This window comes from Bacillus pfraonensis, assembly GCF_050768835.1.
GTDB lineage: Bacteria > Bacillota > Bacilli > Bacillales > Bacillaceae_G > Bacillus_A > Bacillus_A pfraonensis.
The window spans coordinates 173,015-230,685 of record NZ_JAHCDO010000014.1 but is presented as its reverse complement, the minus strand read 5'-3'; the positions used below and the strand labels follow the sequence as shown (position 1 = coordinate 230,685).

56 protein-coding genes and 1 pseudogene (2 of these 57 running past the window's edge) are annotated in these 57,671 nt (G+C 34.2%); 46 read left to right on the top strand and 11 right to left on the bottom strand.

All coding sequences use genetic code 11. The features are described 5' to 3' along the window. The 9 genes from KFD70_RS15745 to KFD70_RS15705 all read left to right on the top strand — a co-directional run. Positions 1 to 2,483: the 3' portion of a DNA-binding protein gene (locus KFD70_RS15745; RefSeq protein WP_431613224.1), read on the top strand. The gene continues 559 nt to the left of window position 1, outside the view; 2,483 of the gene's 3,042 nt are visible here — the last part of the coding sequence; its start codon lies beyond the left edge, outside the window; its stop codon occupies positions 2,481 to 2,483. Positions 2,484 to 2,492: 9 nt separating this feature from the next. Beyond that, positions 2,493 to 4,328, top strand: a complete 1,836-nt coding sequence (locus tag KFD70_RS15740; protein ID WP_431613223.1) for a hypothetical protein — start codon at positions 2,493 to 2,495, stop codon at positions 4,326 to 4,328. Further along, positions 4,321 to 5,049 (top strand): hypothetical protein, encoded by a 729-nt coding sequence (locus KFD70_RS15735; protein WP_001038659.1) that lies wholly within the window; start codon positions 4,321 to 4,323, stop codon positions 5,047 to 5,049. Before KFD70_RS15740 ends, KFD70_RS15735 begins: the two co-directional genes overlap by 8 nt. Before the next feature lie 98 nt (positions 5,050 to 5,147). Continuing rightward, entirely contained in the window at positions 5,148 to 7,295 is a 2,148-nt protein-coding gene (gene topB / locus KFD70_RS15730; RefSeq protein WP_431613222.1) for a DNA topoisomerase III, read from the top strand. A 341-nt stretch (positions 7,296 to 7,636) separates the two neighbouring features. Beyond that, complete coding sequence (locus KFD70_RS15725) at positions 7,637 to 8,551, top strand: class I SAM-dependent methyltransferase (RefSeq protein ID WP_336453617.1); 915 nt, start codon at positions 7,637 to 7,639, stop codon at positions 8,549 to 8,551. A 488-nt stretch (positions 8,552 to 9,039) separates the two neighbouring features. Continuing rightward, a complete protein-coding gene (gene brnQ, locus KFD70_RS15720) occupies positions 9,040 to 10,392 on the top strand; it encodes a branched-chain amino acid transport system II carrier protein (RefSeq protein WP_336453616.1) in 1,353 nt (450 codons plus the stop codon). 187 nt (positions 10,393 to 10,579) lie between these two features. Continuing rightward, a complete protein-coding gene (locus tag KFD70_RS15715; RefSeq protein WP_431613221.1) occupies positions 10,580 to 10,999 on the top strand; it encodes a VOC family protein in 420 nt (139 codons plus the stop codon). Positions 11,000 to 11,365: 366 nt separating this feature from the next. After that, positions 11,366 to 13,027: a copper resistance CopC/CopD family protein gene (locus KFD70_RS15710; protein ID WP_431613236.1), complete on the top strand. Its 1,662-nt coding sequence runs from the start codon at positions 11,366 to 11,368 to the stop codon at positions 13,025 to 13,027. 39 nt (positions 13,028 to 13,066) lie between these two features. Continuing rightward, complete coding sequence (locus KFD70_RS15705; protein WP_431613220.1) at positions 13,067 to 13,693, top strand: YcnI family copper-binding membrane protein; 627 nt, start codon at positions 13,067 to 13,069, stop codon at positions 13,691 to 13,693. 48 nt (positions 13,694 to 13,741) lie between these two features. On the opposite strand, the gene KFD70_RS15700 is transcribed toward KFD70_RS15705, so the two are convergent. Then, on the bottom strand, positions 13,742 to 14,653 hold the full coding sequence (locus tag KFD70_RS15700; RefSeq protein ID WP_431613219.1) for a DMT family transporter: 912 nt from the start codon (positions 14,651 to 14,653) through the stop codon (positions 13,742 to 13,744). Positions 14,654 to 14,750: 97 nt separating this feature from the next. Here KFD70_RS15700 and KFD70_RS15695 point away from each other — a divergent pair, with 97 nt between their 5' ends. The 7 genes from KFD70_RS15695 (at position 14,751) to KFD70_RS15665 (ending at position 21,510) form a co-directional block, all read left to right on the top strand. Further along, the gene (locus KFD70_RS15695; RefSeq protein WP_336453612.1) at positions 14,751 to 15,620 is read left to right on the top strand and encodes a LysR family transcriptional regulator; all 870 of its coding nucleotides are present in this window, start codon (positions 14,751 to 14,753) and stop codon (positions 15,618 to 15,620) included. A 124-nt stretch (positions 15,621 to 15,744) separates the two neighbouring features. After that, positions 15,745 to 16,176, top strand: a complete 432-nt coding sequence (locus tag KFD70_RS15690) for an Rrf2 family transcriptional regulator (RefSeq protein WP_336453611.1) — start codon at positions 15,745 to 15,747, stop codon at positions 16,174 to 16,176. A gap of 102 nt (positions 16,177 to 16,278) precedes the next feature. Beyond that, positions 16,279 to 16,929 carry a DsbA family oxidoreductase gene (locus tag KFD70_RS15685; RefSeq protein ID WP_431613218.1) on the top strand — a complete coding sequence of 217 codons (651 nt, stop codon included), beginning with the start codon at positions 16,279 to 16,281 and terminating at the stop codon, positions 16,927 to 16,929. Between the two features lie 73 nt (positions 16,930 to 17,002). After that, positions 17,003 to 17,605 (top strand): nitroreductase family protein, encoded by a 603-nt coding sequence (locus KFD70_RS15680; protein ID WP_336453609.1) that lies wholly within the window; start codon positions 17,003 to 17,005, stop codon positions 17,603 to 17,605. 29 nt (positions 17,606 to 17,634) lie between these two features. Then, positions 17,635 to 18,027 (top strand): nuclear transport factor 2 family protein, encoded by a 393-nt coding sequence (locus tag KFD70_RS15675; protein WP_336453608.1) that lies wholly within the window; start codon positions 17,635 to 17,637, stop codon positions 18,025 to 18,027. Between the two features lie 635 nt (positions 18,028 to 18,662). Next, positions 18,663 to 19,916, top strand: coding sequence for a hemolysin family protein (locus KFD70_RS15670; RefSeq protein ID WP_336453607.1), 1,254 nt, complete (start codon positions 18,663 to 18,665; stop codon positions 19,914 to 19,916). Positions 19,917 to 20,469: 553 nt separating this feature from the next. Beyond that, on the top strand, positions 20,470 to 21,510 hold the full coding sequence (locus KFD70_RS15665; RefSeq protein WP_336453606.1) for an AI-2E family transporter: 1,041 nt from the start codon (positions 20,470 to 20,472) through the stop codon (positions 21,508 to 21,510). A gap of 44 nt (positions 21,511 to 21,554) precedes the next feature. Here KFD70_RS15665 and KFD70_RS15660 read toward each other — a convergent pair. Then, a pseudogene (locus tag KFD70_RS15660) lies at positions 21,555 to 21,784 on the bottom strand (YesK family protein). Here KFD70_RS15660 and KFD70_RS15655 point away from each other — a divergent pair. After that, on the top strand, positions 21,762 to 21,896 hold the full coding sequence (locus KFD70_RS15655) for a hypothetical protein (RefSeq protein ID WP_336453605.1): 135 nt from the start codon (positions 21,762 to 21,764) through the stop codon (positions 21,894 to 21,896). The pseudogene KFD70_RS15660 and the gene KFD70_RS15655 sit on opposite strands and share 23 nt — an antisense overlap. A 67-nt stretch (positions 21,897 to 21,963) precedes the next feature. Here KFD70_RS15655 and KFD70_RS15650 read toward each other — a convergent pair whose 3' ends face one another. Further along, positions 21,964 to 22,908 (bottom strand): L-lactate dehydrogenase, encoded by a 945-nt coding sequence (locus tag KFD70_RS15650; RefSeq protein ID WP_336453604.1) that lies wholly within the window; start codon positions 22,906 to 22,908, stop codon positions 21,964 to 21,966. A gap of 478 nt (positions 22,909 to 23,386) precedes the next feature. On the opposite strand from KFD70_RS15650, the gene KFD70_RS15645 reads away from it, so the two are divergent. From KFD70_RS15645 to KFD70_RS15580, 14 genes are all read left to right on the top strand, one after another. Next, on the top strand, positions 23,387 to 24,310 hold the full coding sequence (locus KFD70_RS15645) for a CobW family GTP-binding protein (RefSeq protein WP_336453603.1): 924 nt from the start codon (positions 23,387 to 23,389) through the stop codon (positions 24,308 to 24,310). Between the two features lie 186 nt (positions 24,311 to 24,496). Beyond that, entirely contained in the window at positions 24,497 to 25,102 is a 606-nt protein-coding gene (locus tag KFD70_RS15640; RefSeq protein WP_336453602.1) for a TetR/AcrR family transcriptional regulator, read from the top strand. A 13-nt stretch (positions 25,103 to 25,115) separates the two neighbouring features. Further along, the gene (locus KFD70_RS15635) at positions 25,116 to 26,603 is read left to right on the top strand and encodes an o-succinylbenzoate--CoA ligase (protein ID WP_431613217.1); all 1,488 of its coding nucleotides are present in this window, start codon (positions 25,116 to 25,118) and stop codon (positions 26,601 to 26,603) included. Next, entirely contained in the window at positions 26,600 to 27,016 is a 417-nt protein-coding gene (locus tag KFD70_RS15630) for a MaoC family dehydratase (RefSeq protein ID WP_336453600.1), read from the top strand. Before KFD70_RS15635 ends, KFD70_RS15630 begins: the two co-directional genes overlap by 4 nt. Beyond that, the gene (locus KFD70_RS15625; protein WP_336453621.1) at positions 27,016 to 28,011 is read left to right on the top strand and encodes a 3-oxoacyl-ACP synthase; all 996 of its coding nucleotides are present in this window, start codon (positions 27,016 to 27,018) and stop codon (positions 28,009 to 28,011) included. Before KFD70_RS15630 ends, KFD70_RS15625 begins: the two co-directional genes overlap by 1 nt. 233 nt (positions 28,012 to 28,244) lie before the next feature. Then, the gene (locus KFD70_RS15620; protein ID WP_431613216.1) at positions 28,245 to 29,462 is read left to right on the top strand and encodes a substrate-binding domain-containing protein; all 1,218 of its coding nucleotides are present in this window, start codon (positions 28,245 to 28,247) and stop codon (positions 29,460 to 29,462) included. Between the two features lie 102 nt (positions 29,463 to 29,564). Beyond that, positions 29,565 to 30,338 carry an ABC transporter ATP-binding protein gene (locus KFD70_RS15615; RefSeq protein ID WP_336453598.1) on the top strand — a complete coding sequence of 258 codons (774 nt, stop codon included), beginning with the start codon at positions 29,565 to 29,567 and terminating at the stop codon, positions 30,336 to 30,338. Further along, positions 30,316 to 31,020 carry a branched-chain amino acid ABC transporter ATP-binding protein gene (locus tag KFD70_RS15610; RefSeq protein WP_336453597.1) on the top strand — a complete coding sequence of 235 codons (705 nt, stop codon included), beginning with the start codon at positions 30,316 to 30,318 and terminating at the stop codon, positions 31,018 to 31,020. The genes KFD70_RS15615 and KFD70_RS15610 overlap by 23 nt, the downstream gene beginning before the upstream one ends. 26 nt (positions 31,021 to 31,046) lie before the next feature. After that, positions 31,047 to 31,907, top strand: a complete 861-nt coding sequence (locus KFD70_RS15605) for a branched-chain amino acid ABC transporter permease (protein ID WP_336453596.1) — start codon at positions 31,047 to 31,049, stop codon at positions 31,905 to 31,907. A 1-nt stretch (position 31,908) separates the two neighbouring features. After that, entirely contained in the window at positions 31,909 to 32,913 is a 1,005-nt protein-coding gene (locus KFD70_RS15600) for a branched-chain amino acid ABC transporter permease (RefSeq protein WP_336453595.1), read from the top strand. A 167-nt stretch (positions 32,914 to 33,080) separates the two neighbouring features. Beyond that, positions 33,081 to 33,524 carry a MarR family winged helix-turn-helix transcriptional regulator gene (locus tag KFD70_RS15595; RefSeq protein WP_336453594.1) on the top strand — a complete coding sequence of 148 codons (444 nt, stop codon included), beginning with the start codon at positions 33,081 to 33,083 and terminating at the stop codon, positions 33,522 to 33,524. Positions 33,525 to 33,574: 50 nt separating this feature from the next. Then, positions 33,575 to 34,516 (top strand): ring-cleaving dioxygenase, encoded by a 942-nt coding sequence (locus tag KFD70_RS15590; protein WP_336453593.1) that lies wholly within the window; start codon positions 33,575 to 33,577, stop codon positions 34,514 to 34,516. A gap of 16 nt (positions 34,517 to 34,532) precedes the next feature. Further along, complete coding sequence (locus tag KFD70_RS15585; protein WP_336453592.1) at positions 34,533 to 35,591, top strand: LLM class flavin-dependent oxidoreductase; 1,059 nt, start codon at positions 34,533 to 34,535, stop codon at positions 35,589 to 35,591. 12 nt (positions 35,592 to 35,603) lie between these two features. Then, complete coding sequence (locus KFD70_RS15580; RefSeq protein ID WP_336453591.1) at positions 35,604 to 36,170, top strand: NADPH-dependent FMN reductase; 567 nt, start codon at positions 35,604 to 35,606, stop codon at positions 36,168 to 36,170. A 241-nt stretch (positions 36,171 to 36,411) separates the two neighbouring features. Here the strand turns inward: KFD70_RS15580 and KFD70_RS15575 are convergent, their stop codons facing one another. Both KFD70_RS15575 and KFD70_RS15570 read right to left on the bottom strand, forming a co-directional pair. Beyond that, positions 36,412 to 37,353: a Na/Pi symporter gene (locus KFD70_RS15575; RefSeq protein ID WP_336453590.1), complete on the bottom strand. Its 942-nt coding sequence runs from the start codon at positions 37,351 to 37,353 to the stop codon at positions 36,412 to 36,414. Positions 37,354 to 37,430: 77 nt separating this feature from the next. Further along, entirely contained in the window at positions 37,431 to 37,637 is a 207-nt protein-coding gene (locus KFD70_RS15570; protein WP_336453589.1) for a hypothetical protein, read from the bottom strand. A gap of 234 nt (positions 37,638 to 37,871) precedes the next feature. On the opposite strand from KFD70_RS15570, the gene KFD70_RS15565 reads away from it, so the two are divergent. The 5 genes from KFD70_RS15565 (at position 37,872) to KFD70_RS15545 (ending at position 39,947) form a co-directional block, all read left to right on the top strand. Beyond that, the gene (locus KFD70_RS15565; protein ID WP_336453588.1) at positions 37,872 to 38,090 is read left to right on the top strand and encodes a hypothetical protein; all 219 of its coding nucleotides are present in this window, start codon (positions 37,872 to 37,874) and stop codon (positions 38,088 to 38,090) included. A gap of 63 nt (positions 38,091 to 38,153) precedes the next feature. Beyond that, a complete protein-coding gene (locus tag KFD70_RS15560; protein ID WP_336453587.1) occupies positions 38,154 to 38,492 on the top strand; it encodes a hypothetical protein in 339 nt (112 codons plus the stop codon). Between the two features lie 60 nt (positions 38,493 to 38,552). Next, positions 38,553 to 38,783, top strand: coding sequence for a hypothetical protein (locus KFD70_RS15555; RefSeq protein WP_336453586.1), 231 nt, complete (start codon positions 38,553 to 38,555; stop codon positions 38,781 to 38,783). A 173-nt stretch (positions 38,784 to 38,956) separates the two neighbouring features. Beyond that, entirely contained in the window at positions 38,957 to 39,157 is a 201-nt protein-coding gene (locus tag KFD70_RS15550; protein ID WP_336453585.1) for a CNNM domain-containing protein, read from the top strand. A 28-nt stretch (positions 39,158 to 39,185) separates the two neighbouring features. Further along, the gene (locus KFD70_RS15545) at positions 39,186 to 39,947 is read left to right on the top strand and encodes a TerC family protein (protein ID WP_336453584.1); all 762 of its coding nucleotides are present in this window, start codon (positions 39,186 to 39,188) and stop codon (positions 39,945 to 39,947) included. 378 nt (positions 39,948 to 40,325) lie between these two features. Here the strand turns inward: KFD70_RS15545 and KFD70_RS15540 are convergent, their stop codons facing one another. Beyond that, the gene (locus KFD70_RS15540; RefSeq protein ID WP_336453583.1) at positions 40,326 to 40,541 is read right to left on the bottom strand and encodes an ATP-binding protein; all 216 of its coding nucleotides are present in this window, start codon (positions 40,539 to 40,541) and stop codon (positions 40,326 to 40,328) included. Positions 40,542 to 40,915: 374 nt separating this feature from the next. Next, positions 40,916 to 41,539 carry a histidine phosphatase family protein gene (locus KFD70_RS15535; RefSeq protein WP_336453582.1) on the bottom strand — a complete coding sequence of 208 codons (624 nt, stop codon included), beginning with the start codon at positions 41,537 to 41,539 and terminating at the stop codon, positions 40,916 to 40,918. A 956-nt stretch (positions 41,540 to 42,495) separates the two neighbouring features. On the opposite strand from KFD70_RS15535, the gene KFD70_RS15530 reads away from it, so the two are divergent. The 6 genes from KFD70_RS15530 to KFD70_RS15505 all read left to right on the top strand — a co-directional run bounded on the left by KFD70_RS15530 (position 42,496) and on the right by KFD70_RS15505 (position 49,614). Continuing rightward, a complete protein-coding gene (locus KFD70_RS15530) occupies positions 42,496 to 43,899 on the top strand; it encodes a cytochrome ubiquinol oxidase subunit I (protein WP_336453581.1) in 1,404 nt (467 codons plus the stop codon). Continuing rightward, positions 43,886 to 44,902 carry a cytochrome d ubiquinol oxidase subunit II gene (gene cydB, locus KFD70_RS15525; protein WP_336453580.1) on the top strand — a complete coding sequence of 339 codons (1,017 nt, stop codon included), beginning with the start codon at positions 43,886 to 43,888 and terminating at the stop codon, positions 44,900 to 44,902. Before KFD70_RS15530 ends, cydB begins: the two co-directional genes overlap by 14 nt. Further along, the gene (gene cydD, locus KFD70_RS15520) at positions 44,902 to 46,623 is read left to right on the top strand and encodes a thiol reductant ABC exporter subunit CydD (RefSeq protein WP_336453579.1); all 1,722 of its coding nucleotides are present in this window, start codon (positions 44,902 to 44,904) and stop codon (positions 46,621 to 46,623) included. Before cydB ends, cydD begins: the two co-directional genes overlap by 1 nt. After that, complete coding sequence (gene cydC, locus KFD70_RS15515) at positions 46,620 to 48,344, top strand: thiol reductant ABC exporter subunit CydC (protein WP_336453578.1); 1,725 nt, start codon at positions 46,620 to 46,622, stop codon at positions 48,342 to 48,344. The genes cydD and cydC overlap by 4 nt, the downstream gene beginning before the upstream one ends. A 363-nt stretch (positions 48,345 to 48,707) precedes the next feature. Beyond that, positions 48,708 to 48,929, top strand: a complete 222-nt coding sequence (locus KFD70_RS15510; protein ID WP_336453577.1) for a hypothetical protein — start codon at positions 48,708 to 48,710, stop codon at positions 48,927 to 48,929. A gap of 235 nt (positions 48,930 to 49,164) precedes the next feature. Continuing rightward, entirely contained in the window at positions 49,165 to 49,614 is a 450-nt protein-coding gene (locus KFD70_RS15505; RefSeq protein WP_336453576.1) for a DUF6376 family protein, read from the top strand. 318 nt (positions 49,615 to 49,932) lie between these two features. On the opposite strand, the gene KFD70_RS15500 is transcribed toward KFD70_RS15505, so the two are convergent. Further along, positions 49,933 to 50,934: a S66 family peptidase gene (locus KFD70_RS15500; RefSeq protein WP_336453575.1), complete on the bottom strand. Its 1,002-nt coding sequence runs from the start codon at positions 50,932 to 50,934 to the stop codon at positions 49,933 to 49,935. A 230-nt stretch (positions 50,935 to 51,164) separates the two neighbouring features. On the opposite strand from KFD70_RS15500, the gene KFD70_RS15495 reads away from it, so the two are divergent. Both KFD70_RS15495 and KFD70_RS15490 read left to right on the top strand, forming a co-directional pair. Then, a complete protein-coding gene (locus KFD70_RS15495; RefSeq protein WP_336453574.1) occupies positions 51,165 to 52,148 on the top strand; it encodes a D-alanyl-D-alanine carboxypeptidase family protein in 984 nt (327 codons plus the stop codon). A gap of 236 nt (positions 52,149 to 52,384) precedes the next feature. Next, a complete protein-coding gene (locus KFD70_RS15490; protein WP_336453573.1) occupies positions 52,385 to 52,984 on the top strand; it encodes a nitroreductase family protein in 600 nt (199 codons plus the stop codon). A gap of 60 nt (positions 52,985 to 53,044) precedes the next feature. Here the strand turns inward: KFD70_RS15490 and KFD70_RS15485 are convergent, their stop codons facing one another. Further along, a complete protein-coding gene (locus KFD70_RS15485) occupies positions 53,045 to 53,227 on the bottom strand; it encodes a hypothetical protein (RefSeq protein WP_336453572.1) in 183 nt (60 codons plus the stop codon). An 87-nt stretch (positions 53,228 to 53,314) separates the two neighbouring features. Then, positions 53,315 to 54,085 carry a sulfite exporter TauE/SafE family protein gene (locus KFD70_RS15480; RefSeq protein ID WP_336453571.1) on the bottom strand — a complete coding sequence of 257 codons (771 nt, stop codon included), beginning with the start codon at positions 54,083 to 54,085 and terminating at the stop codon, positions 53,315 to 53,317. 184 nt (positions 54,086 to 54,269) lie between these two features. Between KFD70_RS15480 and KFD70_RS15475 the strand changes: the two genes are divergently transcribed. Together KFD70_RS15475 and entFM are read left to right on the top strand one after the other, a co-directional pair. After that, positions 54,270 to 55,052 (top strand): TrmB family transcriptional regulator, encoded by a 783-nt coding sequence (locus KFD70_RS15475; protein WP_336453570.1) that lies wholly within the window; start codon positions 54,270 to 54,272, stop codon positions 55,050 to 55,052. Between the two features lie 520 nt (positions 55,053 to 55,572). Then, positions 55,573 to 56,859, top strand: coding sequence for an enterotoxin EntFM (entFM, locus tag KFD70_RS15470; protein ID WP_336453569.1), 1,287 nt, complete (start codon positions 55,573 to 55,575; stop codon positions 56,857 to 56,859). Positions 56,860 to 57,034: 175 nt separating this feature from the next. On the opposite strand, the gene KFD70_RS15465 is transcribed toward entFM, so the two are convergent. Further along, positions 57,035 to 57,671, bottom strand: the 3' portion of a protein-coding gene (locus tag KFD70_RS15465; RefSeq protein ID WP_336453568.1) for an alpha/beta fold hydrolase. 128 nt of this gene lie beyond the right edge of the window; 637 of the gene's 765 nt are visible here — the last part of the coding sequence; its start codon lies beyond the right edge, outside the window; its stop codon occupies positions 57,035 to 57,037.

Here is a 57,671-nt window from a genome sequence, read left to right as displayed (position 1 = left end):
AATTACCTCTAGGTATGATAAATAGAAAAAAAATAGATTATAATGACCCGTTTTCTGGTAGGTTAGTTAAAGAAGTATATATGAGGGAAGAGGTAGAAAGATTTTTTTCTAATCATATTCACAAACAGAATTTCCTTAGAGAATTAAGAGGGTATTTTGGGAGCCAAAATATATTATATTTTTATAAGAAATTGAGCATAAGTGAATTTAAGGTGGGAAATAAGACAAATATTTTTATATCTAAGCATGATGCTGAAAGATTAAAATTATTATGTAAAGTGTTTTCAGATAGAGGTAAAGCCGCAGCAGCAAAAACATATGGTGGTTTTTTTGGGAATATAACTGTAGATGAGGCAGGAGAGATATTAAAATTAGGTAGCATAAATATTAAAAATTTAATAAAGTCAGGAGAAATAGTAGTAGTTTGCACTTTTGATAAAACTAAATTGGTTTCTAAGGAAGCAGTAATGCAACTTTTTACAAAACAAATGAAGTTGTTAGAAAAATTTAAGGAAGAGTATTATACATTTTCTCAGATAAAGGAGAAATATAGCGATTCATTTGCTTATTACATTATAGGAAGTGAAGAGAAAATAAGAAGACCTGTAACTAAAATCAATATACCTACGTTACTATTAGGTCATATGAATTATCAAGCAAGAAAAGTTTATGTAAAAGAAGAAATTGATAGCTTATGGTTAGATTATAAATTTTATTGGCAATTAAATTCAGTATCATTTGAAGATCCATTTGAAGATTTTATTTATAAAATAGAAGAAATTTTAGAATTTACTTATAAAAGTAGTCAAATGAGTACCAAAGGTTTTTGGTATCAATATGTTCAAAGTTTTTTATATAAAACGAAGATGAATAAACAAAGGATAGCCTTTCAAGTAAACCAATTTGTTAGAAATACATGTTTAATTTTCGAAATTTTCGAACTTGAAATTTACTCTTATTCAGCAAGTGAGATAAATCAAAAATTTTTAAATAGTAATAATGACATTAATAGGAGTTATCAGCGCGATTTTTATAGTTTTCTGAAGTATGTTATTAATTCTTTTGTGGTTAATGGTCTACCCCTTCCATTTAACATTGAAGACCTAAATGATCCAAGAACTTATAATAATATCAAAGAAGTCGATGTTGGAATGTACTCATTAGAAGAATACCATAACCTATATGAGTATGCTAATCAAGTAGAATTTCATAAGAAAAAAGCTATTACAGACGTGAAGAAATTATTGTCAACGATGGATAGGTCCAAGTATAAAAAATATGATAGTTGCTGGGTATATATTTTAATTCAACTCACTAATAATTGGAGACATAGTACGATTATTACACAAATACCAAGAATTGATTTGTCAAATACAAGAATAGAGAATTTAGATTGGTTGATGAAAAATGATATTTCACTAGAAGATGCTAACATTATTATTTTTCAGGTTGGTAGATTTGTTACGAAAATTAATAAAACAGGAGTGAGTGCGGAGGGAATATTTAATATTGGTGAGCCATTAAAAATTGCATTTGCAACCGCAATAAGTATATGTGAACTTAGAGTGCGTGCAACATGTGAGGATAGTTTAACTTTAATAGATTTGGCAAGTTGCTTAGTTCCTAAATTGAATCCACATAAAGAATTCTTTAAAGAATTTACTGTAGGGTTTAAGTTTGAAAATCGCAAAATGAATAGAACACTTACAACTCTAATATGGTCTGTCTTGCGTCATATGGGAAGGGGATTAAAAGAATCCCAGATATCAAGAAGTCATATGCAAGAACGGACAACAATGAATCATTATATAAAACTTACCGAAGAACAAATTCGGAAGCTTGTTCTTGAATTATTTGAAAGAAATCAATTTGGCTTTGTAACTCAATATTTAACTAATATTCTTTTTGGAGAAGAAACTAATAAAAGTATAGAAACAGAGAGAATGATACAAATCAATAAATCTTTTGGAGATATAACAAAGATAGAAGCTACAGCAGGAGTCATTAATCGATTAGCAAGTGAAAGAGAAAAAGTAAGAAGTTATCTTCAACAATTCAATTTACAAGAGCTTCAAAATTTATATTACCAAGCAGTATCTGGAGGGCTTCCAGAAAGGCAGAAACATTATCAGTGTATATATAAACAATGTAAGTTTGAGAATGAATTTGGTGAGAAACCACCGTGTGAAACATGCGCAGCATCAATTATTAATGTTTATGCGTTAGTTAATATTATGGATAATTATATATTTTTAATGAATAAGATTCAAAAAGAATTTGATGTTGCCATTATAGGTGAAAAACAGAAACTTGCAAATCATTTTTATCTTATGCACGGTGTGGTTGATCAAGCAAGAATAAAGTTTGGACGAGAAGTAGTGGATAGTTTTGTAATAGGAGGTACTGAACGTATAAAAGCCTTAGGATCAGAATTAAACTCTAAAGGATTAAAAGAATATAAAACATTAGGAATGAATATATGAGGGGGGAAAGTGTTGAAAAGTAATATTGGGCTGATTGTTGATATAGGTAACATAAAAGTTGAAGATATTGCAAAAAATAATTTTGATATAGTTGAGGCAGTTAAAAATGCTAAAGAATTGCTAAATAACTATTATGGTGTGATAAGTAAGAAAATCAAAGCTGATTTTGAAGATAATATGTGGGTATTTAAGGATTTATTTACGGGGAGTGGAATAACATTTGATTTTCAGAAAATTGATTCTATTATAAATTTTAATAGTCCTGTATTGAAAGAAACACTAATAAAAGTAGTTAAGTGTTGGATAGTAACGCAATTGAGTGAGAAGTCGCTTGCTGTATCGCGTAAAAAATATTCACATATTTTATCAGCAATATTTATTACTAATGGATTTGAGCTGTCTTATTCAAATAGGCTGATTGAATTAACGAAACAACGCTGTTCACATAGTGTTGATGAAAGAAAAATGTATAAGACAATAGAAATGAAGGATAACCAACTGTTTGATTATATTGTATCTATCGTAGATTTTTTGAAATTTTATGCGCCAGATAAATATATATCCCTTATAGGGGATTTGGAAGAAATAAAGGGAAAAACGCTTTTTAAAAGTAATTATCGGACATTACCTTCCTTTAAGGATACATTGAAATTTAAAATGTATCTTGAAGATTGGTTTGAATATTCGATGGAAAAAGAAGACAATTATGAACTTATTAGATTCTATCCACTTGTTCTATGGTGGAAATTGACATCTATTATACCAATGAGACCATCTGAATTTTGTCAGATTAAAAGAGATGCTTTGGAAGTAAGAGGGGATAATTATTTTATTACTTTTCCTAGATTTAAAGAACACCGAAAGGGTGAGAATAGGGGGAAAATAACATATGATACTTTACCAATACCTAAAGAGTTGTACGAATCTTTTCAGCATTATGTCGCTTTAACAGAAGGGTTTGAAGAAACGGACTATCTAATAAATATAAACGCCATTGGAAATGCTAACATAATTAATAATTTGAATTTCAATTTACGTAGTTTATCTAAAATGATAGGCAATTTTTATAAGGAAATAATTTTTAAGAGGTATAAGGTAAATATTATGTCAATTAAAGGGACTTATAAGACTCTTGGGAATTTTAAAGTTGACAGCTTAACAACAAGTCAGGCGAAAGATAGTATACAATCAATGATTCTTGCAGGGGATTTAAGGCACATAGCTATTATTAATATGATGATGCAGGGATATGATAAAGTTGAAATCCAAAGATTATCAGGACATTTTTTGGAAGAAACCCAATATACATATTTCAATCATATGGAGAGCTGGATGGATGGTGAGATGCAAAAGATAGAGAGAGAGTTTAGAAATTTAAATCCATCTATGTATTTGGATGATGAGAAGATAACTATTGTTCACCCAAGTGTTAATGATTTTTTTGATAAACGACACAAATTGGCATACATCGAGGGGGAGAATGATATTAGTAAATATCAAGACTATATTCAATTGAATATAGGTTATTGTAAGGATGAAACTATGCCATGCCCAACGTTTAATTGGAGACATAGTGGTTGCTATTTTTGTAGGAATTGGACGATATCTTCCCAAGAATTAGTGGAAAAAAAGGATACTGTCATTAACGATTTAAATATAATTTATGAAGAATTAAGAGAAAAGATTAATTTTATTCAATATTTATTTAATGCAGATCTTGATGATTCTGGACAGGTTGATGTTAATGTGAAAAAGGATTTAATCTCGACAGCGAATGCAGTACATTTAGGTATAAAACAGATAGTGAAACTAAAGGTATTATTGGGAGTTGTAGATTATGAATAAAAATGGAAAAAAAGGAATTTTAGATGATGGTAATAAGGAAAAAAAATTAAGGAGTTTAATTGTTCAGTTTGATGAAAAACATAACTTGAAATCAAAGGTGACACATAAAGATATTTTTGAGTTTGTAAAAAAAACTTATGAGCGGGGGGAAATTGAATTTTTTCCAGGATACACTTGGTGGAAAACGAAAGGAAAACATTTAGTTGCTGAATATAACATAGTTAGAAAAAAAAGTATACGCTTATCAGAAAAAGAAGAATTGGAAGTAGTAGATATTGTAGATTTAGTAGAGAAACATTATGGGGATAAAAATGCTTTAATAAAAGACCTTCTTCCATACAACAATTTAGTGGATAGATTGGTAGAGAAAATAGAGGTTTTACAAAGTGAGTTAGAAAATATTTCAAGGCATTTAAATAAAAAAAGTGATATAATAAAAAACTTGAAGGATGAAAATGAAAAATTAAACACGTTATTAGATGGTTTTTTTTATATGCTTGTTGGATCAGAAAAAGAATTGAAAAAAGTAATAAATACAGGGGAAACACAGTTTGAAGAAATAAATTACGCTTTGACAGAAACTTTTGGTAATCCTATTATGTATATTGAAAAAATTAGTCAACATGTAGATATGAGTAATCAAAAAGAAGGTCGAGATAATATTATACAATTGAAATCCGAAAATAGTATAAATATTCAAAAAGATGATTATGATTGGTGAAAAATCTTCGTTTTGAATATTTTTTTTGACTATAAAAAAAAGTCGAGAAGCGTTTATACCTTATTGTATATAGAATAAAGGAGAGTGACTTAAAAACTATGACCGTATTAATACTTGCCGAGAAACCCGATCAAGGTTTAGCTCTTGTTTCTCAATTTAAATATCGCCGAAAAGATGGTTATTTAGAAGTAGAAGCAAATGAGTTATTCCCCAATGGAGCTTACTGTACATGGGCAGTTGGTCATTTGACACAGTTATGTAATCCAGAACATTATCATGCCGAGTGGAAAAAATGGTCATTAAATACATTGCCAATGATTCCGGAACGGTTTCAATTTGAAGTCACAAAATCAAAATATAAGCAATTTAATGTTGTGAAACAGCTGTTACATAATCCGCAAGTGACGGAAATTATTCATGCGGGCGATGCGGGGCGTGAAGGGGAATTAATTGTACGAAATATTATCAATCTTTGTAACGTACAAAAACCGATGAAACGTCTTTGGATTTCGTCTTTAACGAAGCAAGCGATTTATCAAGGGTTTAAAAACTTACTTGATGAGTCAGATACGATTAATACGTATTATGAAGCATATACAAGGTCATGCGCTGATTGGGTCGTTGGGATGAACGCATCACGTGTCTTTAGCATTTTGTTAAAGAAAAAGGGAATGAATGATGTGTTTTCGGCTGGCCGTGTACAAACGCCGACATTAGCTTTAATTGTAAAGCGTGAAAAGGAAATTGAAAATTTTAAATCAGAGCCGTTTTGGGAAGTGTTTGCAACCTTTAATATAGAAGGAAAGAAATATGAAGGAAAGTGGGAGAAAGATAATGAGTCTCGCTTAAAAGATCCTGATATGGCGAATAAAATTGCAGCATTTTGTCAAAATAAACCGGCTGAAGTAAAGGAAATGAAAACGGAGCGGAAAGAGTTTCAGCCACCGTTATTATTTAATTTGTCATCACTGCAAGCAACAGCGAATAAAGCATTTAAATTTTCACCGAAAAAGACCCTTGATATTACACAAGCGTTATATCAAAAAGGGATTGTGTCGTATCCACGTTCGGATTCTAACTATGTAACACAAGGAGAAGCAGCGACGTTTCCTGACATCTTACAAAAGTTAAGCCAGTTTGATGAGTATAAAGATTTGTTACCTGCACCGATTGAGTCCATTATGAATAATAAGCGGTATGTGAATGAAAAAAAAGTTACGGATCACTACGCCATCATTCCAACTGAACAAGTAACAAATCCAAGTAAACTATCTGGTGATGAAAAGAAAATTTACGATATGATTGTTAGACGATTAATTGCGGCACATTATGAAGTTGCGATTTTTGATTATACAACAATTACAACGCTTGTAGATGGACGTGCGGAATTTATTTCAAAAGGGAAACAACAAATTCAAGAAGGATGGCGCAAAGTTATTTTCCAAGATGATAAAGATGATGAAACGATTCTTCCAATCGTAGCAGAAGGTGAACAAGGAAAAGTCGTAAAGGTGAAAGTGAAAGAAGGGAAAACACAGCCGCCAAAGCGTTATACAGAAGGACAACTTATTACATTAATGAAGACGGCTGGAAAGTACTTAGATAATGAAGAGCTTGAGAAAGTATTAAAGAAGACAGAAGGCTTAGGTACAGAAGCAACTCGTGCAGGCATCATTACAATGCTAAAAGATCGTAAGTATATTGATGTGAAGAAAAACCAAGTATACGCAACGGATAAAGGGAAAGTATTAATTACTGCAATTGGGGATAAAATTTTAGCTTCTCCAGAAATGACGGCAAAGTGGGAACAGCGTCTTGCAGAAATTGGAGAAGGTACAGCTTCACCAGCAACTTTTATGGAACAAACGAAAAAGCTATCAGCCAAAATTATTGAAGATGCGATTGAAATGTCTGAGAAATGGGATTTTACCGGATTGAATGTAGAGTCAATCGAACGTAAAGGATCGAAATTTACAACAGGTAAAAAAGTCGGAACATGTAAAAAATGTGATGGCGATGTAATCGATAAATCGACTTTTTACGGTTGTTCAAACTATAATACAACCCAATGTGATTTCACAATCTCCAAAAAAATATTAGGAAAAACGATTTCGCAAAAGAATATGACGAAGCTATTAAAAGGTGAACAAACAGATTTAATTAAAGGTTTTAAAAAGAATGATAAAAGCTTTGATGCGAAGCTGGAGTGGAAAGAGAATAAAATTAATTTTGTGTTTGAGAAATGAGGAAAGGTGTTGCGATGATACGTAACACTTTTTTATAGTGATTTGAAATTATTGTTTGGTGACAAAAAGTTATTTGCTGAGAGGTTGCCATTATGAATTAATCGCAATTACGTCTTATTAAAAAGCGATACGATTATCTCGTTAATTTTGTTGCAAAGTGCGGACTGTTCATATAAAACTTACCAGGTGTCAATATTTGTACGGAAATAGTCGTGAGCGTAAAGTTTGACAAAATAATTTATTTATGCTATAATTTACTTTTATTTAATTCGGTTATATAATAGGGTTCTCCTGGCCAGGGGAACCCTATTTTTTGTTCTAAAATGAAGGAGTGTGCTTGAATGAAAAAAGATGAGTCCAGTTTAACTGCATTAATATCAGCTTTTGGCAGAGCATATCATAGCAAATTCGATACACCTAAAATTTTTGATGACTATATAGCCAAAGATTTAATTTCACAAAAAGAATTTAATGATATCAAAGAGAATATGGTTCAAGGCATCCATTTCTTCAACAAAGATATAGCTCAAAAATTTAAGGAAGACACAGAAGAAATATTAAAATGGATTACACAGACTCAACTTTCTCCAACACCCTTGGCACGTGCTGCATATTGTGAAAAAGTATTACTTCATGAAATTATGTTAGGATTAAAACAATATGTCATACTTGGAGCCGGGTTAGATACTTTCTGTTTCCGACATCCAGAATTAAAAAACAATCTAGAAATATTTGAAATTGATTACCCTGCTACACAGGAATTTAAAAAGAAAAGGCTGGAAAAAGCTAATTTTAAAATTCCGAATAATCTTCATTTTGTTTCTATGGACTTCACTAAAAAGTTTTCCTATCAAAATCTAATAGATGAAGGATTTGATAACCAAAAAACTTTCTTTAGTCTTTTAGGTGTTTCTTATTATTTGACAAAAGAGGAAAATTCAAGTTTGATTGATCATTTATTTGCCAAAGTACCTTCAGGAAGTTCCATAGTTTTTGATTATGCAGACGCAAACCTGTTTAAAGAAAAAGGTATATCTAATAGAGTTGAAAACATGGTGAAAATGGCTTCAGCAAGCGGAGAACCAATGAAATCGTGTTTTTCTTATATTGAAATTGAGAAAATGTTAGAAAAATCAGATTTACTAATTTATGAACATTTATCACCAACTAAAATAAATGAACTTTATTTTGAAAATCGAAGCGATTATCTATCAGCTTTTGAAACGATTCATTATCTGCATGCTGTCAAAAAATAAAACACATGATAGATATATTTTCCCTTAAAAAGGGTAACCCCTGTAAAATGACCGAACGATCTCTTGTTAGAGTTTGTTCGGTCATGTTTGTAAAAAAGCTTCCTTCCTGTTGCACGCTTTATGTCAACTGTGCCATAGTACTGTGTTTTTTATTAGTAAAGAACTTTTTTTGTCATGAAATTTGTATGTGTGAAATTTGAGAATAGGTGCATCGTAAACAACTGTAGTTGCATTTATTAATTATATAATCGTTAATAAAGGTATGCGAGTGGTTGATAGTATGTGGATTGTTTATGCTGCAACTTTTAAATGTTGTTAAAATATGTATAATGAAAAAATGAAAGAAAAGTTTGAAAATAATATTGCAATATATTATCCTTCAAACTATAATAAGTAAAAGAATAGTTAGACTTCAAGTTAAATATTCAGAATCTTCAATTAGTTAAAAATGGAAATGAGATAATGTATTTTGTAATGGAGGTTGTATCATGACGAATAAAGTCCCTTTTTCGTTCATAGTAGTTATCGGATTAATGTTATTCGCTCTCTTTTTTGGAGCAGGAAATCTAATTTTCCCTGCCATGTTAGGTCAATCAGCTGGAACAAATATTTGGTCAGCGAATGCGGGGTTTTTGGTAACTGGGGTTGGGTTACCGTTACTTGGTGTATTAGCATTTGGAATTTCAGGTAAAGAAGATTTACAATCATTGGCAAGTCGTGTTCACCCTGTTTTTGGAATTGTATTTACAACAATTTTATATTTAGCAATTGGTCCATTATTTGCAATACCGAGAACGGGTAACGTTTCATTTGAAATTGGTCTTAAACCTTTTGCACCAGAAAGTTTAGGTTCTATACCTTTAATTATTTTTACAATTATATTTTTTAGCATTACTTGTTTTTTTTCGCTCAATCCTGCGAAAATTGTCGATATTGTTGGAAAAATCTTGACGCCAATTAAACTAACGTTCATTGGAATTTTAGTAATTGTTGCTTTCATTCATCCGATAGGGGATATGCAAGCACCTGTTGAAACGTATACATCTAACGCCTTCTTCAAAGGGGTTCAAGAAGGATACTTAACAATGGATACGCTTGCATCTTTCGTATTTGGCATCATTATCATTAATGCTATTAAAGAAAAAGGTGCAAAAACGAAAAAACAAATTATGGCTGTTTGTGCAAAAGCAACGATTATTGCAGCGACAGTATTAGCAATTCTGTATACAGCGCTTTCTTATATGGGAGCTTCAAGCGTAGCAAAACTTGGGCATTTAGAAAATGGTGGGGAAGTTTTAGCGAAAGTATCAAACTATTACTTTGGTTCATATGGTGGAATCCTATTAGGGTTAATGATTACAGTAGCTTGTTTAACGACTAGTGTAGGACTTGTTTCAGCATGTTCTTCATTTTTCCACAAACTATTTCCAAAGGTATCTTACAAAAAAATCGTTGTTATTTTATCTGTTTTTAGTGCAATTGTTGCGAATATAGGATTAACACAACTCATTGCAGTTTCTGTTCCAGTATTAACAGCGATTTACCCATTAGCGATTGTACTAATCTTTTTAACATTTTTCCATTCATTATTTAAAGGAAGAAGGGAAGTGTATCAAGTAAGCTTACTGGTAACGTTTATTATAAGCTTATTTGATGGATTAAATGCAGCTGGAGTAAATATCCAAGTAGTGAATCATGTATTTACTAAATTTCTTCCGATGCATGAAGTTGGTCTAGGGTGGATCTTCCCGGCTATTATTGGTGGATTTATTGGATACGGTATTAGTCATTTGAGAGTGAAAAATGAAATTCATTCTAACGTAGCAAAAGTAAATAAGTAATGGTATGCAATAAAAAAGTTGTAGAATTCGTTTCTACAACTTTTTTATTCTTATACAAGATAAACTATGGGGGTTTTAATGAAAATTACCTGTATAATGTAATACATGTAGCGATCTGAATCTTTCATAGATGGCTATCCGGGTAAATATTATTTTAAAGAAGAAAAGTGAATTTAGGAGAAATATAATGAACAAAAAAATTGATCATATCGGTATTGCTGTTCGTGATATAGATAGTAGTATACGTTTTTATGAAAAAGTCTTATCAGGAACATTAATAGATCGTTATGTAAGTGAAGCAGCAGGTGTCGAGAGTGAAGTAGCTATTCTTGAAGTGAATGGAGACAGAATTGAATTGCTTGCACCGACTAATAATACTACTTCGCCGATTGCAAGATTTATAAAGCAGAAGGGAAAAGGTGCACATCACATTGCTTACCGTGTAGATAATTTGGATCGAGCATTGGAAGAACTAAAGCAACAAGGAGTTCGAATATTGGAGCATACACTCCGTATAAATAAGCACGGTAGAAGGTTAATTTATCTTAACCTTGCAGATACAGAGGGGACAATTATTGAATACTGTGATTATCCAAAAGAACAATAATTTGTATATGAAGAGAAAGGTATTACGCATTGGCATAATACCTTTTTCATTTTTTGTGAAGAACTATACTGTATGAAGGTAGATTTCACACTTTCTTCACAAATGATTCACTGTTTCTTTTCTTCTTTAAAAGCTTGTATTTATATATTATATGCTATAATCGTAACTGACTTTCTAAAGATAAGTCGTATTTGTAAATATAGTAGCTTTATAAGTGTAAGTTCAAGGCGGTATGTGAACAGTGCATAATGATTGTATTTTATTGTTTAATACTTAATGAGGTTAATTTCTGGAAAAGAAAATAAAAATATAGATACTTTATTAACTTCCAAGTGGAATTACAGTGATGCAAAAGAAAGAAGTGAAATGAATATGAGTGTATTAAGAAAACTAGGAACCTGGATGGTAATGGTAATGGTATGTGTGTTAATGATGTTGGTACCGAACGCGGCTTCCGCTCACGCTTATATTGTTAAATCGAATCCTGCAGAAAATGAAACATTAGAGAAAGCCCCTTCTATTGTAAGGATTGAATTTGATGAAATGCTTCAGTCTTCACACTTTAATACAATAGTCGTAAGGGATTCTTCAGGGAAACGAGTAGATTTAAAAAATGCTCACATTGATAAGAAAAACCAAAAATTATTAGAAGCTGGAGTAAAACAGAATATACCGAATGGTACGTATTCCATTCAGTGGAAAGCCATTTCTGCTGACGGACATCCAATCCAAGGTGTCATTCCGTTTCAGATTGGGACAGAGGGAAAGGGAACGAGTGATATACAAGCAGAAGAAATTGGTTATGTCCCACAGTTAGATATGCTGATAGAAAGAGGGATTCTATATACAAGTTTTTCTCTCTATATAGGTGTTTTATTTTTTAATCTTATTCTATATAAGGGAAATTTGAGTAAAGTGCAATCAAGAGGTAATAAATTAATCTGGATTTCTTTGTTTGGCATATTCATTAGTTTACTATTTAGTCTCCCTTTGCAAGCAAGGATAAATGCTGATGTTTCGTGGGAAGATGCATTTCAACCTGCATTATTAAAAGAAACGTTACAGTTACCTGTTTTTGGATATGTATGGATAATTCAAATGACGCTCACAATTGTGTTAATCGCTGCTACATATGTTGCCTTAAAACGAGGAAAGCTCTCATCGTTTAAAACATGGACAGTTCCAATTCTTCTTTTTGTTGGATTGCTTATTATGAAGGCGATGAATAGTCATGCATATGGTCTAAAATATAAAAATGTTGCAGTCGTTATGGATTTTCTACATCTATTTGCAGCTTCGCTATGGATTGGAGGTTTAGCATCGATTCTTCTTCTTTTATCTAAAGACGATGAGAAAGAGAAATGGACAAAGTATTGGGATGCTATTAAAAAATTTTCACCATGGGCAATGGGGACAGTTATTGTTATTTTTGTGACGGGTCTTTTTAATAGTACTTTCTTTATTCCAACGATCCATTCATTATTTGATACAAATTATGGGTTAGCATTGTTAACAAAATTTCTCTTATTTATTGGTATGGGGATATTGGGACTTATTCATTACGTAAGGGGAAGGATGAGAAAAGAGAAAAAATTGGGGGCTACGCTGAAAGGTGAGTTTGGTATAGGGATAGTAATTTTCATCATAGTAGCTTTTTTAACGAATGTACAAACACCACCAATGCCGCCAACTGGACCATTTACAGGAAGTCAAAAACTCGATAATGGATATGAACTTACTTTACATGTAAGTCCCAATAAGATGGGAATGAATACATTCCGCATTGACTTAAAGGATACAAATGGACAGCCTGTTACTGATATGGAACAAATTGTACTGACAACGAGATCTTTAGAAATGGATATGGGAAAAGGTACATTTAAGGTTTCGCCGGTTTCACCAGGATTGTATCAAGCGGAAGGGATGTATATTAATATGACTGGTGAGTGGAATATACATGTTCATGGATTAACGAAAGCTCTTGATAGTTTTGATACGGATTTTAAATTCATGGTGGGCGGTCGATAAGGTAAAGTTTGTAGAGAAAGACAAAGGAGTAATAGAAAAATGAAGCGTATAAAAAAATTAGGAACAACAATGATAGCAACAATAATTGCTATGGGACTTTTCGCAGTACCTGCTAGTGCACATGTAACGGTGAAACCAGCTACTTCTGGAGTAGAATCTTGGGAAACGTATACAATAAAGGTTCCTGTTGAAAAGGAGATAGCAACTACAAAAGTTATCCTTAAAATACCAGAGGGAGTCGAGTTTCAACAGTATGAGCCAGTACCGGGATGGAAGATTGATGCACAAAAAGATGCATCTGGGAAAATTAAATCTGTGACGTGGGAAGCGACTGGAGAAGGGATTTTACCCGGTCAATTTCAGCGATTTACTTTTGTTGCGAAAAACCCAGATAAAGAGCAAAAAGTGGCTTGGGATGCCTATCAACAGTACAAAGATGGAGATATCGTAGAATGGACAGGGGACGAAAAAGCAGATAAACCACATTCACTTACTACAATTACAAAAGGTACAGTATTGACAGGGGAACATGGAGAGTCAAAACTACCCGATATGAAAGAGAAAGAAAGTATAAGCATGCAAACAATAGCTATTATCTTATCCATTCTTTCTATTATTGTTTCACTTGGTACATGTATCTTTGTATCCCGTCGTAAAAAGCAATAAAAAAGAAAGAGTCTATTTGATGATAGACTCTTTCTTTTTTATATTTTATTAACATTTTTTAGGTTCAATAGATTGTTTTATGATGAGTGATTTTGGTTTTATATTTACAAAGCAGATGCTTATGACAATAAATAAAAGCCCGATGAATAAGCTAATTGTAATCGCCTCGTGTAGGAAGATAGAACTTGCAATAATTGCGATTAGCGGAATAAGAAATGTATAGGCTCCGACTTTGCTTGCTTCTCCAGCTCCGACAAGTGTAAAGTAGGCAAGCCAACCCATTGCAATAACAAAGATTGAAATGAATAATAGTACGATTACAAATGGTATGCTCCATGTGATACTAGACCAGCTTTCGAATTCAGAACCAAATCCAATTAAGCAAAATCCTCCAATGATAAGCTGAAGTGTAACCATCCAAATTGCATTTACGCGGTTTCCAGTCTTTTTGATAAATACTGTACCAAGCGCCCACCCAACTGCACATCCTAAAGCAAGTAAGGTGCCGATAATAGAAATGTGCCCGGTCAAACCACTAGAGCTAATAACAGCAACACCCGTAAATCCAAGAATAAGACCAAAAATCTTTAAGCCGTACATTGCTTCTTCAAGCCAAATCCAAGAGAAAATCCCAAGTAAGACAGGTTGAAGAAATACAATAGCGGAAAAGAGTCCGGCAGGCATATACTGAAGTCCTACAGTTTGTAGTCCGTAAAATAAAATAATGTTGAGTAAAGCGGAAATAAAGTATAAATGCCAAGTTTCTTTTAGATGTAACTGTTTGTATTTCGGTAATGCAAATATAAGTAGAATAAATCCTCCTATTACTGTTCTAATCCCTGCAAATAATACGGGTGGTGTATAATGGAGAGCAAATTTAGATAAGGGCCAATTAATCCCCCACATCAGAACGAGAAATGAAAGAATCATGGCTGCTTTTGTTCGAGAAAGCTGAGACACGATAATACCTCCTTGTTGTATTTCATTTCACTATGATATGATATTGAACACGATAAATAAAATGAATCTTTTTTATAAGGAGTATAAGTAATTAGTTATGACCATTACACAACTTCAAGTTTTTGTAAAAGTAGTCGAATTAGGAAGTTTTACGAAGGCAGCTCGAGCATTGAATATGACGCAACCAGCTGTCAGTCATGCTATTTCTAGTGTTGAATCGGAACTTGGTGTAACACTTATGATACGTGATAAAAGGAAAGGTCTCATTCTGACTGATATAGGAAATCGGATTCTTGTGCATTTTCGGGAAATTTTAAATGGGGTTGAAAAAGTGGAACAAGAAGTTGCGATGGAGAAAGGCCATGAAGTTGGTACAATTCGAATTGGAAGTTTTCCTAGTGCATCGGCGTGTTTTCTGCCTAAAATGATTAATATCTTTCGTGAGAAATATCCGAACTTAGAATTAATACTTTATGAAGGAACACTGAAAGAAGTAGAAGAGTGGTTATTGTCACGGGTAATTGATGTAGGAATTGTGATTTTACCAAATAAAGAAATGGAAATTGTACCGCTAACGAAGGGGAAAATGGTTGTTGTTTTAAGGGGAGATCATCCTTTATGCAAGAAAACAAAGATTACAATTCAAGATTTAGAGAATGAGCCAATCATTATTTGTAAAGGTGGGTATGAGCCACCAATTATAGAAATGTTTAAGCAAGCTTCCGCACCGCTTCGCATTGAATACGTTGTGTCGACTGTCACGACATCCTTGAATATGATACAAGAGGGACTGGGGTTAGCTATATTAGCTGAATTATCCTTATCAGATTTACCGCCGAATGTGCAGACAAGAGAATTAGAACCACAAGTGTGGAGAGAAATTGCGTTAGCTGTTCCTTCCTTAAAAGAATCTTCATTAGCTGTACAATTGTTAATTGAAGAATTTCAAGAGCTATTTGTAGAATAATGAAAGGGTACCTCATATGGTGAAGAATGAGGTACCCTTTATGTACGTGTTCAAAAAAATGATAGAAAAGGTTGACTTATATTTAAGTTGTAACTATAATGATTACAACAGGGTGGTGATTACGATGAAAATTAGTAGCCGCTTTTCTATAGCTGTTCATATTTTATCCATTTTGAAAATCAATCCATCTTCTGTTTGTACTTCTGAATTTATGGCTGAGAGTGTAAATACAAATCCGGTTGTAATTCGAAAAATAATGTCTTACTTAAAGCAGGCTAAGTTTGTTTATGTAAATCGTGGGCCAGGTGGGTCTGGATTACGAAAGGATTTAAATGAAATTACATTATTAGATGTGTATCATGCAGTAAATGTAGTTGAGGAAGATAAGTTATTTCATATTCATGAACAACCCAATCCAGATTGTCCAATTGGAGCAAATATTCAAGCTGTATTAGAAGTGATTTTAGTTCAAGCGCAATCTGCGATGGAAGAAGTTTTAAAAAATATCACGATGGAGCATTTGTTTGAATCGTTACAAGAGAAAATGAATGCTTGAAACATGCAAAGCTCGATAAAAAGAGAATGTATATTTTTTTCTTATAGCTGTAACTAGAGTTGTTACGTCTGATGAAATCAAAAGAAGGCAAGGTGCAATCATATGACTGTAAAAATGAAAGTGTACTCTGATTTTATTTGTCCGTTTTGCTTTTTAGCAAAAGGGCCATTAGATGAGGTAGCGAAGGAGAAAGATGTAGAAATCGAATGGATGCCATTTGAATTACGTCCAAGTCCATATTCTAAAATAGATCCTTGGAATGAGCCGGAAAAGTTAGGGTCATGGGATTCTTTCATTCTTCCTACTGCAAAGAAATTAGGAGTTGAAATGCGATTACCACGTGTTTCACCGCATCCATATACACATTTAGCTTTTGAAGGGTGCCAATTTGCGAAGGAGCGTGGACTTGGAAATGAGTACCATCACCGAGTGTTTACTGCGTTTTTCCAGGAAGAACAAAACATTGAAGATATAGAGGTATTAACAAAATTAGCTGTAGAAGTAGGGCTTCCTGAAGCCGAATTTAAAGATGCTTTAGTAACTCGTAAATATAAAGAAAAACATCAGCAAGCGATTCAACATGCATACGATGAAGCGAATATTATGGCTGTTCCAACTGTAATGATTGGAGATGAAGTTATTCAAGGGCTTGCTAGTAAAGAAACGTTAGAAAGAGTAATTGATAAAGAAATCGAAAAGGATAAAACAAATTCATTTGAAGGTATGCAATGTAACACGAATGGATATTGCTAATCCACTTTTCATTGAAGAGTCAAATCGATTTGTTTAAATAAATTATAAAGCGTATAAATTTGGAGGAATTATCATGTCAGTAACTGCAACAAGCTTAAAAGAGGCAATCGTGAACCGTCGTTCCATTCGTAAAGTAAAAAAGAATGCTACGATTACAAAAGAAAGAATCAATGAAGTTTTAAAAACAGCTTTACATGCACCAACATCTTTCAATATGCAAAGTGGCCGTATGGTTGTATTAATGGATGCAGAGCATGAAAAGTTCTGGGATATTGTAAAAGAAACACTTAGAGCTCGCGTACCAGCAGAAAATTTTGAAGCAACTGTAGAAAGACTAAAAGGTTTCCGTGAAGGAGTAGGAACAGTATTATTCTTTGAAAATCAAGCGACAGTAAAACAAATGCAAGAAAATGCACCATTATATAAAGAACAATTCCCATTTTGGTCTCATCAAGGAAATGCGATGTTACAGCATACTGTCTGGATGCTATTATCTGCAGAGGGAATCGGGGCATCATTACAACACTATAATCCAATTGTAGATGCTGAAGTGAAAGAAACATGGAATATTCCAGCAGAATGGAGCTTAGTAGGACAAATGCCATTTGGTGAGCCAAATGAACAACCGAGTGAAAGAACATTCTTACCTACTGAAGATGTAGTGAAATTTTACTAAAATATCTTTGGAAGTATAGGGAGTAATATATGACGGAAAGTACAAATTTGCAAATCATTCGTAGTACGTATAAAGGTCCAGAGTACTTAATAAAGGCCCTTTCAAAAGAAGTAGAGTGGACAGAAGCGGCAGGGTTCCCATATGGTGGCACGTATGTTGGGGTAGAAGCTGTCATAGAGAATGTTTTTAGTCATCTGGCATCAGAATGGAATGATTTTAAAGCGAGCGTGCATACGTATCATGAGGTGAATGGCAAAGAAATCATTATTGCTGAAGGAATATACTCTGGAGTATATAAAAGAACAGGCAAAGCATTTCAAGCTGATTTTGTACATGTTTGGGAATTGCGTAATAGAAAAGCTGTAAGGTTTAAACAATATGTTGATAGCCATACTGTTCAACAAGTATTACTACCTTCTTAATAGTAAATAGAGAGTGAAAAGGGAAGCTGTTTCAGAAATAGCTTCCCTTTTTTGTGTGCTTTTAAACAAAGATTTGTTATTGGGTGGAGTATAACGTCTTCGTTGAGGAAAGAGCGGTTGCGTTAGAAAATTCAGGGTTAACGTATATAAAAAATGAAATCGACAAAGTATTGCAATGGGTGAGGGAAGCATAGGGTGGTTCTTATGCTTCTTTTCAGTCTTCGACAACCCTCTTCTATCAATATTAACCTTCTCAAAATGTTCATCTGGTAGTGGACAAACCCACAATCCTTTCTAAAAAAGATTCATATATTAAAAGTAGAGTAAGTGGAGGTTCTTATGCCTCTTTTTTCCTGATGTCTAACATCAGATGTGTTAAATTTAGAAAGTTTAAATACATCCTACATTGGCTGGGGCGAGGTAGCAGTTACTTGCACGCTGCGGCTTTTCTTGTTTCACACTGATGTTCCATAAGGGCGAAGAAAGGGATTTATCCTTTTTCACTTACTCTATTTATTTCCTGAAAATAGGTAACGGAAAAATCTTCAATCTATTTCATTGGGATTAAAAATAGGTATTGGATTTGAGGTAAAAGAACTGTCGCCTGTTTCAATCTAATTGGAGTGTGAATTATATTGGATACTATTGTCTTAATTATTGTGCTTGTGGTTTCACTTTATTTATCAACATACTATTCAGCGGCAGAAACGGCTTACTCAAGTGTTAATAAAATCAGGTTAAGATATTATGCTAGTAAAAACAAACCAGGCAGTAAAAAAGCCTTATATATAACCGAACACTTTGACGAAGCCTTATCTACCATTTTAATAGGGAACAATATTACGAATGTGGCCGCTACTAGTATTGGGACAACTGTGGCAGCGAAGCTTTTCGGAGAGGGAGCGGGACTACTTATTAGTACAATTGTCATGACGATTATCATCTTAATATTTGCCGAAATTTTACCAAAAACCATCGCGAATGAAAATGCTGAAAAATATTCTTTGAAATATTCTGGAAGTTTACTTTTGCAAATGAGGTTATTAACGCCGGTTAATTTTCTGAACCATAAGCTGAAAGAATTTACTTCTAGAAAATTCGGGAAAAACGAAAAACTACCATCTATTACAGAGGAAGAAATTAAGTTATTGGTAGACATCAGTGAAAAAGAGGGGATTATTAATAAGGATGAGAAGGAGCTCGTTCACCGGACCCTGAAGTTAAAAGAAATAATGGTTGAGGAAATTTTTACCCCACGTATGGATATTATTGCCGTAGAAGTAAACCAATCAATTGAAGAAATTAAACAAGTTTTTTTGAAGGAGAGATATTCGAAAATTCCAGTCTACAAAGAAAACATCGATAATATTATGGGATTCTTGACAGAACGTGAATTCATGTCTGAGCTTATCCAGCATAATGAGGTCAATATTGCAGACCTTTTACGATACCCTCTGTTTGTTGAGAAGTCAATGAGTAGTGATTCCCTATTGCATAAATTACAAAGGACGAAAAGTCAAATGGCTATTGTAGTCGATGAATTTGGAGGAACCTTTGGATTAATTACCCTTGAGGATATTCTCGAAGTATTGGTAGGAGACATCTGGGACGAGCACGATGAGAAAATCATGGTGAAAAAGCTGGATGAGTCTTTGTATAAAGTCGATACCCGGTTTAAGTTAAAAGAATTCGTGAAATTGTTTAGTGTCCCAATGCCTGAAACGCAAGCTCATACCCTTGGCGGTTGGATTTTTGAAAAGCTTGAGCGAATTCCGAAAGAAGGCAAAACGTTTCAATTTGAAAACCTTCAAATTACTGTACATGAGGTTAATCATTACCGAATTCGAAAAGTTATGATAGAAATTCTCCCTATAGAGAGTGAGGAATAAAGCAAGAGGAATGGAAGACGGTTCTCTTGCTTTTTTCATTTCAAAATGTCTAAGCATACTGAAAAAGGGAAAGTAAATAGCAAAGGTCTAAGCAAACCACGGTTAGAGTTTTTGATTAGACAAGATCTTTAACGATTCAACTGGATTATTTAAAAAATCTACAACCTGAAAATCTAGAAAAAGAGTGGTAGTATTGTATATTTGTAAAAATATAAAGAGGGATTATACGATTTAGCAAGAACACAACGTATATAAAGAAAAGTGTACATTGTACTCTCTCATTATGGATTATATGAAAAGAGAGTGTTTACATATGAATGATAGAGCTCATAAGATTGTGAATGGAGAACTTTTGAAACTCATAATGATATACGAAGCAGGAGTTGTTCGAGAATATTACAATATAGATGGAAAATGGGACTTTTCGAAGTTAAAAGAAAGATTCAAGAGTTTCAGTCATAAGATGTTGTAAAGAGCAACTTTATTATGGGAATTGATAGAACGAGTCATGATAAAACAGATAAAGAAACTGAGAGGGGGAGGTTTGAAATAAATGATACAAATGAAAAGTTTCTTTCAGAGTAGAGGGTTTCAAAGGCTCCTTATATTGGTAATTTTAGCTCTTATATTATACGGGCTAAAAAGTATGATTAATTTAATATTGATTACTTTTATTGTTACGTTTTTAATGGACCGGTTTCAAAGGTTTATTTCTAAAAAGATTAATCGTTTTGTACAGATAAACAGAAAATTGATTATCGCTTTTTTATACATTGTTTTAGTAACGTTTATTGTTACTACGTTATATAAATATTTACCTGTATTAACGATACAAATTTCACAATTGATTTATCAGTTTAAACTTTTTTTTCAGAATCCACCAGATAATGAAATGATACGCTATGCGTTTTCGACGATTAATCAGATGGAAGTTTCAAAGTATATTGAACAAGGTGTAGATGTCATTTATCAATCTTTAGCGAATATTGGGAAATTAAGTTTGCAAATTTTACTATCTCTTATTTTGAGTTTATTTTTCTTGTTAGAAAAGGAGCGTATTATTCGCTTTACCTCTAAGTTTAAGGAGAGTAAATTAAGAATCTTTTATGAGGAACTCACATATTTCGGTCAAAGGTTTGCGAGATCGTTTGGAAAAGTGATTGAAGCGCAGTTTTTGATAGCTGTTGTAAATTGTATTCTCACTGTGATTGCACTTGTGTTTCTCGGTTTTCCACAACTTCTTGTATTAGCTGTCATGGTATTCTTACTAGGTCTTATTCCTGTTGCAGGTGTGATTATTTCACTATTTCCACTTTGTATTATTGCGTATAACATCGGTGGAATTGCATATGTCGTATACATATTAATTTTTATTACAGTCATTCATGCAATTGAAAGCTATTTCTTAAATCCAAAATTGATGTCCGCAAAGACGAATTTACCAATCTTTTATACATTTATGGTTCTTATCTTTTCAGAACACTTTTTAGGAATATGGGGTCTTATTATTGGGATTCCGATCTTTATCTTTTTACTAGATGTACTTGAAGTAAATAATGATGAAGAAACGCGTAAAGATATTGGAACAGAATAAGTGATTCCGTTTAACAGGTGTTTTCTTTTAGAGGAAAACATCTGTTATTTTTTAGGACGAGGGAGTTTAATAAATAGATTTATAATCAAAGCTAATATAACAGTACCTAAAATAAAAATAGCGATTAATTCAACTCCCACCCCGGCCATTCACCTATTAGAAAGATGTTTATCGGTATAGTAAGCAGACTTAAAATAATTAGAGTTAGTTCGAGTTTCTGTTTATAATTTTTATTTGGAGATAGGGTCTTTATGATTAAAAAGAAGAAAAGTATTCAAAATGCTACTGCTAGTAAGAGGAATACAATCGTCCAAGAGTCATTCATGAAATCATTTCTTTCTATTATGGATAATATTACCGTTTGGTGGTGTATGTTAACGACATAAAAATTTTTATATAAAAGAAAAAGCAATCCAATAGCAGTTGGATTGCTTTTTTGATTGAAATATATGATTAAAGAACAGGAGCCATTGTCTCTTTCAATACTTGAACAGAGTGATCGAACTTTAATTCTTCATCTTCACTTAACTCAACTTCTAAAATTTCACGAACACCTTGACGGTTTAAGACGGCAGGAATACCGATATAAACATCATTTTGTCCATATTGTCCATCAAGATAAGCAGATACAGTTAATACGCTATTTTCATCATTTAAAATTGCTTTTGTTACGCGTAAAAGTGACATGCCGATGCCGTAGTATGTTGCACCTTTTCGTTCAATGATGTGATAGGCTGCATCACGGACGTTTATAAAGATTTCATCTAAATCTTTTTGGTTATGTTCATTATCTTTTTCAAGAATCGTTTGTAGTTTTTGAATTCCAATTGATACGTGACTCCAAACAGGAAGCTCTGTATCACCATGCTCGCCGATGATGTAGGCATGAATATTGTGAGGTCCAATATTGAAATATTCTCCTAGCATATATCGGAAACGAGCAGAATCTAGAGTTGTACCAGAACCAATTACCCGTTCTTTTGGTAGTCCGGATTCTTTCCACGTTACGTAAGTTAAAATATCTACAGGATTTGTAGCAATTAAGAAGATGCCATCAAATCCGCTATCCATAATACTACGAACGATTTGTTTAAAGATTTTAGCGTTTTTCTCAACTAAGTCTAAACGTGTTTCACCTGGTTTTTGTGGCAAACCAGCAGTGATTACAACAAGATCTGCATCTTTACAATCTTCATAGCTACCTTTCCAAACTCTTGTTGGTGCGGGAGCGAAGGGAACCGCATGACTTAAATCCATAGCTTCTCCTTCTGCTTTCGCTTCGTTTACATCAACGAGAACAAATTCTTCTGCAACACCTTGGTTAATCATGCAGTAAGCATAGCTACATCCTACTGCTCCAGTTCCTACTAATACAACTCGGTTAATACCTTTTTTCATATGACAATTCCTCGCTATTTCAGTAATTTTGATATGTAAGAAAAATAGGTCTTACTTCTATAGAATCAAATCTAGTTTATTACATTTTATGAAAGATATTCAAGTATTTCAAAATATATCTGCTCACATAGGTATTAATTATAAGGAATGAAACATAGGTATTTTTTAGCTGAAGTCAAAATCTATACTTTTGCGGAGGATTAACAGCTTTTGAACAAGGGCGAGAACTCGAATTATTTCCTCATATTATATTGCCAGCGGGGGGCATACATTTTGCAAGAGAATATACAACGTTTAGGAACAGTTAAATCTGGAATTCGGGTTGCTGATAAAGTAAATCACTGAACATATAGAGGGAATCAACATAGTTGGCTTGTATTGTTTACAAATAGCAGTTATTTTAATAAAATAATAAGTGCAAATCGTAATAGTTACGCTTTAAAATATATTAGAAACACAGAAATGGATGGTCGGTAATATGAATAAAGTAGAAATTCATATATTAGGTGGTTTTTTGGGAAGTGGAAAATCAACACTGCTACAAAATCTATTATTAGCGGAAAAGAAGAAAAATCGAAAAGTAGCTGTTTTAATGAACGAAATAGGTGAGTACTCGGTAGATACAGATATTATAGGAAAAGAGAATGTTTTAAGGGAACTTTTAAAAGGTTGTATTTGTTGTACGTTGAAAGATGAACTTGAGATTCAATTACATTCTTTATATCAACAAGAAAGACCAGATGTCATTTATATAGAAACAACAGGAGTGGCTCACCCGATTGAAGTATTAGATGCATGTTTGTCACCTATTTTAGCTCCTTACCTTGACGTGAAGTCCATCGTTGTTATAGTAGATGCAATAAGATGGTTAAATCGCGATACATTAAGTAAAAATATTCAGCAACTTTTACATGAACAAATCAAATATGGAAGTCATATCCTCATTAATAAATCAGACTTATTAAAAGATGGGGAGAAGAAAAAAGTTTTAGAAGAAGTAGCAGCAATGAATAAATATGCTAAATTGTATGAAACACAGTATTGTAATATATCTTTAGGGGATATAGAAGGTGTGGAATTTAAAGGGAATGAAGAGCATGAAACATTACATGTGAAGCAGCATTTACATATACAAACGATGACATATCAATTTACAAAATCAATTGACCAAGATCAACTATATGAATGGCTTTCCAATTTAACCCAGGAGATTTATCGAGTTAAGGGATTTGTAAAATTTCATGGGGATAAATATCCGCACTTGTTACAATACTCATTTGGGGTACCAATTTTATTAGAACAGGATTTTGGATTTCCGACAAACCTTGTAATTATCGGTGAAGATTTAGATAAGAAACAATTAAAGGAAGGGTTAGAAATTCTAGAACATACATCAAATTGAAAATAACAAATACGAAGTGAATAGTATATTTCAAGCAAACATCTTGTAGGTAAGGGCGTGCTCTTTACTTCCAAGATGTTTTTTATTAGCAATAAATTGTATTTTTTATAGTGTCGAATTTTATCTAAATAAAATAGTTGTAAAATTCAGTTAAATACTTATAATCAAATTTAAGAGGTGATTCAGGTGTCAGAAAAAATAATAGTGGATGTAAAAAACTTAACACCCAAAGGATTAGAAACAAGGGAAAAACTATTATGTGCTGCGGAAGAAGTGTTTGGTAGTAAGGGGTATTATGAGGCGTCTATTGTGAATATTACACAAGAAGCGAAGGTGGCACACGGAACATTTTATAATTACTTTCCAGCAAAAAAAGATATATTTGATGAACTCATTCGTAGATTTAACCGTGAATTACGCTTGACAATTAGAGAGGAAATGAAGGGAGTAATCGGTTATGAAGAAGCGCAGCGGAAAGGATTTCAAGCGTTTTTTCGTTGGGTAAAAAAGCGTCGGAATTTATATAGCATTGTGCAACAAGCAGTTGTTGTTGATGAGGAGATGTACAGATGGTATTATTCGAGACTTGCAACTGGATTTTTAAAAAGTTTGTCTGCTGGTATGAAAGCAGGAGAATTTAAAGAACTTGATCAAGAAACAATTGCATACTGTCTCATGTCGATCGGTCAATTCCTTGGTATGCGCTGGGGATATTGGGAAGAACAAGATGTTCCTGAAGAGGTTTTTGAGACAGCAATGTCATTAATATTTGAAGGGTTGCGAAAAAGATAGGAGGGAGAAATATATGAAAGGCATTGCCTATTGGGTTGAAAAGCGTGCATATTTACATCCAGAGCGCATTGCTGTTATTGCTGAAGATGAAAAACTAACTTATAAAAAACTGCATCAGTATGTGAGTAAAGTAGCTTCATATTTGACTTTGAAGTTAGGGAGAAAAAGAGGGGATCGAATTGCTATTTTGTCACAAAATCGATGGGAGTACATTGTTCTTTTATTTGCGATAGCGAAGATAGGATGTATTGCTGTTCCTCTTAATACACGATTAACGAAAAGTGAACTTGTTTTTCAGTTACAAGATAGTGGATCTACCGTTTTATTTGCAGAAGAAACATTTCAAGAAATTGCACAATCTATAGCAGAGGAATCTAGTATAGAAAGAGTTATTCCGATTGCGTGCTTAAAAGATTTAGAAGAGAACATTCTGAACTCTTTTGATGTAATGAATGAAAGCGCTCCTTTTATTATCTGTTATACATCGGGAACAACTGGGAAGCCGAAGGGAGCGGTATTAACACAAAAAAATATGTTTTGGAACGCACTTCATAATATGTTAGCGATTGATTTAACGTCTAAGGATCGGGTTATTGTATTACTTCCCTTATTCCATATTGGGGGGATTGGCTTATTTGCTTTTCCTACTTTATTTGTAGGTGGAACAATTATTATTCCAAGAAAATTTGAACCCGTTAAAGTTCTTTCTATGATAGAAGAACATCAAGTCACTGTGGTGATGGGAGTCCCGACAATTCATCAAGCTTTGCTCCATTGTTCAACTTTTGAAACGACAAATTTACAATCTGTTCGGTGGTTTTATAATGGGGGAGCACCATGTCCACAAGAATTGATTAAAGGATTTATGGATAGAGGATTTTTATTTGGGCAAGGATTTGGCATGACAGAAACCTCACCTACTGTGTTTATGCTTTCTGAAGAGAATGCAAAACGTAAGGCAGGTTCAATTGGAAAGCCTGTGCTGTATTGTGATTATATGCTTATTGATGAAAATAGAAATAAAGTGGATATAGGTGAAATTGGAGAGTTAATTATAAAAGGGCCAAATGTAATGAAAGAATACTGGAATAGACCGGAAGCAACTATGGAAACAATTCAAGATGACTGGTTATATACAGGTGATTTAGCAAGGGAAGATGAGGAAGGTTTTCTATACATTGTTGGCAGAAAAAAAGAGATGATGATTTCAGGTGGAGAAAATATTTATCCTCTTGAAGTAGAGCAAGTTATTAGTAAACTTTTAGAAGTAGATGAAGTAGCTGTTGTTGGAGCGCCACATTCAAAATGGGGTGAGGTTCCAATTGCTTTTATAGTAAAGGTGGTTGGAAGCAGGTTAACTGAAAAGGAAATAGTCGATCATTGTTGTTTATTTCTAGCAAAATATAAAATTCCAAAAGAAATTATATTTCTAGAGAAATTACCTAAAAATGCAACGGGGAAAATTCAAAAGATGGAGTTATTGAATCAATTGAAAAGATGACAATGTATACGATTGGGCAACAGGCATCATGTAGCAAAACGATAACAGAAACGGATTTTGTACTATTTGCTGGTTTGAGTGGTGATTTTAATCCAATCCATATCGATCATGAGTATGCGAAGCAAACTAGATTTAATCAGCGAATTGCGCATGGGTTATTAACTTCAAGTTTGTTATCGCAACTGTTAGGGGTCCATTTGCCAGGGAAGGGCTCTGTTTATATGGAGCAAACGATTCGTTTTACAGCTCCTGTTTTTATAGGAGATACGATTACAGCGACAGCTACTGTCCAAGAATTTTTTAAGGAGAAGAGAATTATAAAATTGGTAACAGATTGCCATAATCAAAGAGGGGATTTAGTGTTAACTGGTTTAGCTACAATGATGGTCCCAAACGAAGGGGGATTGATATGATGAATATTGGGATTGAAGCAACTGGTGTGTTCTTCCCAAAAGATGTTGAAACAGCGGCTGATTTAGCTGGTAAAACAGGTATTCCTGAAAACGTTATAATAGAAAAGTTTGGTTTATATGAAAAACATGTAGCCGATGACACGATGCATGCTTCAGATTTAGCAATTGCAGCAGCCAAACCCATTTTATCAAAGGTTGATCCTCTAGCCATCGATGTAGTTATCTATTTTGGCAGTCCACATAAAGATTACCACGTATGGTCAAGTGCCCCGAAGATTCAGTATGAGCTTGGAACAAAAAATGCTTATGCTTTTGAAATCATGAATGTCAGTTCGTGTTTTCCAATTGCTTTAAAAGTTGCGAAAGATATGTTGAATTCTGATAAATCCATTGAAAATATTTTATTAGTAGGCGGGTGTAAAGAATCTCAAATTATAGATTACGATAACCCGCGCTCTCGTTTTATGTTTAATTTTGCCGATGGTGGGAGTGCGGCATTAGTAAAACGAGGAGCCAGAAAAGGTAGAATTTTAGAAAGTGCGATTATAACAAACGGATCTTTTCATGAGGATGTTCGCATTCCCGCCGGTGGATCAAAGCAATTTGCTAGCTATGAGACTGTTGAAAAACGTCAACATTATATTGATGTTATCGATCCAATGAGTATGAAGGAGCGTCTTGACCTTGTTTCAATTCCAAATTTTGAAAACGTTATTCGACAAGCTTTGAACAAAAGTGGATTAACTACTAAGGATATTAAAGTATTACTACCACTACATACAAAACGTTCCATGCTAAAGGAGTTATTACATTCACTACATTTAGTGGAAGAACAAGTTGTATATTTAGATCATTATGGACATATGTCAGCACTAGATCCTTGTATTGGCCTTCATTTTGCGAATGAGCAAGGTAAATTACAACCTGGTGATATTGCAGTAGCAGTTAGCGCTGGTACTGGATATACTTGGGCAGCAACTGTCATTAGATGGTAGGAGAATGGCTATTATTTATTCAAGGAATGAAATGTATAATTCAAATAATTGTATGAATATTTACAAATGTATTGGGAGGTATTTGGAAATGTCTGGCGAATGTAGAGGTACTTCGAGAAATTTCTATTGATCATCTAGTTCATATTGTTAAAAGCGAAAAGTCATGATTACGGCTGATTTACTGCTATGGCGTATTTGATTCTATTAGAAAGTAAAGTATGGGGAGGATCACAATGTCAGCAAAAAAACGTAAGTGGCTAAAAATGGTGTTTACGGGATGTATTCTTGGTTCATTGTTAATAACAGCCGGCTGTTCAGGAAAAAAAGCAAGTACAGACAACGAGAAAATGATTAAGGTAGGTGTTCTTGCTTCGTTAACAGGTCCACTTGAATCATATGGGAAACAGACAGTAAACGGATTTGAATTGGGGCTTGATTATGCAACTGGCGGAACAGGAAAAGTTGAAGGGAAGAAAATTAAGTTTGTTGTAGAAGATACGGAAACGAAAGCGGATGTAGCGGTTAAAAAAGCTACGAAATTATTAGAAGAAGATAAAGTGGACTTTCTCGTTGGATCTTCAAGTTCAAGTGATACATTAGCGGTGTTACCAATAGCTGAGGAATATGAAAAAATAATGGTTGTTGAACCGGCAGTTGCAGATAGTATAACAGGTAAAAACTGGAATAAATATATTTTTAGAACGGGAAGAAACTCCTCTCAAGATGCAGTTGCTGGTGCTGCAGCCATTGCTAAAAAAGGTGTAAAAATTGCAACGTTAGCTCAGGATAACGCCTATGGTCGTGAAGGAATTGCTGCATTTAAAACAGGTGCGAAGAAATTAGGTGCGAATATTGTAAACGAACAATATGCTGATACGAATTCTACGGATTTTACTGCGAATATTCAAAATATTATTAGTTCAAACCCAGATTATTTATTTATTGTTTGGGCCGGTGCGAACTCACCATGGAAGCAATTAAAGGATATGAATGTGGAAGCACAAGGGATTAAGATTTCAACGGGAGCACCGGATATACCAGCATTAAAAACGATGGATGCATTAGTAGGTATGCAAGGATTTTCAGTATATTATCATACACTTCCGAAAAATAAAGTAAACGATTGGTTAGTAGAAGAACATAAGAAACGTTTCAATGGAGCAGTTCCAGATTTGTTTACAGCTGGAGGAATGTCAGCGGCAATTTCTATCGTTGAAGGGTTAAAGAAAACAAAAGGTGATACAGATGTGGATACGCTTATTAAGAAGATGGAAGGAATGGAGTTTGAGACTCCAAAGGGAAAAATGAAATTTAGAGAAAAAGACCACCAAGCATTGCAAACGCTTTATTCTATAACGCTGCAAAAACAAGATGGTGTCGATTATCCAGTACCTGTTTTAGAGCGTGAACTGACAATGAAAGAAACAGAGCCACCGATTCAAAGTAAATAACCAGAATTTTTAGTTAAAAATTATATAAAGAGAGGGTTGTTCCCTCTCTTTATAGTTAGTTTTTGAAATGAATAATAAAAATTCCTTATGAGGAGGGATAGAGTGAAGAACCTATTAGAGACTCGGAATCTTTGTGTCTCATTTGGTGACCACCATGTTATTAAAAATATAAATTTGACAATACCAAAAGGAAAACTTATTTCTATTATTGGACCGAACGGAGCAGGGAAAACAACACTATTTAACTTGTTAAGTGGGCAAATTTCTCCAACAAAAGGTGAGATTTATTTTAAAGAACGTGACATTACAAAGTTATCGGTTCCAGAGCGAACTCGTCTTGGGATGGGACGCTCTTTCCAACTTACAAATATTTTTCCAGAGTTGACAGTGATTGAAAATATACGTTTAAGTGTACAGGCGTTTGCTCAAGATTATTATAGTTTTCTTCCCAACTTCTCTCGATTTAAGCAACAGATGGGAGAGGCGAGACGTCTTTTGAAGACAGTATTACTTCACGAAAAAGAAGAAGTGCTAGCGAAAGATTTAGCGCATGGGGAAAAGAGAAAATTAGAACTGGCTATGCTGCTAGCACTCAAAACAGATGTGTTGCTACTTGATGAACCGACAGCGGGTATTTCTGTTGAGGAAGTTCCAGCTATTCTACAAGTAATCGAGAATATAAAGAAAAATCGGGAGAATACGATTGTACTCATCGAGCACAAAATGGATATGGTTCTACATTTATCAGATCACCTTATTGTGTTATTTCATGGTGAATTATTAGCGGAAGGGTTGCCGAAGGATATTATGAAGGATGAGCGGGTACAAACGGCATATTTAGGGGGATTGCAGGGTGACACTATTAAAAGTGGATAATATAGAAACATATTTGGATCAGTTTCATATTTTGCAAGGTGTTTCTTTTAAGGTTGAAACAGGAACGATCACCGTATTATTTGGGAGAAATGGGGCTGGAAAAACAACAACTTTACGTTCAATTATGGGATTTCATCGGATTTCTAATGGCGAGATTTATTATTGTGATGAAAAAGTAAATGGTTTATCTACTCATCTAATTTCGCGAAAAGGAATAGGCTATGTGCCAGAAAATCAAGGGATTTTTCATGATTTAACGGTAGAAGAAACATTTGCTCTTGCGGGAGCGAAGAAAGGGATAGAGGTCGCGGGAAAAGTAGAATGGATGCTCGATTTATTTCCAGATTTAAAACAATATTGGCATAAAAAAAGCGGGTTGTTGAGCGGAGGACAAAAGCAAATGCTGGCGATTTCAAGGGCGTTCATTAATAGTGATGGGTTGCTATTAATTGATGAGCCAAGTAAAGGATTAGCGCCAATTATGATTGAGAAGTTAATGTCAGCCATTTTGCAAATGAAAGAGAAAACAACAGTTTTGCTTGTGGAACAAAATTTTATGATGGCAAGCCAGATAGGTGATTATTTTTACATTATGGATAATGGCACAATCGTGCACAACGGCCCAATGAATGAACTGAAAGAAGATAAGGAAACTTGTCATAAGTATTTAGGGATTTCTTAACATTGATACGGAAGGAGGTATAGAACGTGGATGTGTTAGTGAATTTGTTTGTAAACGGTGTTTCGACAGGTATGCTTATTTTTTTATTAGCATCTGGACTTTCACTAATTTTCGGTTTAATGAGTGTGCTCAATTTTGCTCATGGTGGATTGTTTGCATGGGGAGCTTTTACGGGGGTATGGCTATTCAACATGACGGGTAGTTATGTACTTGCATTAATAGGTGCGATTTTGATGGGAATGTTTCTTGGTTTCGTTTTAGAAAGATTTCTCATTCGTCCGGTCTATGGAAATCATGTTCGGCAGCTTCTCGTTACACTCGGTGGAATGCTCGTACTTAGTGAATGTATAAAAGTATTTTGGGGACCGAATCCCATTGGAGCTAAATTACCATCATGGCTGCAAGGAAGCTTTACATTTGATGGAATTATATTAATTAAGTATCGCTTATTTGTTATTGTCGTTGGGGTCGTGATTTATATTGGTTTGATGTTGTTATTACGTAAAACAAAAATAGGACTTATGATTCGTGCGGGTGTAATGGATAAGGAGATGGTGCAAGCTCTTGGCATTAACGTAAAGGCTATATTTTCATTTGTCTTTTTATTAGGGGCAGGAATGGCAGCGTTAGGAGGTTTTCTTCTTGCGCCATATTCAGGAGTTATTTTTGCTGAAATGGGTATGCAGTATGCGATTTTAGCTTTTATTGTTGTCATTATCGGAGGATTGGGTAGCGTGCAAGGTTCGGCGATTGCATCTTTAATTGTTGGATTGGCTGGAGCGTTTACGGCGTATTATATACCTGATTTATCACTCGCAATCAATATGTTAATGTTATTGTTTTTCTTAATAGTCAAACCGACGGGACTTGTTGGTGAGAAGGGGTGAAATGGTGAACAGTACATTTAATCGAGGTGGGATATATTTTGGAATAGCTGCATTGATTTGTTTAAGTGTATTTCCTTTTGTAAATGATTCACGAAGCTTACTTATTTTGTTCACACAAATTTTCATCTTCGCTATATTTGCAATGAGTTTTGATCTTCTTCTTGGGTATACAGGAATTGTTTCATTTGGTCATTGTATGTTTTTTGGAATCGGTGCTTATTGTGTCGCGCTTTTATTAGATCGACAAGAAGTTTCGATCTCCAGTTTTTTTATGGGCATTGGGATAGCGGTTCTATTATCAGCGATAGTGAGTTATATAATAGGATTGCTCTCTTTACGACTAAAAAGTCATTTTTATGCAATGTTAACACTGGCTATTTCCCAATTATTCTTTGTACTGGCTGAAAAATGGCGAGCTGTGACACATGGAGGAGATGGCTTTACATTCGGGGTACCTGATATGTTTCGTGACCGCCTCACATTTTACTATATTACACTCGTATGTCTACTTGTGATTTTTTTATTGCTTCGCTTATTTACTCAATCTTCTATCGGAAAAGTTTTGAAGGCAATTTCGCAAAATGAGCAACGGGTAGAAGCACTTGGATATGAGGTTCTTCACTATAAAATTATTGCGAGTATAGTTGCGGGAATAGTAGCAGCGATTAGCGGTGGTTTATTTGTTATTACATTACGTTTTGTAAATACAACTGTTTTTTCAATTGAAATGACTTTGAATGCTCTATTGATGGCAATGATTGGGGGAGTTGGAACATTAATTGGGGCAATTGCAGGAGCAGGAATTATTGAATCTCTAAAGTATTATTTATCAGAACTGGCGACGCAGTATCCAATCTTTGAAAGATGGACCATTTTCCTTGGGCTACTTTATATTATTGTGTTATTAGGTTTCCCGACAGGGTTGGTTGGAACAATGAAAAAAATAAGAAAGGTAGTACAAAATAAAAAGACAGAGAAAGGCAAGGAAGTTGAACATAGCGCATGAAACTTTATCTCAAGGTTTAGAAAGGGATGCGGAAGTTAGGTAAGAGTTAGCCATCAGCGGGAGAATCTTCTGCTGATGGAGGTTTCAATTGATAAATTTTTTTGCTTGCAATTTTATCAATTGAGTAGTAAAGTGATGGTGAGATCAGTGATGAGGAGGTATTCGAAATGCGTGAAAATACGATAGGATCGTTAATTTGGTTACGCTTAATTCGTTTCACAAACCAAAGTAATCAGTTGTCAAATGATTTTTTAAAACGCTTTGATTTAACGACTGCTCAATTCGATGTACTCATGCAAATTCGAATTTATCAGCCACTTACGCAAATGGAGTTAGCTGAAAAAGTTACGGTTACGCAAGGTGGCATTTCGCGTATGCTAACGCGCCTTGAAAAAGAAGGGTACATTGTCCGTAAGCAAGATTGGAAAACAAAAATGATTAGTCTTACAGGCAAAGCTGAATCTATTTTAGAAAAAGCATTACCTGAACAAGTTGCATTTCAATCATCATTTTTTAATGATGTATTGAACGAAGAAGAACAAGAAACACTATATAAGTTGATAACACGTGTCCATAAAAATAGTGTAAAAAAAGAATTACCGTCTGAGTAATTTTTTTACACTATCACTTGATTAATCAAATGATAAAAGGAGGAACAAAAATGTATAAAATTCTTGGACATCATCATATCTCAATGATAACTAAAGATGCTCAACTGAATAATCAATTTTATCAAAACGTATTAGGTCTACGCCGCGTAAAAAAGACTGTGAATCAAGATAATCCTAAAATGTATCATTTATTTTATGGAGATTTAACAGGTAGTGCGGGAACAGAACTTTCATTTTTTGAAATGCCTATGGCAGGAAGAACAACTGGTGGTACAAATGCAATCACACAAATTGGTTTACTTGTTCCATCGCTTGAAAGTCTTACGTTTTGGAAAAAACGATTTGAACAATTGGATGTAAAGCATAGTGAAATTACAACATATGGTGGTCGAGATGCTTTACATTTTGAAGATCCAGATGGATTACGATTGGTATTGTTAAATAATAAAGATGAAGAGGTACCAGCGTATTGGTCTGCGTGGGATGATTCTGTTGTAAATCAAGAGCATCGTATTTTAGGAATGGGAAGTGTTGAAATCACAGTACGAGACTTAGAAAGTTTAGGGAAAACATTAAAGGATATGTTTGGTTATGTAGAAGCATCTCGTTCTGATGGAGAGGCAATTTACCAGGCTGTTCGTGGACAGTCATTTGGAGAAATTGTTGTGAAACAAAAAGAAGGACCAAAGGAAAAGCCTGGGAGAGGAAGTATTCATCATTTAGCAATCCGAGTGAAAAAGGAAGAAGAGTTGCGTTATTGGGAAGAGGTTGTTAAAGAAAATGGATTTCATTCAACAGGGATTGTAGACCGTTTTTATTTTCAAAGTTTATATTTCCGGGAATCCAATGGTATTTTATTTGAAATTGCAACAGATGGACCTGGGTTTACTATAGATTCAAAAGTGGAGGAACTTGGTAAAGCGTTAGATTTACCACCATTTTTAGAAGAACGACGTGCAGAAATTGAAGGGAAGTTAACACCACTTGATTAAAAAGGAGAGAGAAATGATGAAACAATATCGTATAGATACAAGTAAAGGGATTGAGTTTGGTTTATATTCGATTGGGGATCACATACCAAATCCACATACAGGTTCAAAAATTAGTGCAGAGCAGCGCATTCGAGAATTAATTGAGGCAAGTAAGTTAGCCGATGAAGCAGGACTTGATGTATTTGCTGTTGGGGAAAGCCATCAAACTTACTTTACAACTCAGGCCCATACGGTCATTTTAGGGGCAATTGCACAGGCAACAAAAAATATTAAAATTGCTAGTTCGGCAACAGTGTTAAGTACATCGGATCCTGTTCGTGTATACGAAGATTTTGCTACACTTGATTTAATTTCAAACGGCAGAGCTGAAATTGTTGCTGGACGTGGTTCACGTGTAGGTGCATATGAGTTGCTTGGTTATGATGTGCGTGATTATGAAGAGTTATTTGAAGAAAAAATGGAGCTATTGCTGAAGTTAAATAATGAGGAAAAAGTAACGTGGGAAGGTCAATTTCGTGCTCCACTGAAAAATTCAACCATTTTGCCGCAACCAGAAGGTGGATATATGCCGATTTGGCGTGCAGTAGGTGGCCCACCTGCTAGCGCAATTAAGGCTGGATATGCGGGTGTACCGATGATGCTGACAACACTTGGTGGTCCTGCTATCAACTTTAAGGGATCGGTAGATGCGTACCGTGAAGCAGCAGAGCAAAGTGGTTTTGATCCAGCAACTTTACCAATTGCAACTACAAGTTTATTGTATACAGCAGAAAATTCACAAGATGCACTTCGTGAGTATTATCCACATATTAATGCTGGAATGCTCGCATTACGTGGCGGAGGCTATCCAAAGCAACAATTCGCACAAGCTACAGATTATCGAGATGCACTAATGATTGGTAGCCCAGAGCAAATTATTGAAAAAGTACTATATCAACATGAATTATATGGTCAGCAGCGTTTTATAGCACAAATTGACTTTGGCGGCGTACCATTTGAAAAGGTAGCGAAAAACATTGAGTTGATTGCCACAAAAGTAATACCAACTATTAAGAAACATACAGCGAAACAATAAGGAGTGAACAGAATGAAAATCGTAGGAATTGCGGGTTCTAATGTAGGATCTAAAACAAGAACAGCGATAGATTATACGTTGAAATTAGCGGGTGAAAAATATCCTAATGCAGAAATCACATTACTAGACCTTGCAGAATATGAAATGGTCTTTAGTGATGGGCGAAATTATTGGGAATATGAAGGGGATACAAAGTATGTAACGGAAACAATCATGGCAGCAGATGCGATTATTATTGGTACACCAACATTTCAAGCATCTATTCCAGCGACATTAAAAAATATTTTTGATTTATTACCAGTTAACGCTTTTCGAGATAAAGTGGTGAGCATGCTTGTTACAGCTGGAACAGCGAAGCATTATTTAATGGTGGAGCAGCAGTTAAAACCAATTTTATCCTATATGAAGGCGCATATTGTCCCAACGTATGTATTTATTGAAGAAAAAGATTTCCACCGAAAAGAAATCATCAATGATGATATTCTTTTCCGGATGGAGCGTTTAGTGGAAGATACAGTACTACTTGTTGACGCATATGCAGGCATTCGCCAAATAAAAGATGCGGAATATGATTTTTAATTTTATACTCTGAAAAAACGCTGATGAAGCAGGAGAATACTGCATAATCGGCGTTTTTTATGTTTTGCTTTTCCATACTGATCATGTCCTTTTTAAGAGTAATAGTATCAGTATGTCTAAGCTTCAGAGATTAATTACAATTGTTTTAAGGTTTTTGCACCAAAACCATATAACTAGTAAAACACATGAATGGGACAGAGTAGAAATAACGTATCACTATTTGCTACTTTGCCCCTGGGCCTTATAACGAAGGGTTCTTTTTACGATCGTGTATTTTTAAAATAAATTTTGCAAATTGATTTGTAAATGGCAGGAATAGAAGTGAAACTAATACATTAAAGATAACGCTAACATGTGCTAGCTGAACATCTGGATGGGAGGACAGTAGTTGACCAAGGTCAGTAAGCCATCCTATGAAAGGGAAAAATACAGCAACTCCTAATATATTAATCCATACATGAGCCCAGGCAGTAAGTAGCGATTCCTTTGTACGTGAGATATAACCAGCAAATAATACATCTACACATGTACCAATATTAGCCCCCAGCATAATCGCAACTGCTGTATCTAACTCCATAACACCTGACGTAAGGAATCCCATTGTAATTCCTACAGTAGCACTGCTTGATTGAATCATTCCTGCAATTACTATTCCGGCTAAAACAGCATAAAAGGAATTATTACCTAGAGTTAGAAGTAATCGGTTAATAAATTCCATTTCTAACAATGAAGATGCCAAATATTCAAATCCCCACATAGCTCCAAAAACGGCAGCTAAACCAAGTAAAATAAACCCTGAACTGCGGAGGATTTTTCCTTTTATCAATGCAAATACTCCACCGATAACTGCCATAGGAATGATGAGCGAATCAATGTCTAGCGTAATAATTTCTGCATCTACAGTTGTACCAATATTAGTACCGAGTATAATTCCAATGGCTTGTGGAAATGTCAGTTTTCTGGCGGAAATAAGCCCAATTGTAATGATCATTACTGCAGAACTGCTATTTAGAACAGCTGTGACTAGAGCACCTATTATTAGACCTTTCCATGGCGCACCCGTTATAGTAAATAGCCATTTATTAAGGGATTGTCCTGAAAAATTAAATAGTCCCTTGCTAAATAAGAACATTCCATAAATGAATAATCCTATAAATAGCAGAAAGAGAAATAATTCTAGCACCTTTAACCTCCTTTCTAATTAATTGATATTTTTTACCATGAACATGCAATGCAAAGGTTTAACCTTTTACGGAATTACTAGTATTTTTTCGGGTTAAATGCTCGAATTAAAACAGAGTTTGGATTCATATTTTTCTCTGAATAGATATTATCTGGAACAAATCCTTGGCCTTCAGATAATATGTTAAAGATCTTATTAGTTTGATTTGCAAAAAGTATTCTTAAAAGTGTCAGCTCAAGAATGAAAAAGACTGCCAGGGAAATAAATAGCATTAATTGGTACATTTTTTCACCCCCTTTAGATATCAATATATGATTAAAATCTCTACAATGCTTGGACAATTGATAAATTAAAAGAAAGAGTCTGTAAAAAATGAGAGATTAATAGGGGATGGAAAAAGTATTTTCCCAACATTCCGATTAAACTAACGCATATTTTATTATTCTGTAATAAACGCACAGGCAAAAGCTGCTGGTATGGAATATAGTAGAGTAATTGAAAGTAAGGAGGAAATCAAATTGACTAATCCAATCTGTCTGCTATTGGAACAAACCCCTCCAGGTACTCTTATACAAGAACTAATGATCAATGGAGAAGATGTATCAAGAGTTGAGGAATTTGTAAAGTATGATAGAGTAACGGGTTTGGCTTTTTTTACTAATAAATCTAATAGTGTTTTTGTAGCAATCGCTGAAAAAATTGACATGATTGAGTTTATACCCGAAATCGAGAACTAAAAAATAGGACTTTCATATGAATGAAATAAAGTAAAATAATTAAAAGCAAAGGAGGAAATCAAATTGTCTAATTCTATCCGTCTTCTATTGAAACAAGCCTCACCATATACACTTGTAAAAGAACTAATAATCAATGGAAAAGAAGTATCAGGAGTTGGAAAATTTGTAAAGTTTGATAGATTATCAGGCCTTGCTTATTTCAGTAAAGAGTCTAATGGTATTTTTGTGGTAATATGTGAGAAAATTGACAAAATTGAGTTTGTATCCGCAGCTGAAACCAAACCGAAAGCGAAACCGGAACCGAAACCGAAACCGAAATTGATACTGAAACCGCTACGGAAACCGATACCGAAACCGATACCGAAACCGAAACTCAACTTTAAAACAAAAACTGAGTTATAATAGGCCTGGCTATATGAATGAAATAAAGTAAAGTAATTGAAAGTAAAGGAGGAAACTAAATTGTCTCACCCAATCTGTCGGCTGTTGGAAGAAACCCCTCCAGGTACACTTGTAAAACAGATATTGATGAGTGGAGAAGATATCTCTGGATTTGACACATTTGTAAAGTACGATAAACTAGAAGGCCTTGCCCATTTTACCAATAAATTAAATAGTAGTTCTTTTGTGGCGGCCGGTGAAAGAATTGACATGATTGAGTTTATAATTGAAACCAAATCCAAGCAAAAATGAGTTTGGATTTATATCAAATTTCTGGATATAAAAATGTAGGTTTTAAATCTTATGTATGCTCCAGGCGTCTGTGGGCATGATTTCACAAAAAGGGTATATTCCCTTTTTTTGTGATTTTATTTAAATTTTTGAAACTGTTATAATAAAAAATTTATTTTTGGGAGGTGATATTGATGTTTTCAATCATTCTTTTAATTTTTCTCTTTTTATTTTCCTCATTCTTTGCCTCAGCAGAAAACGCTTTATCAAGTGTGAATCAAGTAAGGTTAAAAAAATTTGTTAATGAAGGAAGAAGAGAAAGTGATAAAGCTCTTTATCTTACTAAACCCGAAAATTTCGATAAATCACTTTCTTCAATTGTTAACCTTACATGATTATTAGTTTTAGAAAGGAGAGAAGTGGATGGAGTCATTATGGCTAGAGTATGCTTGGGCATTGTTAATTCTAATCGGACTAGAAGGATTGCTATCAGCAGACAATGCTCTTGTACTAGCAGTGATAGCCAAGCATTTACCCGAAGATCAGAAAAAAAGAGCTATAAATTACGGAATCATTACGGCCTTTGTTTTTCGATTTGCTGTACTTTTTGCTATTTCGTTTATTGCAAATGTCTGGGAGATACAGGCAATAGGAGCGGCTTATCTTCTTTACCTAGGATTAAAGCACGTCATTCAGGCACGGTTCGGAAAAGAAAATAAGAATATTCATAAGGACGATGAAAAGGAATCTGCAGGTAAAGGTTTCTGGTCCACAGTTGGGAAGATTGCACTAGCTGACCTTGCTTTTGCAATTGATTCAATTCTAGCGGCGGTTGCTCTTGCCCTAGGCCTTCCAGATTCACCGCTAGAAGATTTCGGCGGTATGGATGGAGGACAGTTCTTGGTTATTCTTCTTGGAGGTATTGCTGGCCTTGTTTTGATTAAATTTGTAGCAACCTGGTTTGTAAAGCTTCTTGAAAAACGTCCAGCATTGGAAACAACAGCATATGCAATTGTTGCATGGGTGGGTGTCAAACTTGCTGTAATTACCCTTGCCCATAGGGATATTGGTATCTTAGATCATCATTTTCCGCACAGTACAGCTTGGACTCTGATTTTCTATGGAGTTTTAGTCGGTATCGCCCTAATCGGTTGGTTTACACCAATAAATAAGTCTTTCAGATAAATCCTAAAAGGTAAGGTAAGTGTAGAATAACTTGTATGCAAATCACTTGAGTACATGTTGCAATCGAAATATTATGAATTATATAAAAATAAAGGTAATGAATAAAGCTGCCTCATTAATGGTGATCAGATTGCTGAGAAAGGGAGTATACACTCTTTCTCTAAATTTATTACAGTTATAAAATGAATGAATTGTCACTCGTTTTATAATTGATATTAATTATTTCAGCCATTCGATGAATAACAAGTCTGCTCTCACTTTGTAAAGCCGATAATATTAAAAGCGAATAAATAGGTAATGATCTTCCTGTTCTGTTGTCTTCATTTGAAATTATTTTAGTAAAAGCTAAACCTAGTTTTGCCCGTTGAATAAATAACTTTACATATCTATTTGTAGACTCTGAACAATCCGGCCATGTCTCCCGTACATAATAAATCCTTCGAAAATCCTATCAATTCCATGCTCAGTTCTCTTCGCCAAACCAATTTTTTTTAGAGCATCTGCTAAAGCTTGATTCCGTCCGTGCAGCTCAACGGTTAACAGATTATTAAGATTAATCCCTTCTATAAATCCACCAGGGCTACTAATGGTCATCCCTTCATCTTCAATAACCAATGACAAATACAGTAAAAGAAAAAATAGCAAATGTATTTAAAAGTTATATGGATTTTTGGGGAAGGGTATTTAAACCGGAATTTTGTGAATTAAAAACCCTTTCTCGGAAATCCGAGAAAGGACCGTAAATGTTGATATACCAATAATATTAACGATTTGAGAACTGAGGTGCACGACGAGCGCCTTTAAGGACGTATTTTTTACGCTCTTTTATTAATTTGCGGGATATATATCTTCACGAGAGAAATTAGATTAGCGTTTACCGGTTCACCTCTTTTCACCAGGGTTCGAGAATTTGATGTTATCTTTTACCGTTTGATCTAATTCAACCTGTGCTTGACCTATACTTAAAATCAAACACCCTCTTCAAAATGAGATGTATCACCTACTATTTCGAATAGGAATCTTTTACCATCCCAACGAAAGACAGTAAGACTTGTCCCATAAATGAATGGAGGATCCCACATTTTTTCGGTAGGGATATTCATGGTGTAGAGTAATATAGCTTTAATCGTTGCTGCATGTGAGACAATTAGAACATTACCACTGAGATTTTCAGCAAGGATTTTATTTAAAACATTCTCGACTCTTTTTTTTAAATCGTTGATCGCTTCCCCTTTATGTGGTCTATGATCGTATAGGTGAGGAGCGTTCCAATAATGGAAATACTCTTTTTTAAAATTTTTCTCAATCTCTGCCTTTGTCTGCCCCTCCCATTCTCCGTAACTTATTTCTTTTAAATTTTCGTTCGCTATAATGGGAATGTTTCTTCCTGAACAAATATATTTTGCCGTTTGAATGGTACGATCGCTAGGACTTGAATAAACGGCACGAAATTCAATGTTCGATAATCTTTTCCCCAACAATTTAGCATTTCTTATTCCTTTTTCCGTAAGCGGAGAGTTTTTCCATCCTTGTAAGCGATTCTCCGTATTCCATTGCGTCTCACCATGACGTACTAAATAAATCGTTAACATAAATTCCTCCCCCGATTTTAAATTTTTTTCATCATATACAAAAAATGAAAGGATTTTACGTCGATCCTTCCTTTGACATCGAATATAACATTTTTACAACATTAACATATCCTTTTGAAAGGCACCTTTGTAATAAGAGTCTTTCTAAACCCAAATAACCCTGGATTTGTGGAGGTAATTCCCCGGTCTAGCACCTTAGACATCATCGTTATACTATATATTATGTAATAACCTCCTATTAGGAAGTGTATAAGCCTACTTCACGTGAAAGTGTGCTGTTTCAAAAGGCCTTTTAAGGAAAAAAAGACCCCCAACCAAATTGGTTGAGGGTCTTTGAAATGTTGATAATTAACGCTTTGAGATCTGAAGTGACGCCGAGCGCCTTTAAGGCCGTATTTCTTACGTTCATTTTTTTGTACACCTTCAAGGTATTTCATCAAATGTTAAAACCCCTTAGGGATTTGTTTTTAGGTGCAGTGGTGTTTACTGCTATATTTCTTATTGTGATGGATACGTGTTTTTTGCACCAGAACCACATTTTTTAAATAGAAAGTCAAGTGTATAAAGTGATTTTCTGATTTTTATCGTTTGAAAAGTAGGTTGTATGTTTAAAAAACATATTTTTATAATATAAAATTTCTATTTCAAAAAAATTACAAAAGACATATTTCAGACAAAATCCTGTCAATAATACGTCAAAAATCATTTGAATTTATTATGTAAGTATATTATATAATTCGATTAACGAACAAAACACTGTGGAAATAGTGAAAAGGGTAAATCTCATGAAAAAAGCGTTTTTCTTTCATGTATAAAAAGACAGAAAATTTCTATTTTCCGACAATACATAGGTGATACTATCTTTTCGTATTTCCGATTAATTGAGCCGTAATGTCTATCAGTTCTAACATTACGACTCAATCTATATAAAAATTTAAGAAGGAAGTGATTTTGACATGGATACGCTCGAATTAGCACGAATTCAATTTGCATCCACGACGATTTTTCATTATTTTTTCGTTCCGTTGTCTATTGGTTTAGCTTTTATCATCGCGTTAATGCAAACGTTGTATGTAGTAAAGGGACAAGAGATTTATAAGAAGATGACGAAGTTTTGGGCGCAGTTATTCCTTGTTAACTTTGCAGTAGGTGTTGTAACAGGGATTTTACAAGAATTTCAGTTTGGTATGAACTGGTCAACTTATTCACGTTTTGTTGGTGATGTTTTTGGACCATCACTTGCAATTGAAGGGCTATTAGCCTTTTTTATAGAATCAACATTTCTTGGGTTATGGGTATTTGGTGCGGATAAACTTCCGAAGCGAATCCATCTTTTATGTATTTGGCTTTTGTCACTAGGAACAATGTTATCAGCATTTTGGATTTTAACTGCAAGTGCCTTTATGCATGCTCCAGTAGGATATGAAATGGCAGCAGATGGACGTGCGCAGATGAACGATTTCTGGGCAATTATTCAAAATCCGCAACTATGGGTGCAGTTCCCACATACGATTACAGCAGCATTGGCAACAGGAGCATTCTTTATCGCTGGTGTTAGCGCATGGAAAATTTCAAGAAGACAAAAAATTGAGATGTTTAAAAAGTCTTTCCGAGTTTCAATTATTGTTGGAACAATTGCAACAGCTCTTGTATTATTCTTTGGTCATGCACAAGCGCAGCATTTAATTAAATCGCAACCGATGAAAATGGCAGCAGCAGAAGCATTGTGGAATACAAGTGAAGATCCAGCACCATTTACTGTTGTGGCAAATATTAACTCAGAAACAAAATCAAACTCGTTTGAAATCCAAATTCCTTATATGTTAAGTCTACTGTCGTACGATAAATTTAGTGGACAAGTAGAAGGAATGAATCAAATTCAAAAGCAATATGAAGAAAAATATGGACCTGGAGATTATATTCCGCCAGTAAAAACGATGTTTTGGAGCTTTAGAGCGATGGTAATGAGTGGGACATTTATGTTACTTCTAGGAGCATACGGATGGTTCTTATCAAGAAAAAATCGTTTAACTGAAAAGCCGTGGTATTTAAAATTAATGGTGTGTGCGATTGCTCTTCCATTCATCGGTAATACAGTTGGATGGATTATGACTGAAATGGGTCGTCAACCGTGGGTTGTCTTTGGTGTTATGAAAACAGAAGATGCTGTATCACCAAATGTAACATTTGGCGAAGTATTATTCTCACTTATTTCATTTACATCACTGTATTTAATTATGGGTGGAATTTGCGTTTACTTATTCGTTCGTATTATTAAAGGACATGCGAATAAGAAAACGAAAAAGGATTATCAAAGCCATGATCCGTTTGATAAGGAGGAAGAGTATGTTATCTCTTAATGAGTTGTGGTTTTTAATTATCTCAATCTTATTTGTTGGATTTTTTGTACTTGAAGGTTTCGATTTTGGTGTAGGAACAGTTTCAAGGTTTTTAGGGAAAAACGATTTTGAAAAACGAGTGTACTTAAATACAATTGGACCGTTTTGGCATGCGAATGAAGTATGGCTTGTTTGTGCTGGTGGTGCTATGTTTGCGGCATTTCCACATTGGTATGCAACATTATTTAGCGGCTTCTATATTCCATTTGTATTTATGTTACTTGCCTTAATTACGAGAGGAGCTGCTTTTAAATTTCGTGCGAAAGTAGACAATCATAAATGGAAGAGCGTATGGGATTGGGGCATATTTATTGGAAGTTTGCTACCACCTATCCTTTGGGGGATTGCAATCGCAAACTTTATGGTAGGTATACCAATTGATGAAACTAAAAATGTTGTAGGTGGATTCCTGCAATTACTGCATCCATTTGCGTTACTTGGAGGAGCGATGTTCCTACTATTATGTATCGTCCATGGATTACAATTTCTCACAATACGTACAACTGGTAAATTAAGGGAACGAGCACGTATTGCTGCAATAAAAATTGCACCTTTTTCCTTAATCGCACTCCTTATTTTTGCCGGTGTAGGATTATGGAAAACCGATATTTTCACTGCTCATGGCACAGAGTGGATTATGGTTCCAATTGGAGCTTTTGTAGCATTATTTGCGTCAACATTATTAAATAAAAGAAGAAGAGACGGCTTAGCTTTCTTTATGACGAGTTTAACAATCATTTTGCTAAGTGCAAGTGTGTTTATTGGCATGTTCCCGCGTGTCATGATTAGTACGTTAGGAGCGATGAATGATTTAACAATTTATAATGCAGCATCAGGAGCTTACGCATTAAAACTTATGACTTATTTTTCGATTGCTATATTGCCATTTGTAATCGGAAGTCAAATATGGAGTTTTTATGTGTTTAGACAACCTGTAAAGTCAGACAATGATTTGGAGTACTAATGAAAAGAAAAAGAGGACTTCCGTTTTATCCAGGTAGCCGTATTTTATATGTAGCATTAAGTATTATTAGTATTTTAGAAGCTTGTAGCATTATTGTACAGACCGTATTTTTAGCACGTGCTATTACATTTTTATTTCAGGGAGAACAAGTACAGGGGGTGCTGAATGAAATTTTATTTTTTGGAATTTCATTTGCTGTCCGTCAAATATTGATTCGAATATCACAGCTACTTGTTGAACGTTTTGCTGAAAAAGTGGGATTGTTGCTGAGAAAACGATTAATAGAGGCATATTTTACGTTAGGTCCACGGTATGTTCAAACAGTCGGAACTGGTCATCTGGTGACCTTATCGATAGAAGGGGTTGATAAGTTTAAAACATATATTGAACTTACAATTCCTAAAATGATTCGAAGTAGTATTGTTCCGGCGTTAATTGCTATATATGTTTTTACATTAGATATAGAGTCTGCTGTTATTTTAGTTGTAACAATTCCAATTGTCATTGTTTTTATGATTCTTTTAGGATTAGCAGCACAAAAAATGGCTGATAGTCAATATGATACGTATCGCGTCTTATCAAATCATTTTGTTGATACGTTAAAAGGGTTAGAAACATTGAAGTATTTAGGGAAAAGCAAGCAACATGAAGGGAAAATTGAAAAGGTAAGTAAGAGATATAGAAAAGCAACGATTCGTACTTTGCGAGTTGCTTTTCTTTCTTCTTTTGCACTCGATTTCTTTACAAGTTTATCAATTGCTTTTGTAGCAGTAGGTCTTGGAATTCGTCTAATAGATGGAACGATTCTGTTGTTGCCAGCTCTTACAATTTTAATTTTAGCTCCAGAATATTTTTTACCAATTCGCCAAGTTGGGGCCAATTATCATGCGACATTAGATGGGCAAATTGCGATGGAGCAAATGGAAGAGATTTTAGAGCAACAAAAAGATGTGTCAGCTCATATAAATAGTGTAAAAATGATGTGGGATGCATCTAGTAGTATGGAATTAAAAGATATAAATATTTGTAATGATGAAACAGGAAAAGCGATACTAGAAGATATTTGCTTTTCATGGAAAGGTAATGGAATGATTGGCATGATTGGAGAAAGTGGAGCAGGGAAATCGACATTCATCGATGTGTTAGCAGGGTTTCTTCAGCCGTCACATGGAAGTGTAATTATGGATGGAAATATAATAAATACAAGTACGCGTGAAGCGTGGATCCAAAATATTGCTTACATTCCGCAACAACCATATATTTTTCCAATCTCATTAAGAGATAACTTATGTTTTTATGAGCCAAATACAATGAACGAAGAAGTAGAAAGAGTAATAGATGAGGTTGGTCTTCGTTCACTTGTTGATTCGCTTCCAAATGGAATGCATGAAAAGATTGGAGAAGGCGGTCGTATGCTAAGTGGAGGACAAGAACAGCGTATTGCAATGGCTCGTGCTCTTTTAAGCAAAAAGCCGATCATTTTATTAGATGAACCGACAGCTCACCTTGATATTGAAACTGAATTTGAGATAAAGCAAGCGATGTTACGTGTATTTAAGGGGAAGCTTGTCTTTCTTGCAACTCATCGTCTTCATTGGATGAAACAAATGGATCATATTCTTGTTTTAGAAAAAGGTAAGATTATAGAAAAAGGAACATATGAAGAGCTTTTTGCGAAAAAATCATTCCAATTTCATACTGAAGGGAGAGGAACGAAATGAATAACTGGATTGGGCCTTATATAAAGCACAATAAAGGGAGAATGACTCTGACTCTTATCCTCGGCCTTCTTGGGGTGAGTTCAGGAGCAATGCTACTTTTCATTTCAGGCTATTTAATTTCTAAATCTTCTCTTCGACCAGAAAATATAATGGCTGTATATGTTCCGATTGTGGCAACGCGAGCGTTTAGTATCGGGCAAGCGGTCTTTCATTACGTAGAGCGCTTAGTTGGACATGATGTGGTTCTCCGTATATTAGAAAAAATGCGCACAAAGTTGTATAGAATAGTAGAACCGCAAGCTTTATTTTTAAGGTCTCGCTTTCAAACTGGTGATGTATTAGGTGTATTATCTGAAGATATCGAGCATCTACAAAATCTATATTTGCGTACAATATTTCCTAGTATATTAGCGTTAGCTATATATAGTATATTTGTTGCTGTCCTTGGTACATTTGATTGGATGTTTGCACTTATAGCAGGAAGCATGTTAGCTGTTATTGTCTTTCTCCTTCCATTCGTATCGCTATTTATGATGAAACAACATCATGTTATATTGAAGCGAGGTAGGAATCGTTTATATCAACAATTGACAGATGCTATATTTGGATTAGCTGATTGGCAAGCAAGCGGCAGAACAGCTGAGTTTGTAAGAGAATATACAAAGCAAAATGCCCAGTTAGTAAAGATTGAAAAGAAGATAAAATGTTGGCATCATATTCGAGATGGGATCATTCATTTAATAGTAGGAATTGTTGTCATTTCCATGATCATTTGGACTGGAAATCAAGCGGAAAGTGGGCAAATTGCACCAACAGTAATTGCGGCATTTATATTAATGACACTATCAATAACAAATGCGCTTATCCCTGTCTCAGATGCAATTGATCGAATTCCATCTTATATAGAGTCTGCACATCGGCTTAATGGTGTGGAAAATGATATGGCTCCACAAGATGAACAAGAGAAGGGTCAAGATAAAAACGAGGTTGTGCCAAAAGATGTTGAGATTGAATTGCACAATGTGTCATATAGTTATTTAGAAAGTAACGAGTTAGTATTAAAAGATATATCGCTAAAAATAAAGACAGGAAAAAAGATTGCTATTTTAGGGAGAAGCGGGACAGGGAAATCTACTTTATTAAAATTGTTAACTGGCGCTCTGAGTCCGATAAATGGCCAAGTTTTACTAAATGGAAAATCAGCACATACGAACCTGTTATCAAAATATATTTCTGTGTTAAATCAAAAACCACATTTGTTTGACACGACAATTGGGAATAACGTGCGTATCGGAAGACCTGAAGCTGTTGATCAAGATATTTGGAAAGCTTTAGAACAAGCACAAATCGCTTCTCATGTTCAGTCTCTTCCGGATGGATTACAAACGAAAATGCATGAGATGGGGAAGAGATTTTCTGGAGGAGAAAGGCAAAGAATTGCTTTTGCAAGAACTCTTATACAAGAAGCACCCATTATTATACTGGATGAACCAACTATTGGCTTGGATCCTAAAACGGAATCAGCTTTATTAGAAACGATGTTTACAGCAACGAAAGATAAAACTGTAATTTGGGTAACACATCATCTTGTAGGGATTGAGCATGTGGATGAAATTATTTTTCTTGAAGATGGTCACATCACGATACAAGGTAGTCATGAACAACTTCTTGTAGAGAATGAGAAATATCGTAGACTCTATGAGATGGATAAAGGAATATAAGAATATCATTATGAAAAGCACGAATTCTTGATAGTTTAAGGTTTGTGCTTTTTTATCCCGCTGCTACTTTAGGGCAGTAATACTCCCACCTCAAAATTCGGGGGGAGCAAAGAAGTTAGGTGGGAGATAAACTGCCCGTAAAGGCCCGATTGGTGAGGGCTGATAATCAGTGGGGGATGAGGAAAACCCCACTGATTAAAGTTTCACTTTATTTTGGAGATTTTAAAAGAGCGGTTCGTATGACTATGGGATATGAATGTTTTATCGAATGGAGAGTATCGAACGATTTATAAGTGGGTTTAGAATCTAGCAGATAAAGGCAATACTGAGCCGTAGTAGGAATGTAAGTGAAAGGATGATTGTATGTTTGAGGAAGATGGGATAATTTTACTTATGGAACCTGTAGATGAAAGAAATCTTAGGAAATTTATTTTGACTATACCTCAGTCAGTTTATAAGAGAAAAGAAATTTCTTTACAATATGGAGCGGCTATAGGGGAAGGATACACAAATGTTATTGAGGAAATTATCAGTGTTCATATAGAATCAGAACTTGTCACTGTTATAGGATATGTAAGAAAGTAAGCGGCAGGATAAAGAACTTGACATACTTAAGTGATGCTTGAGTATGTCTTTTTTTCATGAAAAATCCGTATGCTTTTCAAAATTGATTATGAAAAGGAAAATGAAAAGTTTTGCTAGAATATATAAGTTGAGGTATTAAATAGCTAGTATTTTGAATGAAAGTATAACGAAAGGAATAAGTGTTTATAAATGTATAGAAGAAACAATGGATTCGTATTCATTTAGGAGGTAAAATATGAAATTAAAAAAGACAATCTTACTTGTGTTTTTAATTACAATTGGTTTAATGGGATGTACTGTAATTGAAGAAGGTAAGAATTCAATTGATTATGCTCAAAAGGCTACAGACTATGTGAATGAAGTAAGTGCGTTTGCAAATGAAGCGCCGGGATTAGTAGAAAAGGCAATCAATGATAGTGCAGCCCGAAAAGAGTTAGAAACTAAACTCGGAGAAATTCAAAAGGATATTCCAGCTTTTAATGAATTGACACCTCCAGATGTAGCAAAGGACATTCATCAGCAAATTGTTGGATATAATGAAAAGTTAAATGCGTTAATTGATACAACGATGAAAAAGATAGAAGAAGGGAAAATGGATGTAGAACAATTCAAAAACTCAGAGCTTATGCAGACAGTGCAACAAGTTCAAGATTTAAAAGATAAAGTGCAAAATTTAGGGCAGTAGGGAGGATATGAAAAAAGTCCGTTATAAATAACGGACTTTTTTCTATATAATAAGGATGTATTTTCTTATTGTATGGAAAACAACAACTCTAATTTCAATGATAATGTTACCGATTACTTTTTCCTTTATAATGATTTCATCTAGGAAATACCAACCGAACATTGAAATGATGAGGTAACTTAGTGACGCTAATATAGATGCTTGTTTTAATGCAAAAAATATTTAGCCCAGCATTAATTCCTAATAAAGAGTTGTTTTTTTGTTAAATTTGTAAGTAATTTAAAATAAAGATATTCAAAGAATCGTTAAACTTCATATTTATTTTTTCCATTGTTCAATGATACTTACTCTTTTATTTGTTGCATCCATCTCAACTTGAGCACCAATTGGCATAGTAATCATCGGATGTGTATGGCAACAATCAAAGTCTGCAAGAAATGGCAATTTATGATCCTTTAGCACTTCTAGTAATATTTCATGTGGTTTTCGATTTGTACTGCAATCGTTGAATTGCTCATGTTTGCCAAGAATGATTCCTGAAATTTTATCAAATACGCCGTTAATTTTAAGCAATGAGAAACTTCTTTCAATGGTAGCGGCGTCTTTGGAGCTATCTTCAATAAAGAGAATATCTCCTTCTTTAATATCAGGCATAAATGGGCTACCCCATATACCTTGTAGTGTATTTAAGTTTCCGCCCATTAGTCTTCCCGTTGTTTTTCCACTATTTACACAAATCCACTCGTTTTTTCTTAGTTCTTTCTCCTTTGTTTTTTCTTCCCAGTTTATAAATTCATCTGTCCAAAATAAAGGTATATCTAGCTTATAAGGGACGTCTTGATTATCCATTAAAGCTTCTTTAAAGTATGTATAAGTAAAGTCTACAAAAGGTTCAAATTCACCAAAAGAGGGGACAAGTGCTGGTCCATAAAATGTAGTAATGCCTGTTTTTGCATAGATTCCAAGTAGCAAAGCTGTAGTGTCTGAGTACCCAACCATAATTTTCGGGTTTTCTTTAAATGCTTCATAATCAATATAAGGTAAAAGAGAGTTTGAATTCATCCCGCCAATTGTTGACATGATGCATGTAACATCAGGATGTTTAATTAGTGCGTTTAATTCTTCAGCACGTTCTTGAATGCTTCCTGAACGATAAAAATCCTGCTTGCCTGTAAGATGGCCTTCTAATATGCGGAATCCTTTATCTTGTAAATATTTTTTAGCCCGACTAAATCTTTTGGGCGATGTATATGTTACGGGTGAAGAAGGAGAGTAAATACCAATAGTATCTCCTTTTTTTAAGGGATTAAGTAGTATCATTGTATTGATCCTTTCTTGTAAAGATGGGGAGCTTTTAAGTAACTTCAAAATATGATATTAGAAAATTTTTATTATTCAATATTGCATTTTAGTATAACATATACTTAACAAATAATCTTGAGAAAATAGTTATCTTGGATTCTTTCCTGTTTGACCTTGACGATTTAAAGTCATTGTTGTTATGGTTAAATTTGAAATTATAAATAGGTAGAGTAAAAGGAGATTTAGTGATGAAAAGGTTAGGGTGGGGAAGCATAACAATACTCTGTGCTATTATTTTGGGTACATGTTGGTTCTTTTTCCAGGGGAGTATCTTAGAAAAGAATGAGCCAAATGTTTCCAAAGCAAAAGAAAAAATGACAATAGGTGGTCCGCCTCTACAAGTAGCAGAGTTACCAAAAACAGGATTATCTGAAAAAGTAATCCCGCAAAAGTATATACCAGTGATTGAAGCAAAAGCCGCGATGATTATGGATGCGAGTGATGGACAAGTATTGTATAAAAATCATGAAGAAGATGTGCTTGCCCCAGCGAGTATGTCAAAAATGATGACAGCATATATTCTTTTAGAAAATATACATAAAGGAAAGATTCATTGGGAAGATCAAGTGAAAATAAGTGCTAAATCGGCACAAGCGGAAGGCGCTAGAATTCCGGTGCAAATAGGAGATGTATTAACAGTTAAAGATTTATACCATGCGTTAATGATTCAATCTGCTAATAATTCTGCGGTTGCTTTAGCGGAGCATATAGCAAAGACAGAGCCAGATTTTGCAGGGCTTATGAATCAAACAGCGAAACAACTGGAGTTGTCAGAAGCGACTAAGTTTGCGAATGCCTCTGGGTTGCAAGAAGTTGATGGAAGTGAAACAAAGATGACTGTAGCTGATGTAGCAAAATTAGCATATCATCTTGTCAAAGATTACCCAGAGATATTAGATGTTACACACTTACGTCAAAGTCAGTTAGCATTTAAAGGCACGACTGTTACAAGTACAAATGAAATGTTAAATCCCGCTAACCAAGGATTATTCATAGAAGGAATGGATGGACTGAAAACAGGCTTTACTGATAGTGCGGGTTATTGTTTTACAGGGACTGCAAAACAAGGTGATAAACGAATCGTAACAGTTGTTATGGGTACAAAGAGTAAAATGAAACGTTTTACAGAAACACATAAATTGATGTCCTATGGCTTTGAAATTACTAAGTAGGTGAAGGAAGACAGCTTATTTAAAACTCGAATTGAGTGGAAGATAAGCTGTTTTTTTATTTTAAGGGAATATAAAAAGTATCAAAAACAAAAACTGAAAAGTATGAGTGTTATTGGTTGAAATTGTTTTTCTGTGTAAATATAATAAAGTTATAAACTTATTATTAATAAGTTAGAGGCGAGATATAGCATAATACATATTAGTAAGCCTCAAATAAAAAATTGGAGGGAATTAGTATGGCAAAAGATTTTTATTCAGCGATTGAAGACAGAAGATCCATTTATGCAATTAGTAAAGAGCAAGTTGTTTCTGATGAGAAAATTCAAGAAGTAGTAAATCATGCTGTAAAGTATACACCTTCATCTTTTAATTCTCAGAGTGCAAGGGTTATTGTTTTATTAGGTGAACAACATGACAAACTGTGGGATATTACAAAAGAAACATTACGAAAAATTGTCCCGGAAAATCATTTTGCACCAACTGAAGAAAAAATGAACGCATTTAGAAGTGGCTATGGAACAGTTTTATACTTTGAAGATAGTAAAGTAGTAGAAGATCTTCAAGAAAAGTTTGCGTTATATAAAGACAATTTCCCGACTTGGTCTCAGCAATCATCAGGAATGCTACAATTCGCGATTTGGACAGCGTTAGAAATTGAAGGATTTGGGGCAACGCTGCAACATTATAATCCTTTAATTGATGATAAGGTAAGAAAAGAATGGGATATTCCAGAAACTTGGAAATTGATTGCTCAAATGCCGTTTGGTAAACCAGTTGCACCGGCAGGGGAAAAAGAGTTCCAGCCGTTAGAAACTCGAGTGAAAGTTTATAAATAAAGTATAAAAAAGGATTATCAAAAATTGATAATCCTTTTTTATGCCTGTTATAGAATATTTTTATAATTTATAAGGGTCTTCTTTTGCTAATTCATCTCTTTGTTGTTTTATAGCCATTTGTAATTCATTCTTTTTTATTTCAATGGTTGCTACTCTTTTGAATGTCAATAAGGAAAGTAAGTATACGAGTGCATAATGAAATTCATTATAATGTTTTGGACTACTATTGATAATTTGCTCCATTAGTAATAATAAGCCTCCTGATATTCCGGTGTATAAAGATTATTTTATCAATTAAATGCTACAAATACCATATTACCTAGTCTTTGTTTAGACAATCCCTAAATAATCTGCAATATTTTTCCCAATAAGAAATAACGTTACAATGATAAATAATACCCGTACATAAGATACCCCTTTTCTGATTGCGAAATTGGATCCAACAAAAGCCCCAAGAATCATCGCAAGTCCCATTGGAAGACCGTATGCAAAGTTAACGACATCTAAATAAAGAAAAATCATAAGTGCAGCGATGTTACTAGCAAAATTTAAAACTTTTGCATTACCTGCGGATTGAAGGAAATCAAAGCCGATGATTAAGAATGTAAATAATAAAAATGATCCTGTCCCAGCACCAAAAAAACCATCATAAAATCCAATGATAAAAATAACAGAAGAGAAGAAAATTCCTTTTTTAATAGTCATTCCGCTATAACTTGCATCTTTTCCCCAATCTTTTTTCATAATCGTGTAAATAGCAACAGCTATTAATAGTATAAGTACTAACGGTTTTAATATTTCGGATGAAATATGTTTGATGACAAAGGCACCGAGTATAGATCCAATAAAAGTAAAAGGGAATAACTTAGAGACTAATTTGAAGTTCACATTTCCAGAACGAATAAAGGAAATAGTACTCATAAGTGCTCCCATTGAACTTGCCAGTTTATTTGTTGCAATGGCCGTTGATGGTGGGAGCCCGGTGAATAGCAAAGCAGGTATAGAAATTAAACCACCGCCCCCTACTACAGAATCGATAAATGCAGCTAAAAAACCTGCAACAATTAAAAAAAGCATGGTATAAAGATTGATGTCCTCCATATGTATTTCCCCCATTATAATGAATTTTTAGTCACTACTAAAATAGTACCTATTAAAATACTATATGTAAATGAATATTTAAATAATTTATTCGTAATGTTTACTAAGATTATTTTTATGGTTACTATTAAAGTAATAACTACTGTAAATGTGTAGAAAAAATTGAACACATAGGAGGCATACAATGGATGATTTACTACAAAAAATTCAAATGCTTGGTTTAAACCAATATGAAACAAAGGCATATGTTTCATTAGTGCAACAAGGAACTTCTAGTGCTTATCAAGTTAGTAAAAATTCTGGAGTGCCTCGTGCACGTATATATGAAATATTAAATGCCCTTGAACAAAAAGGCATTGTAATGAAGGAAGAAATAAATGAAGCTGTGCAATATTCTCCTTTACCTGTAGATGTGTTTTTAGAAACTGTAAAAGAAAAATGGGAAGAGACTTATACATATGTGGAGAAAGAATTAAAACAATTTGAAAAGAAAGATCCTGAGGTGGATCCGAGAGTGACTACTTTGAAAGGTGAAGAAAATATACTAGCTTTTTGTAGAATATTAATTCGAAGAGCGCAAAAAAAGGTTGTTTTGTCAATTTGGGATACTATGTATGAAAAGTTGTTAGGAGATTTAAAAGAAAAAGAAAGAGAATGTAGCTTAAAAGGTATTGTTTTTCATGTTGAAGATCCGTTGCAAGGATTAGAAATTCATAGGAAAACAAGTTACGTTGATAATATTGGGAGCCATAAATGGTTTATTTTATCAATTGATGGGAAAGAAATGGTATATGGTCATTCAATAGAACAAAAAGGAAATGCTTTTTATACAGATGATCCAGTCCATGTATATTTGCTAGAAAATTATATATGGCATGATATACTAGTGAATCGTTTAGTAAGGAATAGTGATCAAAATATGGACTCTTGGATTGCTCCAGAACGGGATAAATTCTTTTCTATATAAGATAAGATTTTAATTAGTGTGGAATCATCTTATAGATGATTCCTTTTTACTTAACATTTTTAGTGCTACTTCATTTGAGAAAAAGTGTTACTTTTAGTCAATAGTGAGTAAGATATAATTTTTTAGAATACTATATAGTTGATAAATGTCTAAATTTTTGTCATGATAGAAAGGTGACTCATGAAAAGAACGATTATGTAAAACCAGTAGTAAGATTCAGTGTTTACTAAGGTACTACGTTTTTATTTGTGTCATAGGTGAAGAATGGATTATACTGGGGACTTCGATTCGTTTTTTAATAGAGGAAGTATAGCTTCTATTAAAAATAGGCTATATTTGAAGTTGAAGTTCACATGAAGTTCACACAGAAGTCACATTGATAATTTAAAATAAACGACGTGTGAAAAAGAAAGCCCTTGTATAAAAATGGAATTTAATATGGATGTTATTTCTAATATTTATATGAAATATTAATCTCATTTTTTAAGAGGGTAGTAGGGAAAGGGAGTTTATACAACTTATGAAAAAAGTACTAGCAGGTTTAGCAGCAGCATCTGTAGCTGGCGTAGCAGTTCCTGGAATGGATTCTGCACATGCACAAGTTTCATCTGATGCACTAAAAGAAATTAATGGACAAACACAAACACAAACACAAACACAAACAACTGAAACAAAAGCAGTAGAAACAAATTCTGAACTGAAATACACAGTAACAGCTGATGTACTGAATGTTCGTTCAGGTGCTGGCACAGACCATAACATTATTTCTAAAGTAAAAGAAGGTCAAGTGCTACAAGTAACTGGCCAAGAAAACGGTTGGTTTAAAGTAAATGTAAATGGTCAAACAGGTTATGTAAGTGGAGACTTCGTAACTACTGGTGGAAAGAAAGAAACTTCTGTTCAACAAGGAACAGGTAATTATACAGTTAACGTTTCTTCACTTAACGTACGTACAGGTCCTAGCGCGTCTCATACTGTTTTAGGTTCTGTAAACAAAGGTCAAACAGTACAAGTTGTAGGTGAAGTACAAGATTGGTTTAAAATTAACCATAATGGTGGAACTGGATACATAAGCAAAGACTTCGTAACAAAAGGCGGAACAGCTGTATCTAACCAAACAGAGAAACCAGCTACAAACAATAATGTTACACTTCAAACTGGTGGATCATATGTGGTTAACACAGGTGCTTTAAAAGTGCGTACAGGTCCAGCTACATATAACGCTGTAATTGGTGGCGTAACAAATGGTCAAACACTACAAGTTTCTGGTGTGGAAAATAACTGGTATAAAATTAACCATAACGGTAGAACAGGTTATGTAAGTGCAGACTATGTGAAATTTGTAAAAGGCGGAACAAATAACGTAACTACGCCTTCTCGTCCAACTACTGGCGGTGAACAAGGAAATACACAAACAGAAAAACCAACAACACCATCTGCTAATGGATCATCAATTGTGTCTATTGCACAATCACTAAATGGTTCACCATATAAATGGGCAGGTACAACACCTGCTGGCTTTGACTGTAGTGGTTTCGTTTACTACGTATTAAAACAAGCAGGTCATTCTGGTGGACGTCAAACTGTTGCTGGCTACTGGAGCTCTAAGACAAAAACAAGCAATCCACAACCAGGCGATTTAGTATACTTTAGCAATACTACTGGTTCTGGCGGTATGACTCATATGGGAATTTATTTAGGAAATGGTCAGTTCATCAGTGCAGAAACTGAAAAAACTGGTGTAAGAATTCAATCAGTAAATAGTTCTTACTGGAGTAAACACCTAGCTGGTTATACAAAAGCATAATAAGAGAATTTAATTCTTCAATATTATAAGGAAAAGCTTTCTAGGAAACTAGAAAGCTTTTCTTATCTTTAGTTTTGTTTTTTTTACATAAATAAATGATAGAAATGAAAAGGAGGGAAACACTTTTATAAATACATGTTTCTCTTTTTTTCATTTTGTACGAATATATATTTTTCTATTTTAAATCTCCGTGTAAAAAGCGAGAATATAAATCATGGAAATAACTAGGGCGAAATAAATTTGCGGCATGCCCAGCTAGCGGGATTTCCCTGTATAACACGTTCGGTAGAATAGATTTTAAGTCGAATAGACAAGATTTGTAGAGGTGATCATGTTCTCCCATTACCCATAGAATAGGCTGCGACAGCTCTTTTAAACGAGATTTTAAATCGAATTCTAAACGGTGCTTGAGCGATTCAACAATAATGGACGAGTGTAGTTGTAACCCAAAGCGATAATAAATGTTTTTTGAGATGACTGCAAATGGATTTGCTTTTAATATTCCACTTGGGAAAATTGTATTTGCATATTGATATAGCCAAGTAGAATAGTCATGTTCTCTTTTATCCCAAAATTTTCGAAAGACATTATATAAAAGGGATGGATTATTATAATGCCCACCAATATGGCAAAGGCTTAATACTTTTTCAGGGTATTTGTGTGCAAATATAGTAGCAATATAGCAACCATAACTTAAGGCGCAAAGATGAGCTTGTTCAATTCCTTCTTTTTCATAAAGGTCAGATAGCTGTTGTACTAATCGGTCTAAAGAAAATTCGATTGCTTGTCCTTTGTCTTCACCATGTCCTAGC

Bases quoted from the DNA above. Each gene is read 5' to 3' on its own strand.
- KFD70_RS15540 (WP_336453583.1), bottom strand. From the start codon at position 40,541: ATGACCATTAGTAGCCCTGGTGGATTTATAGAAGGGATTAATCTTAAT.
- KFD70_RS15735 (WP_001038659.1), top strand. From the start codon at position 4,321: ATGAATAAAAATGGAAAAAAAGGAATTTTAGATGATGGTAATAAGGAA.
- KFD70_RS15710 (WP_431613236.1), top strand. From the start codon at position 11,366: ATGAATATGAGTGTATTAAGAAAACTAGGAACCTGGATGGTAATGGTA.
- KFD70_RS15545 (WP_336453584.1), top strand. From the start codon at position 39,186: ATGGAGTCATTATGGCTAGAGTATGCTTGGGCATTGTTAATTCTAATC.
- KFD70_RS15630 (WP_336453600.1), top strand. From the start codon at position 26,600: ATGACAATGTATACGATTGGGCAACAGGCATCATGTAGCAAAACGATA.
- KFD70_RS15580 (WP_336453591.1), top strand. From the start codon at position 35,604: ATGAAAATCGTAGGAATTGCGGGTTCTAATGTAGGATCTAAAACAAGA.
- KFD70_RS15590 (WP_336453593.1), top strand. From the start codon at position 33,575: ATGTATAAAATTCTTGGACATCATCATATCTCAATGATAACTAAAGAT.
- KFD70_RS15725 (WP_336453617.1), top strand. From the start codon at position 7,637: ATGAAAAAAGATGAGTCCAGTTTAACTGCATTAATATCAGCTTTTGGC.
- KFD70_RS15490 (WP_336453573.1), top strand. From the start codon at position 52,385: ATGGCAAAAGATTTTTATTCAGCGATTGAAGACAGAAGATCCATTTAT.
- KFD70_RS15645 (WP_336453603.1), top strand. From the start codon at position 23,387: ATGAATAAAGTAGAAATTCATATATTAGGTGGTTTTTTGGGAAGTGGA.
- KFD70_RS15635 (WP_431613217.1), top strand. From the start codon at position 25,116: ATGAAAGGCATTGCCTATTGGGTTGAAAAGCGTGCATATTTACATCCA.
- KFD70_RS15585 (WP_336453592.1), top strand. From the start codon at position 34,533: ATGAAACAATATCGTATAGATACAAGTAAAGGGATTGAGTTTGGTTTA.
- cydD (WP_336453579.1), top strand. From the start codon at position 44,902: ATGAAAAGAAAAAGAGGACTTCCGTTTTATCCAGGTAGCCGTATTTTA.
- KFD70_RS15505 (WP_336453576.1), top strand. From the start codon at position 49,165: ATGAAATTAAAAAAGACAATCTTACTTGTGTTTTTAATTACAATTGGT.
- KFD70_RS15665 (WP_336453606.1), top strand. From the start codon at position 20,470: ATGATACAAATGAAAAGTTTCTTTCAGAGTAGAGGGTTTCAAAGGCTC.
- KFD70_RS15690 (WP_336453611.1), top strand. From the start codon at position 15,745: ATGAAAATTAGTAGCCGCTTTTCTATAGCTGTTCATATTTTATCCATT.
- KFD70_RS15480 (WP_336453571.1), bottom strand. From the start codon at position 54,085: ATGGAGGACATCAATCTTTATACCATGCTTTTTTTAATTGTTGCAGGT.
- KFD70_RS15535 (WP_336453582.1), bottom strand. From the start codon at position 41,539: ATGTTAACGATTTATTTAGTACGTCATGGTGAGACGCAATGGAATACG.
- KFD70_RS15715 (WP_431613221.1), top strand. From the start codon at position 10,580: ATGAACAAAAAAATTGATCATATCGGTATTGCTGTTCGTGATATAGAT.
- KFD70_RS15620 (WP_431613216.1), top strand. From the start codon at position 28,245: ATGTCAGCAAAAAAACGTAAGTGGCTAAAAATGGTGTTTACGGGATGT.
- KFD70_RS15510 (WP_336453577.1), top strand. From the start codon at position 48,708: ATGTTTGAGGAAGATGGGATAATTTTACTTATGGAACCTGTAGATGAA.
- KFD70_RS15705 (WP_431613220.1), top strand. From the start codon at position 13,067: ATGAAGCGTATAAAAAAATTAGGAACAACAATGATAGCAACAATAATT.
- KFD70_RS15600 (WP_336453595.1), top strand. From the start codon at position 31,909: ATGGTGAACAGTACATTTAATCGAGGTGGGATATATTTTGGAATAGCT.
- KFD70_RS15485 (WP_336453572.1), bottom strand. From the start codon at position 53,227: ATGGAGCAAATTATCAATAGTAGTCCAAAACATTATAATGAATTTCAT.
- KFD70_RS15625 (WP_336453621.1), top strand. From the start codon at position 27,016: ATGAATATTGGGATTGAAGCAACTGGTGTGTTCTTCCCAAAAGATGTT.
- KFD70_RS15650 (WP_336453604.1), bottom strand. From the start codon at position 22,908: ATGAAAAAAGGTATTAACCGAGTTGTATTAGTAGGAACTGGAGCAGTA.
- brnQ (WP_336453616.1), top strand. From the start codon at position 9,040: ATGACGAATAAAGTCCCTTTTTCGTTCATAGTAGTTATCGGATTAATG.
- cydB (WP_336453580.1), top strand. From the start codon at position 43,886: ATGTTATCTCTTAATGAGTTGTGGTTTTTAATTATCTCAATCTTATTT.
- KFD70_RS15570 (WP_336453589.1), bottom strand. From the start codon at position 37,637: ATGTACCAATTAATGCTATTTATTTCCCTGGCAGTCTTTTTCATTCTT.
- KFD70_RS15595 (WP_336453594.1), top strand. From the start codon at position 33,081: ATGCGTGAAAATACGATAGGATCGTTAATTTGGTTACGCTTAATTCGT.
- KFD70_RS15675 (WP_336453608.1), top strand. From the start codon at position 17,635: ATGACGGAAAGTACAAATTTGCAAATCATTCGTAGTACGTATAAAGGT.
- KFD70_RS15550 (WP_336453585.1), top strand. From the start codon at position 38,957: ATGTTTTCAATCATTCTTTTAATTTTTCTCTTTTTATTTTCCTCATTC.
- KFD70_RS15500 (WP_336453575.1), bottom strand. From the start codon at position 50,934: ATGATACTACTTAATCCCTTAAAAAAAGGAGATACTATTGGTATTTAC.
- KFD70_RS15530 (WP_336453581.1), top strand. From the start codon at position 42,496: ATGGATACGCTCGAATTAGCACGAATTCAATTTGCATCCACGACGATT.
- KFD70_RS15495 (WP_336453574.1), top strand. From the start codon at position 51,165: ATGAAAAGGTTAGGGTGGGGAAGCATAACAATACTCTGTGCTATTATT.
- entFM (WP_336453569.1), top strand. From the start codon at position 55,573: ATGAAAAAAGTACTAGCAGGTTTAGCAGCAGCATCTGTAGCTGGCGTA.
- cydC (WP_336453578.1), top strand. From the start codon at position 46,620: ATGAATAACTGGATTGGGCCTTATATAAAGCACAATAAAGGGAGAATG.
- KFD70_RS15475 (WP_336453570.1), top strand. From the start codon at position 54,270: ATGGATGATTTACTACAAAAAATTCAAATGCTTGGTTTAAACCAATAT.
- KFD70_RS15685 (WP_431613218.1), top strand. From the start codon at position 16,279: ATGACTGTAAAAATGAAAGTGTACTCTGATTTTATTTGTCCGTTTTGC.
- topB (WP_431613222.1), top strand. From the start codon at position 5,148: ATGACCGTATTAATACTTGCCGAGAAACCCGATCAAGGTTTAGCTCTT.
- KFD70_RS15655 (WP_336453605.1), top strand. From the start codon at position 21,762: ATGATTAAAAAGAAGAAAAGTATTCAAAATGCTACTGCTAGTAAGAGG.
- KFD70_RS15695 (WP_336453612.1), top strand. From the start codon at position 14,751: ATGACCATTACACAACTTCAAGTTTTTGTAAAAGTAGTCGAATTAGGA.
- KFD70_RS15680 (WP_336453609.1), top strand. From the start codon at position 17,003: ATGTCAGTAACTGCAACAAGCTTAAAAGAGGCAATCGTGAACCGTCGT.